This window comes from Streptomyces sp. NPDC034103 (assembly GCF_055575395.1).
The window spans coordinates 168,634-223,155 of sequence record NZ_JBVISS010000002.1; the positions used below are offsets into that span (position 1 = coordinate 168,634).

Here is a 54,522-nt window from a genome sequence, read left to right on the forward strand (position 1 = left end):
AGCCGACCGCGGCTCACGGCCCCGGTGGCCGTGCCTCGCGGGTACCACGGAACGGGCGCGACACCGACCCGGCGACCAGGCTGCTGCGCACCGCCCCATCGAAGGAGATCGGTCGGCGGTGACGGCCCGCACCCGCACACGGCCCGCATCCGATGACTTTCCGCCGCCCCGTGAGTCGTAGCCCACGACTTCACTCGACCGGAAGGCCAGGCCACCGATGAACACCCTGCGCGACACCCTTCACCGGTACGTCGACGACGGAAGGGTTCCGGGCGCCGTCGCCCTGGTGGCTGGCGGCGCAGACGTGGAGGTGGTGACGGCCGGTTCGATGGACACCGACGGCACCGCCCCGATGGAGAGGGACTCGCTCTTCCGTATCGCCTCCCTCACCAAGCCGATCACGGCGGCGGCGGTCCTGACGCTGGTGGAGGAGGGGCGGCTGACCCTGGACGCGCCCGTGGAGACATGGCTGCCGGAGATCGCGAAACCCAGCGTGGTCCGAACCCCTGACGCCCCGGTCGACGACCTCGTCCCGGCCGCCCGCCCGATCACCGTCGAGGACCTGCTCAGTTCACGCGCGGGCTGGGGCTTCCCGGACGGCTTCTCCCTCCCCGCGGTGCGGTCCCTGTTCGCCGTGCAGAAGGACGGCCGAGCCCTGCGGGACTGGCCGGACCCCGATACCTGGCTGGGCCTGCTGGCACGGGTACCGATGGTGTGCCAGCCGGGGGAGGCCTGGCTGTACGGAACCTGCTCCGACCTCCAGGGCATCCTCATCGCCCGGGCGTCGGGCCGTACGCTCCCCGAATTCCTCGCGGAACGGATCTTCGAGCCGCTCGGGATGAAGGACACGGCCTTCGAGGTCCCCGAGGCGAAGCGGCACCGCTTCACCTCGGCCTACGCCCCGTCCCCGGACGGCACCCCGCACCTCGTGGACGCCCCCGAAGGACAGTGGAGCAGCCTGCCGCGCTTCCACTCCGGTGGCGGGGGCCTGGTCTCCACCGCCGACGACTGGCTGGCCTTCGCCCGCATGCTGCTGAACGGTGGCGAGGCGGCCGGCCACCGGCTGCTCAGCCCCGCCTCGGTCCGCCGTATGACCACCGACCACCTCACACCCGCCCAGCGCGCGAGCGCCACCCTCTTCCTGGAAGGCCAGGGATGGGGATACGGCGGCCAGGTCGACATCACCTCGGCGGAACCCTGGAACATCCCCGGCCGTTACGGCTGGGTGGGCGGCACAGGCACGACAGCGCACCTCGTGCCGTCCACGGGAACGGTCGCGATCCTCCTGACCCAGGTCGCGATGGAGAACCCGACGCCCACACCGCTGATGCGGGACTTCTGGCGGAGCACGACAAGCGGTTGACCCTACGGGGACGCGGCGCTCGCCCCGATCCAGCCGCGGTAGGCGTCCACGTCCACGTTGCTCCCGCACACCACGGTCACCACGTGCCGCCCGGCGAAGCGAGCGCGGTCCTCGAGGAGCGCCGCGACGCCGAGCGCGGCCGACGGTTCGACGACGAGCCCCGCGTGGTCGAGGAGCATCCGCATGCCGGTGACGATCGACTCCTCCCGGACCAGGACGGCGTCGTCGGCGACGAGGAGGAGGTCGTCCAGAACAGCCGGGATGGGACGCCGACCGGCGACGCCATCGGCGATCGTCTCGGCCGACTCGGTGGTGACGAGGCGCCGTTGACGCCAGGACAGGGTCAACGCCGGTGCGCCCAGCGGCTGGACGCAGATCACCTCGACCCCGGGCGCGAGGGCCTTGACGACGTGACCCACGCCCGTGGCCAGAGCCCCGCCGCCGAGAGCGACGAGCACGGCGTCGAACGGGGCCGCGCCGTACCCCGGTTCGACCAGTTCCAGTCCGACCGTCGCCGCACCCTCGCAGGTCTCGATGTCCAGGCTGTCCTCGACCAGCCGGATGCCGTCGGACCGCGCGATGGCCGCCGCCCGGTCGCGGGCCAACTCGTGGTCACCGTCCACCAGTTCCAACCGGGCGCCCAGCGCGCGGATCCGATCGAGCTTGGCAGCCGTCGCGAAGCGGGACGCCACGACGGTCACCGCGAGCCCCCGCCCTCGCCCCGACCAGGCGAGGGCCTGACCGAGGTTGCCCGCGCTCGCGCACACCACGTCCCGCGCACCTCGGTCGGCCAGCGCACTCGCGACGAGCTCGGTGCCTCGCCCCTTGAAACTGCGCACCGGGTTCGCCGTCTCGAGCTTCACGCTCACCGCGCACCCGAGCAGGGGCTCCAGCGCCTCGCACCGGTACAGAGGCGTGTTGAGGAAAACGGGGTCGATCACCCGGCGAGCGGCCCGAATCCGACCGGTGTCAAGGCGCGTCTGAGGCACGGCACGCCAGCCTACCGACGGGCGCCGACCGCCGGCATCGCATGAGATCGACAAGACCGCGATCTCCACCTCCGACCACCACGGCCCGGGCGTTCGCACGGCGGCCTGTCCCACCCTTCGTCGCCCGACGCTCCGCCCTCACGTACTACCGTGGCGCCCCTTCACGCCCCGGGCCGCGAGGCGTGGTGTCGGGAAGCGGTCTGGTGCGACATGGTGTGCGACATGGGCTGTCCGATGAGGGGATGGGCGGATGAGGGTGGTCGTGACGGGCGCGTCCGGGTTCCTGGGCCGTCTGCTGGTGGGAGAATTGCTCCGGACGCGGCGTTTCGCCGGGACCCCGGTCACCGGGCTGGTGCTGGTCGACCGTGTGGACCGGCCCGACCGCCCGGGCGGTGCGGACCCGGCCGTGCGCACGGTCACCGGCGACCTCGTCGACCACCTCGCGGAGGTGTTCGCGGAGCCGGTGGACGTGGTGTTCCATCTCGCGGCGGCGGTGTCCGCCGAGTGCGAGGCCGACTTCGGCCTCGGGATGCGCGCCAACGTGGATGCCACGCGCGCCCTGCTGGAGGCGGCGCGGGCACAGGCGGCGGGGGGCGGCCCGGTGGCGCGGGTGCTGTTCACCAGCAGCCTCGCCGTGTACGGCCCGCCGGCGGGGTCCGAACCTCAGTCGCCGGTCAGCGAGGCGACCCTGCCGGCGCCCCGGTCGAGCTACGGCACACAGAAGTTGATGTGCGAGCACCTCATCGCGGACATGACCCGCCGCGGGTTCGTCGAGGGGCGTGTGGCGCGGTTGATGACCGTCGCGGTACGGCCGGGCAGACCGAACGCGGCCGCCTCCGGTTTCGTCTCCGGGATCATCCGTGAGCCGCTCGCCGGCCGGCCCGCCGTCTGCCCCGTCGCCCTCGATCTGCGGGTGGCGCTGGCCTCACCGCGCACCACGATCCGGTCCGTGCTGCGTATCGCGGAGACCGACCGCGACAGCACGGCGGGAGGCGCGGACGCGGCGCTGCCGGTCAACGTGCCCGGCCTGACCGTCTCCGTCGCCGACATGCTCGCCACCCTGCGGCAGGTGGCCGGCCCCGCGGTCGCCGACCTGGTGACCGTCGCACCCGACCCGGCGGTGACGGCCCTGGTCGGCTCCTGGCCCGCGCATGTCGACAACCGCCGCGCCGCGGAGCTGGGCCTGCTGCCCGACCTGAGCTTCGAAGCGGTCGTACGGGACTACCTCACCGCACACCCCGAGGCGGTGTCGCAGCCGCCGCGTCCCTGAGCCGGCGCCCGCACCGGCCGCTGGTCACGGCGGAGCCTGGTTGCCGAGGTCCGCGACGGCGGCGTGCGCCGCCGGGCCGGGCCCCAGACGGGCCGCCAGGAGGGTGACGTCGTCCTCGGAGCCGACCGGGGCCAGTCGGCCCAGGACGAGGTCCAGGACGTGCGGCAGGGGGTGCCCGGGGGTGACGGGCGTGGCGGCCAGTGCGGTCAGCCCGGCGTCGATGTCCCGACCGCGCCGTTCGACCAGCCCGTCGGTGTAGAGGAGAAGCAGGGAGCCCTGCGGCATCGGAAGGCACCGGCTGCCGTACCCGCCGGTCCCCGTTCCCAGGGGAGGGCCGACGGGGAGGTCGGCCAGCTCGGGGACGCTGTCCGGGCGGGCCAGCAGGGGCGGGACGTGTCCGGCCGTGGCCAGGACGGCGTGACCGGCCCCGGGGTCCAGGAGGGCCAGGACGCAGGTGGCGACCCGGTCCAGGTCGAGCGCGTGGGCCGTACGGTCCGCCTCGGCGAGGAGCCGGTCGGGGGCGAGCCCCTGAAGGGCCAGGGTGCGGATCAGGGACCGGTACTCACTCATGGCGGCCGCCGCACGCACTCCGTGCCCCATGACGTCGCCGACGACGAGCAGGGTGCGCCCGCCGGGCAGGGCGACGGTGTCGAACCAGTCGCCGCCGACCTCGGCCCCGCGTCCGGCCGGCAGATAGCGGCTGGCGATCTCCACGCCGGGTCCGGTCCGGTGCGGGGTGGCGAGGAAGGCGCGCTGCATCTCCAGGGTGGTCTCGTGCTCGTGGGTGTAGCGCAGCGCGTGACCGATGCCCGTCGCGGCCCGTGCTGTGACCTGTGCGAGGACCTCGACGTCCGAGGGGGCGAACTCGGGTGAGTCGCCTCGACGGCCGACGATCACGGCCCCGATCGGCTCGCCCGCGTGCATCAGCGGGAGATAGGCGACGGAGTGCAGGCCCATCGCCCGGTAGCGCTCCAGGCGCTGCCGGGTGGGGGCCATGAGGCGGACGGCGTCGTCGTCGGGCCGGTTGAGTACGACGGGCTCGTGCTCGGTGAGGACCCGGGCCATCGACGAACTGGCCTGATGGAAGATCACCTCCCCGCCCCTCGTCACGGGGGTCAGCAGGGGGCTGTGAGTGCTGGGAGCGGCGGTCACGGCCATGCGCCGCAGCCACACGGGGGCGGGGGTGGCGGGCGCCTTGGGAGTGCCCTCGGGGTCGACCACGTCGACGGCGGCGTAGTCGGCGAAGCGGGGCACCAGCAGGTCGCTCAGGGCCCGGCAGGCCTGTGCCGCGTCGAGGGTGCCGCCGACCCGGGCCGCGGTCTCCGCCAGCAGTTCGAGGCGGTCCTGGGCGCGGCGCAGCGTCTCGTTCTGCCGGATGCCGTCGGTCACCTCCATCACGATGGCGGCGACGCCGAGGACCTCGCCGTCGTCGGCGTCCAGCCGCTGGAAGGCGCCGAGCCAGTACCGCGGTACGTCGGCGGGGTCGGCCGGCGGGCGGCCGTCGAACACGAGCACCTGCGGCCGACCGGTGGCGAGCACCTCGCGGGCCACCTCCGCGGAGGGGCCGGAGCCGGGGATCACCTCCGGCATGGGCCGACCGAGGTGCTCCTCGACGGGCAGGCCGTTGGCCTTCGCCAGCGCGTCGTTGACGTACAGGTAGCGCAGCCGCTGGTCCAGGATCCCGATGCCCGCGGGCGTCTCGTCCAGTAACCGTCGCCCGAGCCGCAGCTCGTCCACCAGACGGTCCGCCTGGGGAGTGCGGCCCGCCGCGTCGCGGACCGCCTCCGACAGGGCCCTCAGCGTCGCCGACGTCAGGAACGGATCGGGGTGCGCGGTCGGGCGGGGGTCGAGGGCGTTCATCCGGTGGGTCCCCCGCTCCTGACATGGCCGGCCCGGTCACCACCGTGGCCACCCCTGCGCCTTCCGATCACCGAGGTCCGTTTGGTCCTACTTGACCAGCATTACAGCGCATCTCGTACGGCATGGCTGTGACCTAGGTCTCATTCTCCCGCCGGGGAACCATCAAGGACGCCGACCGGATGTGACCACTGTCGTCACGCGGGAGCCACTCGGGTGAACGTTCTAATGCGTGGATCTTCCTGTTCGCCCGTTTCGGGGGTTCGCCTTGCCGCACGATAGGTGGGTCATGACGCCGGACCCGGAGCACGTATGAACCCACCGCGTATCGACGTCGTACACCCGGACGCACTCGGGGCCGACGACGTGGACCTGTGGAACGAGCTGCGGACCCGGAGCACGGATGCCCCCAACCCCTTCATGAGCGCGGAGTTCACCCGCGCAGTCGGACGAGTGCGGTCCGACACCCGGGTCGCCGTCCTGCGCCGCCAGGGAGAGACGGTCGGCTACTTCCCCCACCAGAAGGGCAGATGGGGCCACGGGTACGCGGTCGGCCTCGGAGTCTCCGACAGCCAGGGCGCCGTGCTGAGCCCGGACCTCGACCTGGACCTCCAGCACCTGATGCGCGCCTGCTCCCTCACCGCCTGGGAGTTCAACCACCTGGAGGACGGCGCCCAGGAGTTGTTCCTGCCCCACGCGACGGGCCGGTTCGCCTCACCCGTCGTCGACCTCGCCGGCGGCTTCGAACGGTACGAGGAGCATCTGCGGGCGCACTCGCGCAAGTTCCTCAAGGCGGCGCTCGCACAGGAACGGCGCATGCACCGCGACCTCGGCCCCCTGCGCTACGTCCACGACGAGCGGGACCCCGCCGCCCTGCGCACCCTCATCGCCTGGAAGTCCGCCCACTACCGGCGCACGGGCCGCCGCGATCCCTTCGCCCAGCCCTGGATCGCCCGGCTCGTACAGGACCTGGCCGCCTCCAGGTCTCCGCACTGCTCCGGCATCCTGTCGGTGCTCTACGCGTCCGGCAGCCCGGTGGCCGCCCACTTCGGTCTTCGCTCCCGTACGGTCTTCTCCTGCTGGTTCCCCTCCTACGACCGGGCCTTCGCCACCTTCTCGCCCGGGCGCGTGCTCTACCTCCGCATGATCGAGGCTGCTGCCGCCTCCGGGATCCGCGTCTTCGACTTCGGCAGGGGACAGGCCGCGTACAAGGACTCCTTCAAGACCGGGGACCTCCTGGTCCACGAAGGTGCCGTGCGCGCGGCGGGACCGGGCGCCGTCCTGCACTGGCTCCGCCGCGAACCGGTGCGGGCCGTGCGGGGGTTCGTCCGCGAACGCCCCGCGCTCAAGGCGGCGGCGGCCCGGACCCTGCGGACGTTCGGTGAGGCACGGGCGCGCTGACCTCTCCTCGGCCGAGCGCGGGCCGGTGTCCGCGGGCCCGGCGCAGGAACGGCGCCTCGATGACGTAGTACGACAGGAGGGCCATCACCGCGGTCAGCACCACGGTGGCCGACAGCAGCTCGTCCTTCACGCCGAGGGAGGCCAGCAGCCGTATGACCGGGTAGTGCCACAGGTAGATGCCGTAGCTGAGGTGGCGTCCCGTCCAGGCGAGCGGCGCGAACGCGAGCAGGCGGGACAGCCGGCCCTCCGGCCGTAGCTCCAGCCCCGCGACGAGCGTGGCGGACACCATCGCCACGCCGAGGAACCCGACCGTGTACCACAGCGCGGTCCAGGCGCCGAGGTCCCCGGTCACCGGGACCCGCCAGGCCACGAGCGCCAGCAGCGCGAGGGCGGGTCCGGCGAGTCGGCCGGACCAGGTGCGCAGCGGGGCCAGCCGTGGATCGTCCGCGCGCAGCCGCGCCAGCGCCACGGCGACCAGGGCGCCGGCCAGCAGCTGGTCGGCGCGGGTGTCGGTGCCGTTGTAGATGCGGTGGGTCGCGTCCGGGGCCCACAGCGCGCAGCGCCACAGGAAGGGCAGGACGCACAGGGCCGCCGTGCACAGCAGGACCGTGCGGGCCCGCAGCCGGCGCAGGAAGAGCAGCAGGAGCAGCGGCCACAGCAGATAGAACTGCTCCTCCACACCCAGGGACCAGGTGTGCGCGAGGGGTCCGCCGGAGTACGGCCCGGACTCCACGGCCCGTACGACGTTGGTCACGAACGTCGCCGCGAGGCCCACCGCCTGCCACGAGCCGTCGAAGGCCCACAACGAGGTCGTCGCCGCCAGCACCAGGCACACCGCGCACAGCGCCAGCAGCGCGGGCACGAGTCGCAGCCACCGGCGCTGGTAGAAGGGCAGCAGGGCGATGGTGCCGTTGCGTGTGTACTCGGCGAGGAGCAGGCGGGTGATCACGAAGCCGCTGATGGTGAAGAAGACGTCCACGGCCACCGAGCCGCCGGGGACCAGCGTGTGGTCGACGTGGTAGACGAGGACCAGCGCGACCGCGAGGGTCCGCAGACCGTCCAGCCCGCCGACCCGGCCGCTGTGCAGCGTGGCCGAAGGAAAGCCCCGGCGTGCGTCTGCCGCCGGGGCCTTGGGTCTCCGGACGCCGACCGCCGCCTCTGTCCCCGTTGCTTCCACGGCCGTCGAGTCCGGTGCGTTGACCATGAAGGAGATCGCTTCCCACCTGCCCGCTGATTCCAGGGTGACGTGATGCACCTGTCCGTAAAGCACGGTCACATGCCTTCCTGGCAGCCACCTGTTTGAATCAGCGGAGTACGGCTCGGCTCACGGGCAGGCTCCTCGACGAGCCGCACACCTGCTCGTCCCCGCCCGTGCCCAGAACGGGGCGTCCCCGGCGTGTTCCGATCACGCCGTCCAACTCGTGTCGATCAGCGCGGAGTTGGGACAAAGCAGCACGCGGCACGCGGCCGCTACCCGAAAGGGCGGCGGCCGCCCCCCAGACGGGCCGCCACAGCGGAGTCCACCCCGGTTGGACCGGCCGAAGCGTGGCCGGGCTACACGATGTTGAAGCCGCGCGACGCGTCGTAGATGTCGGTCTCGATGAAGACCACGAAGAACGAGGTCACGACGTACTGGACCATGACGTCGTCCTCCCAGGCGGAGCGGGTCACGCTGTCGTCGAGGTAGGCGAGGTGGCTGTCGGGGCCTTCGGGATCGGCCGCGATCCTGTCGACGAGTCGCAGGAACTTCTGCCGGTCGTCAGCCGGCATGTAGTCGCGGAACCGCGCAACCTGCTCGGTGAACTGCACACGCTTCTTCATCGAGGCGGAAGTCTATGGACCCGGCCAGCCGTTCGCCGGGAATTTCGGCCGGGCCCACGTGGGAGTGAAGGGCTCCTCCAGGAACGGGACTTGGAGGAGCCCTTCGGCTTCGGCGTTACGAGAGTGCGGGGAGTACGTGGTCGCCGACCTTGTCCGTGCTCAGGCACAGGGAGCACACGACCGCGTCGTGGGTCTGGCAGGCGGCCAGGTCGGGGCGCTCGTACGGCTGGTGGCAGACGTGGCAGTCGAGGGTCACACCGCTCGGGTTGCCCTCGCCGTCGAGCATCGGTTCGGCGATGCCGTCGTCGGTGCGGCGCAGGTAGTACCTGCCCTTGGTGGCGATCGCCATGACCGGGGTGAGGACGAAGGCGATCACGGCGGCGGCGACCGGCGAGTACGGCTGGAGGGTGTCGCCCAGGGCGTGGAAGTACATGGCGATGGACAGCCCGGAGGCGGCGAGGAAGGAGACCACACCGACCGGGTTGACGGCGTAGAGCATGCCGCGGCGGAACTCCGGGGCGTGCGGGGAGAGTTTGAGGAGGTACTTGTTGACGCCGATGTCGGTGGCGACGGTGACGACCCAGGCGATCGCGCAGTTGGAGTAGAAGCCCAGGATGCTGTTGAGGAAGCTGAACATGTCGGCCTCCATCAACGCGAGTGCGAAGCCCAGGTTGACCAGGACGAAGACCATACGGCCCGGATAGTGCTTGGTGACGCGGGTGAAGGAGTTGGTCCAGGCGAGCGAGCCGGAGTAGGCGTTCGTCACGTTGATCTTGATCTGGCTGATGACGACCAGCGCCACGGCGAGCGGGAGCACCATCCAGGACGGCATCATCGCGTCGAAGGCGCCCTTGAACTGCTGGATCGGCTCGGGGGCCACGTCGGGACCGACCTTGGCGAGGATGTAGACGGCGAGGAAGACGCCGATGGCCTGCTTGAGGGCGCCCAGGACGACCCAGCCGGGGCCGGCCATGATCACCGCGGTCCACCAACTGCGCTTGTTCGCCTCGGTCTTGGGCGGCATGAAGCGCAGGTAGTCGATCTGCTCACCGATCTGCGCGATCAGGGACAGACACACGCCCGCGCCGAGCAGCACGGAGGCGGTGTTCACGCCGCCCTCGCCGTCGGTTCCGGCGTAGGAGAGGAAGCGGTCGACGGTGCCGGGGTCGGTGGTGATGAGGTAGACCAGCGGGGCGACCATGAGGATCAGCCAGATCGGGGTGGTCCACACCTGGAGCTTGCTGAGCGCCGACATGCCGTAGATCACCAGCGGGATCACCATCACGGTCGACACCAGGTAGCCGAGCCAGAGCGGCAGTCCGAGGCCCAGTTTGAGGCCCTGGGCCATGATCGAGCCTTCGAGGGCGAAGAAGATGAAGGTGAAGCTGGCGAAGATGACGCTGGTGAGGACCGAGCCGTAGTAGCCGAAGCCGGAGCCGCGGGTGATCAGGTCCAGGTCGATGTTGTAGCGGGCGCCGTAGTAGGCGAGCGGGAAGCCGGTGACGAAGATGACCACGGCGGCGACGGCGATCGCCACGAGCGCGTTGCCGGTGCCGTGGGCGAGGCCGATGCCGGCGCCGATGGAGAAGTCGGCCATGTAGGCGATGCCACCGAGGGCGGTGGTGGCCACGACCATGGGGGTCCAGCGGCGGTAACTGCGCGGGGCGAAGCGGAGGGTGTAGTCCTCCAGCGTCTCCTTCACTGCCTGGTCGGTGCCCGGCGCCGCCTTCCGCGTCGGGCCCGGCGACTGCGGCTCGGTGACGTCTGCCAGTTGTGGCTCAGCGCTCATGCCACGCCTCCTTGCTGCGGGGTGGGGAGGTGCCTCGCGCAGCGGGTCGTATACGGCCTCATGTCCATGGCGAGGGACGTTAGGCAGGAGGAGTTACCCCTAAATACTTCCTGCGTGAAGGAAGTGTTTCGGAAGGCTCTCATCTGTGGGCTATGCTGGATCTTGAGCTGGTCGCCGCAACTCCGGTCGACTGGTGATGCGTTGGTGGTCCAAGGAAAGACGCCCCACTTCCTGTGGGGAGATGCAGGTGCAAGGCCTGCCCGGCGCTCGACTCACGGGGCCCGTCCCGCACCTGGTGCGAGGCGGGCCCCGCTCGTTGTCCAGCGGCAACGCACGGCCCCGGCTGGACGGGGGGAACCAGCCGGGGCCGTGACGCGGTGACACGCGGAGGGCGGTCGCCTCGCGGCGAAGGGCTCCATGGGGCTTCAGCCGAACGATCGTCCCCATGGGCCAGGGGTGAGGCCCGGGGACACTGTCCCCTCCGCGGCCACACAGAGTTGAACGGTCAACCTGTCCGGGTTGTTCCGGACCCCGCCCGCGTGCCGCAGTGATGTGCGGCACTCCGCTTGGGCGTCGGTCAGGTGAGGAAGTCGGCGACGAGAGCGGCGAACTCGTCGGGACCGGCGAGCCGGACCCCGAGGGATTCGGCCTTGGCCCGCTTGGACCCGGCGCCCTCTCCGGCGACGACGAGGGTGGTCTTCTTGGAGACGCTGGAGGAGGAGCGCCCACCCGCCCGTTCGATGAGCTCGTTCATCTGGTTACGGCTGAGCTTCTCCAGCGCGCCGGTCATCGCGCCGGTCACGACCACCGTCATCCCCGCCAGTGGCCCGGCCGCCGCCTGCGGGCTCTCCGCGTCGGCGCCGGTGTCCTCGGCCGCGGGGGAGGGCGGAGTGGCGCCGGGCTCGGTCATGTTCACCCCGGCCGCGGCGAGCTTGTCGATCAGGGGGGCGAGTTCGGCGAGTTCGGCCACGATGGAGGGGGCCTTCTCGGTGCCGATGCCCTCGACCTGCTGCATCGCCTCGGCGTCGGCGGCCCGGACGTGGTCCATGGTGGCGAAGTGGCGGGCGATCCGGCGGGACATGGACCGGCCGGTGCCGCGTACCCCCAGTGCGCACAGCACCCGGGACAGTGGCTGCCGCTTGGCCGCGGCCAGGGCGGCGAGGAGGTTGTCGGTGGACGTCTCGCCCATCCGCTCCAGAGCCAGCAGCTGTTCACGGGTGAGGGCGAACAGATCGGCGAGGTCGGCGACCAGTCCTGCGTCGACGAGCTGGACCACGCGGGTGTGCCCGAGGCCCTCGATGTCGAGCTGGTCACGGCCGGCCGCGTAGGACAGGGCCGCGACCAGGTGGCAGTTGCGGCCGTTCTCACACCGCCAGCGCTGCTCGCTGGTGTCGATGGCGGAACCGCAGCGCGGACAGGCCTCGGGGAAGACGATGGCCTTCTCCTCCCCGGTACGCAGGTGCGCGACGGGGGCCTCGATGCGGGGAATGACGTCGCCGGCCCGGTGCACCATCACGTGGTCGCCCAGGCGCAGGTCACGGCGGGTGATGTCGGCCGGGTTGTGCAGCGTGGCGTAGGTGATGGTGGCGCCGTCGATCTCCACCGGCTCCAGCACGCCGCGGGGAGCGATGATGCCGGTGCGCCCCACGTTCCACTCCACCTCCAGCAGCTGGGTGATCTTCTCCACGGCCGGCAGCTTGTAGGCGATGGCCCAGCGCGGCGCGCGCGTCCCGGATCCCGCGGTGCGCTGGTCGACGGCCAGGTCGGCCTTGATGACGATGCCGTCGATCCCGAACGGCAGCTCGGCCCGCAGCGCGGCGATCTCCCGCACCCGCTCCAGGACCCGCTCGACGGTGTCAGCGGTGATGCCGGGCACGGCGGTGGTGACGGTGGTGTTGATGCCGTACACGGCGGCCTGGACCATCAGGTCGCTGTGCGCGAGCTCACCGAGCCGGGCGGCGAGGTCGGCGTCGGTGCCGCGGAGGGGGAGCAGGCCGTAGCCGAAGAAGGTCATCGGCACCGTGTACGCCCGCTCCCTGGCGCGCAGGGTGCCGGCGGCGGCACCCCGGGGGTTCGCGAACGGCTGTCCGCCGTGCGAGGTGCGCACGTCGTTGCCGTGCTCGAACTGGGCCGTGGTCATGAGGACTTCACCGCGCACCTCGACGGTGACCGGCTCGGACAGCTGGTCCGGCAGCCCCTCGATGGTGCCGATCGCGTGCGAGACGTCCTCCCCGGCCGTCCCGTCGCCCCGTGTGATCAGCTGTCTCAGTCGGCCGCGAGAGTAGCGGGCGGCGATCGCGAGACCGTCCAGCTTGGGCTCGACGCTGAACCGCTCCACGTCGTGGCCGATCCTGCGGGCCAGCGAGGCCGTCCACGCGGTGAACTCCTCCGGCGAGAACACGTTGTCCAGGCTCAGCATCGCCACCGTGTGCGGGACGTCGCCCTCCACGGCGCCACCGGCGACCTTCCCGGTCGGCGAGTCGGGCAGCACCTCCTCGGGGTGTTCGTCCTCCCACTCCGTGATGGCGCGCACCAGCCGGTCGTAGCTGTCGTCGTCCAGCGGTGAGGACCCGTCAGCGTAGTAGGCGGCCGCGGCCTTCACCGCATGCTCGACGGCCTGCGCGTAGGCGGCGGCGTCCACGATCTGTGCGGCTGGTGTCGTCATGTCCCACATCCTGCCTGCCACCACTGACAATGCCCCGTCGCCGGTCGGTCCGCCGTGCCGGACGTCCCGGTCGGATGTCAGGAGTGGGGGAGCCCTGGCGGGTCGTGAGGTCCGGCCGAAGGGCAAGGTCTCTCGCAGGGGCCCGGCCCTGACCGCTTCCGCATTTCGAAGAACTGTTCCATTTGTCGGGGGTGACGGGTTAGGGTCGTGTTCTGCGGATCTTGAACGGAGGTGCTCCGGACATGGAGAACAACACGCCCGCACGCCGGGGCCGCCCTCCCGGCTCCCGGGGCGCCGAGGGGCAGCTGACGAAACGTCAGGCGGCCATCGTGCGTTGCATCATGGAGGCGGTCGACCGACAGGGCTATCCGCCCTCGATGCGGGAGATCGGCCAGGCGGTGAGCCTCGCCAGCACGTCCTCGGTGGCTCACCATCTGATGACCCTCGAACGCAAGGGCGTCCTCTATCGCGACCCGCACACCCCTCGCGCCTACCGCGTACGGCCGTCCTGGGCGCCCGACCTGGGGGACCGGAACGAGGTGCTGGTCGACGTACCCCTCGTCGGCCGGATCGCCGCCGGTGCGCCCCTGCTCGCCGAGGAGATCGTCGAGGACGTCTACTCCCTGCCGCGCCAGGTCGTCGGCGACGGCGACCTGTTCGCGCTGACCGTGACCGGCGACAGCATGATCGACGCGGCGATCTGCGACGGCGACATCGTCACCGTGCGGCGCCAGGACAGCGCCGACCACGGCGACATGGTCGCCGCGCTCCTGGACGACGAGGCCACCGTGAAGATGCTGCGCCGGCAGGACGGCGAGGTGTGGCTGATGCCCCGCAACCCCGCCTACCGCCCGATCCGCGGCGACCAGGCGCAGATCCTCGGGAAGGTCGTAGGAGTCCTGAGGCTCCTGTGACCGGCCGTCCACGCAACTTCGGCTCCCCGGTGGGCCGTTGAGCTTGGCCTCGCAGCCCGGACGAAGCGCCACCGGACTACCGTTGCCCTCCATGACCACCACCGAGACGGACATCACCGAGGACCTGATCCGGGATCTGCTGCGCGAGCAGCACCCTGACCTCGCGGATCTCCCCCTGAAGCTGGGCGCCCTCGGCTGGGACAACCAGGTGTGGCGGCTCGGCGACGACCTCGCCGTCCGGCTCCCGTGGGCGACGGGGTCCGCGGACGAACTGCTGCGCAAAGAGCACACGTGGGCGCCCGTGCTGGCGCCACGCCTGCCCCTGCCCATTCCCGTCCCGCAACGCCTCGGTGAGCCCTCGGAGCGGTTTCCGCGGCCCTGGCTCGTGACCACGTGGGTACCGGGCGAGCCCGCCGACCGCGCCCACGCGACACGTGGCGCGGAAGCGGCCGTGACCCTGGCCACCTTCCTCACGGCACTTCATCGCCCAGCGCCCGACGGGGCGCCCGCAGGACGGGGTCGCGGGGGCCCGCTGTCCGGTACGGCCGGACACCTCGACCGTGGCCTCGGCTCGGCCGTCGAGCGGGGGCTGATTCGCGAACCGGACGCCGTACGAGCGGTCTGGGAGGACGCCGCTGCCGCGCCCGAGTGGTCAGGTCCGGCCCTGTGGCTCCACGGCGACCTGCATCCGGCCAACGTCCTTACCGCGGACGGCACCTTCTCCGGTGTGATCGACTTCGGCGACCTTTTCGCGGGCGACCCCGCCTTCGACCTCGCCGCCGCCTGGATCCTGCTGCCCGACGGTGCCGTCGACCGCTTCCACGAGAGCTACGAGCCGAGCCCGGACGCCGCGACGCTGCGCCGCGCCCGTGGTTGGGCGGTGCTCAGAGCGCTCGCGTGCCTCCACATCGCGGACGCCGGTGACCACGGCCGCCCCGGCGGCAAGTCCAGCTGGGGGCCGCCGGCTCAAGCCTCACTGCGACGCCTGATCTCATCGGTCGGCCGGTGACCGAGGGAGCCGACGCCGCCCCCTCTGTCTCCCGGACAGCCTGAAGGGCCTGGTCGGACCCGCGCTTCGCGCGGCGACCGACCAGGCACAGCCCCCGATCAGAGATAGGGGCGGGTGATCAGTTCGATCGCGTGGCCGGAAGGATCCTTGAAGTACACCCCGCGACCGCCGTGTTCGGTGTTGGTCTCGCCGGGGCGCCGCATCTGCGGATCGGCCCAGTGCTCGATGTCGCGATCGCACAGGCGCTGGTACGCGCGGGCGAACAGCTCGTCGTCGACGAGGAACGCATAGTGCTGCATCTGGATCTCCACCGGCGGCTCGGCGAACTGCAGCAGTACGCCGTCGTCGAGCTGGATGTTGACGAACGGGCCCCACGACGGCGCTTCGGGGAGTTCCAGCAGTTCGCGGAAGAACCGAGCCGACTCGTCGCGGTCCTTGGAAGCGATGATGGTGTGGTTGAACGTGACTGTCATTCAGCTGACCTCTTGGCTGTTCGACACGGCGGATGGACTCGCGGTGCGCGAGTGCCGGGAGGTCCGCGTGCCGAACCGAGGGGGTGCCTGGTGCGCACCCGCTGAGCGATCAGTCCACCACCGGGTGGCCAATCCGTGCGTGGCGTAGCGCCGGTCCGGTGTTCACGCGGGCGACGTTACTTGATCGCCGCGGTCGCCACAACAGCGGGCGGTTCAGGCGATGTTGGGTCGCGGACCAGAGTCGCTGTTCCGGGGTATGCGATGAGGATGTCGAAACGGTTGAAGCAAGTAGGTGGTGCGCTGGCCCTCTACGTGGTGCTGGCCTTGATGATCCGGTTCGCGGACGGCGGAGTGGGTTGGGGGCCGGCTCTGTTGGCCGCTCTGGTCGGGACGCCGCTGGTGATGTGGATGATCTGGCTGCGCAGCCGACTCATGGGTCAGGCGCGGGAGTGGGGGCGGCGCAAGGGCCAGCCGTGGCCGGAGGAACGGCGTCGCTGAGTCATCAGAGCCGACGCGCCCCGAAGTCCGAGGCTTCGGGGCGCGGTTGGGGCGCGCGATGATCCGCCGGTGCCGGGAGTCGCGCGGATGCCGGTCTGGGGTCGAACGGCCCCTCAGGCGTTACGCAGTTCGAGTCGATTCGCCGCGCTCGCGCCGGTGAGCCACGGCGGCTGATGCCCTGAGGGCGGCGCCTCGGGTCAGTCGGTTCGTTCGTCGGCGGTGTGCAGCTGGTAGACGTTGAACGCGCGGCGGATGACAGGCTGGGCCACGTTGCGCACGCGTACGCCACCGGCGGTCATGCCGTGCTCGGTGCCCATGTGGGCATGGCCGTGCACGGCGAGATCCGCGCCCGCCGTGTCGATCGCCTCCGCGAGCAGGTAGCTGCCGAGGAAGGGGTAGATCTCCCGGGGCTCACCGGCGAGGGTGTCGGCGACGGGGGAGAAGTGCGTCAGCGCGATCCGGGCGTCGCAGGTGTCCTCGCGCAGGGTTTGCAGAGCGCCGCGCAGGCTGTCGGAGCAACGCCGGGTGTAGCGGACGAACTCCTTCATCAGCGGCTCCCCGAACTCACCGGCACTGCGCCCCACGAACCCACCGCCGAACCCCTTCGTACCGGCGACGCCGATGCGCTTGCCGCCACAGTCCAGGACGGCCGCCTCGCCTTCGAGGACGGTCACGTCGGCGTCCCGGAGGATGTCGGCGACCTTCTCGGGCTGGTCGTCGTGATGGTCGTGGTTGCCGAGCACCGCGACGACCGGTACGCCGAGTCCCTGGACCTCACGGGCGACGACACGAGCCTCGTCGGGCGTGCCGTGCCGGGTCAGGTCGCCGGCGAGCAGGAGCAGGTCGGCGCACTGGGGGAGGGTGTCGAAGGCGGGTCGAAGCATCCCCTGGCTGTCGGGACCCATGTGGATGTCACCCACGGCCGCTACGCGGATCACGGCAGCTCCTCGGCATGGTCGGGCGTGGTGTTCTCGGCGACCACCACATCGCTGTGCACGGCCAGTCCGGACAGTTCCTGCCGGGCGGTGCGCAGCAGGGTGTCGCGGCACTCGGTCGAGGGGACCGTGCCGGTGATCACGACGGTCTGTCCCCGTAGCTCCAGGCGTACACCCAGCTCACCGAGTTCCCCGGAGGCCAGGCGGTCGCTCAGGTGGGCTACCCGGTACTCGGCGTTCTCCGGAGTGCCGGGGGCTTCGGAGGGGTCGTTCATCGCTGGTCCTCCTGCGGTTGGATGACGTCCAGCCGCTCCAGGAAATAGAGGAAGGCCTCGGGCATCGCCGCGCCCGCGCAGGCACCGCGTACCTCGTCCCAGTCGATCTTCTCCCGCAGGGCGCGGGCGATCGGCAGGACCGCGCCGAAGTTGCAGTGATGCTCCGAGAAGGCGGCCATCAGGCTGCTCATGAGGTCGGTCGGCGACAGCACCGGCATGTGGACCGAGTCCACCGAGAGCTCCTGGGCCCGTCCCAGCAGCTCCGTCGTGACCGGCTGGTGCGCCAGCTCGAAGATGAGGTCGACCTGCTGTCCGAGACAGCTGGCTTTGAGCAGCCAGTCCTCGGGTGGGCGGTAGACGGCCAGACCGTCTTCGCGCAGTGCCGCCGCGACGGCTTCGGCGTCCTCGGGCCGGATGCAGAAATCCACGTCGTGCTGGAGGTTCTGGGCGCCGCCATGTGCGTACACCGCGACGCTGCCGGCGAGGGCGAAGGGGAACCCGGTCTGTTTCAGCAGCGCGCCGGTCCGTTTCGCCGCCTCCAGGATCGCCTGGTTGAGATCGACGGGGAGTTCCTCCGCGAGTGGATCGCTGCGGAGGATGAGCTCCGTGTCCTCCGAGGGCAGAGGCAACTGGGCCGCATCGACCTGCCGACCGGGTGCGTCGTCGGCGTACTGCGTCATCGTTGCCCCTTCCTTTCCGAGCCAGGTGTCGGGTCCCAGCCGGCGGGCCGCCCGCCAGGACCGTGTCGGTCAACCCCGAGTACCCGGCGTCGGCGGCGTCCACACGGGGGCGAATCCGGTGGACAGCCGTTCGATCACGGGGGGCGGGGGCGGGGGCGGGCGCGCGGGAGGTGCTCCTTGGCGGGCCGGTCAGCGTGTCCCGACACCGGTGGGTGCCCGCCACGCCGAGGGGCTCCCGTCACTCGCCCGCCTGCTCCGAACGTCTCAGCTCTCAGCGACCGCGACCACATCGGAGCCGTCGCGGCGAATCCGCTCCACCCCCCAGGCGCCGAGCGGTTCGAGTGCCTGGTTGAGGGTGTGCCCGTGCTCGGTCAGGGAGTACTCCACCCGTGGCGGCACCTCGGCGTACACCTTGCGGTGGACGAGGCCGTCCTCCTCCATCTCGCGCAGGTGCTGGGTCAGCATCTTCTCGCTCACCCCCGGCAGGCCGCGGCGGAGTTCGGCGAAGCGGCGTACCCCGTGGGTGTCGAGCTCCCACAGGATCAGTCCCTTCCATTTGCCGCTCACCACGTCGAGCGCGGCATCGATGCCGCAGATGTAAGGCCCGCATCTCGGCGCCCTGGCCATCACTGGTCCCCTTACTGAAAGGTAAGTACCGCAGAAAATAGTGGGTACTTCCGAGATTAGCGGCGCTCTTCGAGCATGGAGGGGTGAACGAGCAACCGAACCGCACCACCAGGCAGAACAGCCCCGTCACCGTGATCGGGCTCGGCCCGATGGGTCAGGCGATGACCCGCACCCTCCTCAACTCCGGTCACCCCGTGACCGTTTGGAACCGCACCGCCGCCCGTGCCGCCGACGTCGTCGCCGCCGGAGCGAGGCTCGCGGCGACCCCCGGGGAGGCGGTCGAGGCGAGTGATCTCGTGATCCTCAGCCTCACCGACTACCAGGCGATGTACGACATCCTCGACGGCGCCACCGCCTCCCTCGCCGGCCGCACCCTGGTCAACCTGAGCTCCGACACCCCCGAGCGCACCCGCGAGGCCGCGGCCTGGGCGACGGGCCACGGTGCCGCCTTCCTCACCGGAGGTGTCATGGTGCCGGCACCGATGGTCGGAACGGAGCAGTCCCTCGTCTACTACAGCGGCCCCGACCAGGTCATGGAGCACCACCGGCCCGCGCTGGCGTCGATCGGAACACCGAGGTACCTGGGCACCGACCCGGGCCTGGCCCAGATGATGTACCAGGCCCAACTCACCGTGTTCCTGTCCACGTTGTCGTCCCTGATGCAGGCCACCGCGATGCTGGGCACGGCGGGCCTGAAGGCCAAGGACGTGCTGCCGGAGCTGATCTCCACCGCCGATTCGATCGGCGCCATGCTGCGGGCGGGTGAGGAGAACCCCGGGAGCGCGCTGGACGCCGGAGAGCACCCAGGCGACCTCAGCACGATCACCATGATGGGCGCGACCGCCGACCACATCGTCGAGACCAGCACGGGACTCGGGCTCGACCTCGCGCTTCCCTCGGCCGTACAGGCGCACTACCGGCGTGCCATCGAGGACGGACACGGCGGCGACAACTGGACCCGCATCATCGACGGCATCCGTGAACCGCGCTGACCGACGCTGAATCTGACGGGGCACACGTCGCCCAAGAAGCGGCGGCCTCCCCGCATGCCGAAGAGGTGGGAGTCGGCAGGGGGGAGGCCGCCGTCGCTGTGCGCGCCCCGCGTGTGTCGCCCGGCGGTCTACTCGTCGATGGCCGAACCGAAGTGGGCGCCGCGGGCGCTGCCGCCGAGGGCCGACGCGCCGTACGAGCGTGAGCCCTCCGCGAGCAGCCCGTCGCCGCTCGCGGGCAGCAGCCAGACCGCGCCGTCCCCGGCGTTCTCGTCGGGCGCGGCGGCCACCAGCTCGGCCCGGCCGTCGCCGTCGGTGTCCACGAGCCGGACCTGGGCGCCCCAGGCGTCACCGGCCTCGGCGGTGCCCGGAACGCCGGGGGAGTTCTGGTCGAAGGACTGGGCGCGGGTGCTGGTCAGGCCCGTGTCGAGCCGCGCAGCAGCCAGACCGCGCCCGCGTCGGCGACGGAGCCGACGTCCTCGCCGGGCGCACCCACGGACACGTCGGCCCGGCCGTCGCCGTCGACATCGGCCACCGACAGGTCGTTGCCCCATGCATCACCGTTCTCGGCGGTACCGGGCACGCCCGGGGAGTTCTGGGACCACCACTGCGGGGCGGTGCCGGGGCCCTGGGTGCCTGCCGGGCCCTTCTCGCCGCCGTAGTAGACGCCGACCAGACCGCCGGGTGCGTCGGCGTCGCCCGCGGTCTCGTCCACGCCGCTGCGCTGTCCGACGACCAGGTCGTCGTAGCCGTCACCGTCGATGTCACCCGAGGCCGTTGCGGTCGGCGGCGGAGGTACCGCCGGGAACGCCCGCGAACGCGCTCGGCGCGGCCACGATGCCCGCCCCCGCCAGCAGCAGGAAGGAGGCCGCGGCGACGGCGGCGGACCCCGCGGTACGGCGGGTGGAGTGCCTGGAAAGGCTCATGTCTGTTTCCCCCGTGGAAAGTTGAGGTTGCGTCAGCCCACTGGTCGGGGCGGGCTGTACTTGGTTCCGACGCAGGGTTCGACACGGGTGGCGGGGGTTGAGTTGTGGGGACCCGGTGTGCTGTGACACCTCAGTGACATCCGTCGCGCCACCACGACACACCGTTGCGCCCGGGAGAACGACCGTACGGGACACCCGAGTTGTGGCTCTCGGGGGCGTCGGCGGCCTACTCGCGGATCCGCGTGTTCTCGGGGCGCCGCGCGTCGCCGTTGTCCGAGCCCAGGCCCGCGAGCAGGCGCAGTCCGTCCTCGGCGGGGGAGCCGGGGGCCGCGGACAGCACCAGCAACTCCATGCCCGACGCGTCGGGCAGCGCGAAGTTCTCCTGGTGCAGTTCGAGCACCCCGACCAGCGGGTGCCGGTACACCTTGCGGCCGTGCGTGCGGGCGCGCACGTCGGCGCGGGCCCAGAGGCGACGGAAACGCTCGCTGCCCATCGCCAACTCGCCGATGAGGGAGGCCAGACGGGGATCCTCGGGATACTTGCCGGCGGCCAGGCGCAGATGCCCGACCACGTCGAGGGTGCACTGTTCCCACTCCGCGTAGAGACCGCGCTCGGCCTCCTCGAGGAAAATGTGCCGGGCGGTGTTGAGACCTGGTAGGGGCCGGCCGAAGAGGAGCCCGGCGAGGCGGTTGCCGGCGAGGACGTCGAGACGATGGTCCATGATCAGCGCGGGTGCGTCGACGACCAGGTCGAGGACGCGGAGCAGTTCCGGGCGGACCCGCCCGGCCGGTGCCTTCGCGCGGCGCCGGGGCTGCCGGGCGAGCCGGGAGAGGTGCTCGCGTTCCGTCTCGTCCAGGCCGAGGACCCCGGCGAGCGCGTCGAGGACCTGCTCGGAGGGCTGGGTCGCACGGCCCTGCTCCAGCCGGACGTAGTAGTCGACGCTGACACCGGACAGGTGCGCGACCTCTTCACGGCGCAGCCCCGCCACCCTGCGGCGGCTGTCCGTGGGGATGCCGACGGCCACCGGGTCGACCCGGGAACGCCGGGTGCGCAGGAAGCCCGCGAGATCGTCCATGCCTCCCAGTATGGCCGCGACCGCGCCCGCGAAGGTGGTACCGCCAGTACCAGGAAGGCCGGTCCGACGGAAGAGGAGCCCCTGAACAGCCGATGCCGAAGCGCCCAGGATCGAAGGCATCCGATCCGAAGGAGTTCCCGTGAAGACGCTGATCGTCCACGCCCACCCGGAGCCGAAGTCGCTCAACAGCTCACTGAAGGACCTCGCCGTGTCCACTCTGGAGAACGCCGGGCACGAGGTACGGGTGAGTGATCTGTACGCGATGAACTGGAAGGCGGTCGTGGACGCCGCGGACTACGGCCCGCACGCCTCGAAGCCGCTCCAGGTCGCACGGGACTCGGGCCGGGCCTTCGACGCCGGCGCGCTCACCCCGGACGTGCGTGCCGAGCAGGAGAAGCTGCTGTGGGCCGACATGATCATTTTCCAGTTCCCGCTGTGGTGGTACGCCATGCCCGCGATCCTCAAGGGCTGGGTGGACCGGGTCTTCACCTTCCACTTCGCGTACGGGGTCGGCGAGCACAGCGACACCAAGTACGGCGAACGCTTCGGCGAGGGAACCCTCGCGGGCCGCAGGGCCCTGCTGTCGGTGACGGTCGGCGGCCCGGAGTCGCACTACGCCGCCCGCGGGATCAACGGCCCGATCGACGATCTGCTGTTCCCGATCCACCACGGCATCCTCTACTACCCGGGCATCGAGGCCCTGCCCCCGTTCGTCCTCTACGGCGCCGACCGGATCACGGACGAGGAGTACCCGGACGTCGCCAAGGCGTGGGAACAGCGCCTGCTCACCCTGGATTCGACCGAGCCGATCCCGTTCCGCCGGCAGAACTTCGGCGACTACGAGATCCCCTCCCTGCAGTTGAAGGAAGGACTGGAGCCGTCCGGCCGCACCGGGTTCGGGCTGCACGTGCGGGGCTGAGCGTGGGCCCCGGGGGTCGAACCCCCGGGCCGTCGCGATAGGTTGCGGCCGACACGAGAGAAGAGCCCGCATGGACTCCCGTATCCCGCGGCTGCGACGCAAGCTGGCACGCATCCCCTACCTGCCCCACCGAAGTCACTCCTTCGGCGAGGAGCGGCACGAGTTCCGTCTCGGCCCCTGCGTTCCCCTCACGCGGGTTGACGCCTTCGAGGCCGAACAAGATGTCCAACTGCCCACTCCCTACCGGGACTTCCTCGCCGGTATGGGCGGAAGTGGCGCGGCCCCGTACTGCGGACTGCTGACCAGATGGCGGCCGGCCAGGACAACCGGGCTCTGGCACTGACCTCACCCCCACTCCAAGCCCATCCGCACAGCTATCGGCTCGCTCCCAGGCTCTGACACACCGGGCACCGCGGCGGGCGGCTACCGCGCCCGCTGCATGGCCGGCTCTCACCTGGTGCCCGGCCCGTCCTCTCGTGCCCCCGCGTCGTCCACAGGGGGCGTGTCTCCCCAGCTCAACCGGATCACCGCGTACGTCTCGCCGTTCTCGGGCGGACGTGTCCAGGAACGGGTGGTGAACGTGTGCAGCCGTCCGTTCACGATGGCGTGACGGGGCAGAGAGGCCCCGAACTCCTCGGCAACAGCCTCCAGCAGAGACCGCTCCGCCTCGGCGCCCTCCACCTCCGCGGCTTCGAAGAACCGGGTCGGATCCAGGCGACGAGGTATCTCCCCGCTCCGCCGTAGCTCGCCGTCCGCGTAGGTGAACGCGTACTCCTCAGCACCGTCCCGAGCGACGGACAGGTGGAAGAACAGCTCCCGGTGCGGTTCCCTGAGGCCGCTCCACACCACCACGGCGCGGGTGCCCGAACTGGCGCACTCGGCAGGGGAGACGAACCTCTGCCGGCTGAACTGCGAGGGTTGACCGTCGAAGGCGAAGCTCCAGTCGGCGCCGGCGCGGCCGACCGCCATGAGGGCCTTGTCGTCGAAGGAGGAGAACTCCCTCTGATCGCGGACGGACCTGAGGCGCGCTTCCCACAGGGTCATGGGGGAGTCCAGCACGGTCCCGCGCTCGTGCTCGTGCTTGTGCTCATGTTCGTGGTCGTCTTCACGGCCACGGCCACGGCCACGGTCGTGGTCGTGCCCGTCCGCCAGGCGTTCCGCCAGCTCCCGCGGATCCACCCCCTCCACCAGGACGAACCGGTAGGAGGTGCGGTTGTTGCCCGGGTCCGGCACCGCGAGCCAGGCCATGCCGCTCGCGTCGAGGCCGTCCGCGGGACTCGGCGGGTCACCGGCCTGGCCCGCTCTCGGTGTGGACAGCAGCTGGCGCCCCCGCTCCGGGGTCAGCAAGGGTCCGAGCACGGGGTCGGCCACCCAGCCCAGCGGTGCCAGGTGGTCGGGTCCCAGTGGCTCCCACAGGGGCAGTGCCGCCGTCAGTTTCCACCAGGCCCCGTCGGTGTCGCCCCAGCGCGCCAGCTCCCGTGCCTGCTCGACCGCCTCACCGAACGGTCCTGTCGCCGTGTACCGGTACGTGCCGGCGCGCACCTGCTCCAGGGTCGCGTACGCCTGTGCCACCAAGGCCTCGTCGGCGCCGCGGAGAGAGAACATCAACGTGGAGTCGTCCCGGTACGAGTGCGCCGCGTGCTCGGCGACCAGCGGCGGCAACAGCTCGGCCGCGTACCGCGGGTCGGTCACCAGGTCGTCGAAGGACACCTCGGAGGTCTGTCCGAGCAGGCGTCGGATCTGGTCGCCCAACCCGACGGCCCGCGGCCGGCCGTACGCCTTGGCCTCGTCGAACTGCCGCACGGCCTGCTCCCAGTTGCCGCGCAGTGCCTCCAGCCGGGCCGCGTCCACCAGGTCGTCCAGCTCGCGCGTGGTGTCGTTGACGAACTCCGGCTGCTCCTTGCCGCGATGGGACCGCAGGCTGTGGAACTCGCGGTACATGTCCTGCATGAACTCCAGGAAGTTCGCCTGCCGTTCGGGTGCGGAGGCCCGCCAGCTCGCCCATGTGTACACGGCCCACTCGCCGTTCTCGTCCACGTCGTCGGGGTCCAGGAGTACATAGGTGGCGTCGGACTCGACGTCCAGTTGGAGCCCGCGCCGCCACAGTTCCGCCTCCTGCCGCTCCTCGGGGTCCGCGTCCTCGTCCAGATACTCCTCGAACATGTCGGCGAGCCCCGACTCGTTCTCGTGCCAGTGCACGCTCGCGGTCCCCGCCAGCAGCCACACGAACCCGCCCGCGTGCCGCCACCCGTCGCTGACCTTGAGGAACTCCCGGTACGACGGGGGCATCCGTCGCCCCAGGCGCTCCTCCATGGCCGCGATGCGCTCCTCGGAGGCGGGCGGGAACCCCAGCCACCGCGCCTCCCGCGCGGCTTCGTCGTCCTGCCCGCGTGTCTCGTCGTCGGAGAGGGAATCCGCCCACTCCCCGCTCCATCGGAGCAGAAAGGAACGCCAGTCGAATGCCGCGGTGTCCGTCATGGCCTCGATGCTGCCACCCGCCACTGACAATCAGGCAAGCAACCAGGGCGCCCGCCGATGCCGCGGCACCCAGCAACCGGCGCTGCCCGCAAGCCCGTTCATGCCGGCGCGTGGTGGGACGCGGTGAGCAGGGCGCGCAGGGACGCGGTGTCGGGTGTGTCGGCGACGGCCGCGTCGATGGCGTCGTCCATGGCCTTCTCCCACGACTCGGGGAGCGACAGTCCGGGCTGCTCCGACCAGCCGATGTCCGGCCTGGCCTGCCCGGACTCGGCAAGGCGCAGGTGCACCAGACCCGCGAGGGCGTCGAAGATCCTTGGCCGGATGAAGTTGCGTGCGGACTGCCCGGTCAGTCGTGTCGCCTGGTGCGGCTTGGGCATGCGGTCGGCGACCTCCGGCCAGAGCAGGCCGCGGTCGAAGGCGTCGAGTATCTCCTCCAAGCCGGGCAGGAGGTCGTCGGTCACCTCGCCGGTCGTGCCATCCCGGCGTACGGCATCCGTCACCGCGCCGCCCGCTCCCCGCGCCGAGGATCGAAGTGCCCTCGCCACGGCCACCCGCAGTGGGTCGGACCAGCCCTCGGCGTCGGCGATCGCGCGGGCCATGGTGAGTTCGTCCCAGCTCACGCGCAGCGACAACGCCGACTCCCCGGACAGCGTGCGCGCCTCCAGTTCAGTGAACAGCCGGTCGGTGTCGCGCAGCAGGGCGAGGCCGGTGGTCTCGTCGGTGGGCTCGTCGGGCCGGTCGTCCGCCGGGAGCTGTTCGAGCCGGGCGATGCGTTCGGCTGTCGGAGGGTGCGAGTCGTACGGGTGCGGTCGCGGCGGGCGCTGTCCGGCGGAGAGGGCGGCGAGTCGTTCCCCGGTGCGTGCGGCGAGCAACCGGCGGAAACCGCCGTGCACTTCGCCCACCGGCGGGAGCGCACCCAGCGAGATGCCCATCGCGGCGTACGTCTCCAGGTAGTGGGTGTGGGCGCCGGTGAGCACCGGAATGGCGCGTAGGGCGGCGACCGTGGTGTCACGACCGGCGTGCCGGGCCGCCATCCGGTCCGCGGCGAGTTCCTGGTGGCGAGCCACGGACTGGGTGGTCCGCAGATACAGCCGGGCGTAGCCGACGTACAGGGCGCCGATCGCCTGATGGAACTCGGTGCTGCCCTCCTGGAACGCCTCCACCGTGTGCAGGAGCGCCGCGCGGCCGCGCATGGTGACGCCTCCGAGCCGGGTGTCGAGGTTGCCGTAGTGCCCGAACTCGTGGGCGAGGACGGCGCGCAGCTGTGGGACGGTGAGTCCGGCGAGCAGCGGGAGCCCCAGATACATCCGGCGTCGTCCGTGCAGCAGTCCGAGCATGCGGCTCTGTTCGGCGACGGCCGCGTTGACCTCGGCGACGAGGTAGAGCTCGTCCGGCGGCCGCTGTCCCGTCACCTCGGCTGCCGCCCGTACCTGCTCCCACAGCACGGGCTGGTCCTCGGGGGTGACCGCCACCCCCTCCGGGACCGGCCCCAGTCGGCCGGCCCGCAGGAACGTGAACAAGCCACGCAGAATCGCCGCGGCCAGCAGGACCGTGACCGTCAGCACCGTGCCCCCGATCCACGCCGCCCTGTCGGTGACCGGGTGGGTCAGCACCAGCCAGTCGAGCACGGCCATGGCCGACAGCAGTGCCAGGCCCATGAGGAAGAAGCCCAGCAGCAACACGAACGCGCGGACCGCGCGCAGCCGAAACGCCATCGAGGAAATCCCCCACCCACCTGGTTCACCAGCCCGAACGGGCCGGAAGCGCTCGGGATACTACCCGCGGCCCGCCGAGCCGCGGGGGCCGGGGAAACGCCGTCCGGCCTGGGGAGTGCGGTGAGGGGCGCCCGGGGCGGGGCGGTCTGGAGGTCGCTGTGGGTCCCGGAGGATCGGTGAACCGCGCGCGCCACTATGGTGATCCGATGGCATCGATCAAGAAAATCCAGGTCACCTTCGACTGCGCTGAGCCGGAGCGTGTCGCTCGTTTCTGGTGCGAGGTGCTGGGGTACGTCCTACCGCCGCCGCCGAAGGGCTTCGCTTCCTGGGGCGACTTCGATCGCTCACTGCCGTCCGAGCGTCGCGGGGCGGCGTTCGCCTGCATGGACCCGGAGGGTGTGGGGCCGCGGCTGTTCTTCCAGCGCGTTCCGGAAGGCAAGGTCGTCAAGAACCGGGTTCACATCGATGTGCGGGTCGGCACCGGGCTGGTGGGCGAGGAGCGTGTCGCCGCCCTCGAAGCCGAGTGCGCGCGCCTGGTCGCCCTCGGCGGGGTGCGCGTACGGCTCCTGACGGCCGACGAGTACAACGAGTCCTGCCTGCTGATGCAGGACGTCGAGGGCAACGAGTTCTGCCTCGACTGAGGGACCGCGCACCGTCGCACTGCGGTGGAGCCTCAGGGGCTCGCCCGTCGGTGAGCCGGGTGGACGTGGGCAGGAACGCATCGGCGCTCGCCGAGTCGTAGGCGATGTGGAATGTGTCCAGCCCCGTCACGCCGGCGGCTGGGCGAGTCTGGCGGCCACGGCGTCCAGGACCCAGTCCAGGCCGGTGGCGAAGGTTGTCTCGGCATCCACGTCCGTGCCGTCGTGGACGGCCTTGCTGAGCGCGGGGAAGCGGCCCGTGGCCAGCATCCTCGTCACATGCGGGCCGTTGGCGCGCTGCCAGTCGTGCTTGGACAGGCCCGTGGCCCGCTCGGCGCGCAGGTTCGCGATCTCACGTCTGATCGCACCGGTGAAGTAGGCGCTGACCGTCTCCACGGCACGCATGACGGTGTCGATGTCGGCGAGGCCGTCGAGGGCGGACAGCGTGGCCTCGGCGACGGCGAGCCCGTTCGGGCCCAGGGCCGGGCGACCGCCCAGCAGGTCGGCCAGCCAGGGGTGCCGGAGAGCGGCCTGTCTGGTGCGGTTGGCCAGTTCGCGCAGTGCCTCGCGCCAGTCGGCGGGCTGCTGCTCGGGGACGATCTCGGCCTGGACCGCGTCCACCATGAGGTCGAACAGCTCGTCCTTGGTGGAGATGTACCCGTACAACCGCATCGGGCCGGCGTCGAGCCGGGCGGCGACCTTCCGCAACGACACCGCTTCCAGCCCGCCCTCGTCGGCCAGCGCCACGGCGGCGGCGACGATCCGCTCCCGGTCGAGCGGCACGGGTCGAGTCGGCGGCTCCGGCCGGTCCCACACAGTCATGGACACATCGTACTGTTGCGATGCGCTGTATCGCGGCAATACAGTGTATCGACATGAGACAACGCATCGCGGTGGTCGGGAGCGGTCCCGCCGGCCTCACCTTCGCCCGTGTCCTGCATCGCCACGGCCACCCGGTCACCCTCCTCGAACGTGATCCCAGCCCCGATGCCCGTCCGCCGGGCGGCACGCTGGACCTGCACGAAGGGCTGGGCCAGCTCGCCCTGGACAAGGCCGGGCTGCTGACGGAGTTCCAGGGGCTGTCCCGCCCCGAGGGGCAGGCCATGCGCATCCTGGACACCGACGGGACCGTCCTGCGCGACTGGCACCCCGGCCCGGACGAGCGAGCCAATCCCGAGATCGACCGCGGGCAACTCCGTGACCTGCTGCTCGGCCCGCTCGACGTGCAATGGGGGAGGGGTGTGGCGCGGGTGGTGCCCGGGACCGTGGACGGCACCCTGGTCCACTTCGCGGACGGGCGGCAGGAGGCCTTCGACCTCGTGGTCGGCGCGGACGGCGCCTGGTCCCGGGTCCGCGCGGCCGTCTCGTCGGCGACGCCGCAGTACACCGGCGTCACCTCGGTGGAGACCTCCCTCGACGAGGTCGACACCCGCCACCCCGACCTCGCCCGGCTGATCGGCGACGGTTCCGTGGCCGTGTACGGAGCGAACCGCTCCCTGGTCGCCCAACGCAACAGTGGCGGACACGTCAAGGTGTACGCCAAGTTCCGCGCGCCGCTGGACCGGCACACGGACCCGGATCCGGTCGACGCCGAGGCCCTGCGATCGAACCTGCTGGCTCTGTTCGACGGCTGGGCCCCTTCCGTCCTCGACCTCCTCCGGCACGGCACCGCCTTCGTCCACCGCCCCATCCACGTCCTGCCCGTGTCCCACACCTGGCCCCACGTCCCCGGGGTGACGCTGCTGGGGGACGCCGCCCATCTGATGCCCCCGTTGGGAGCGGGCGCGAACCTCGCGATGCTGGAAGGCGCCGAACTCGCCGAGTACCTGGCCGCCGACCCCGGAGATCCGGACAAGGCCGTCCGCGCCTTCGAGGAACAGATGTGGGCACGGGCCGGTAGATGGGCGAGGATCACGGCGGCCGGTCTGGAACGCCTCGTGAGCCCGGACCCCGCCGAGGCCCTCGCGCTCTTCGACGAGGTCCAGCCGTCCTGACCGCGCCGCGCGCGAGAACGAAGCCCGGGACATCGAGGGGGTCGCGGTGGGGGCGGCGGGTCTGCACAAGCTCCAACGGGCGGAACTCGCCTCAGATCCAGGCTCTGCGCCTGATGTCGGTGGGCATATCCCCGAGCGGCTTACGTCGCTGGGTGCGCTTGTCGCAGGCAGCACGCGAGGTCGCGGAACGCCGGCTCTGAGCAGCGCGGGCCTGCTGCTCGGGTCGGTCGCTCGGACCGGTCGGCGGGGTCTCCAACCGGCCCCTCACCCACCGCTCCTGACGCCGGACGGCCCCGCATCCGTCTCCTCGGCGAGCCACGTGGCGCACTCCCTCATCCGGTGGCGATCCTCCGGGAACCAGCTCTCCCACGGTTCGTCCAAGGTCAGCCAGGCAGCAGCCTGTCCCTCTTCCGGCGTCAGCGGCGTATGCCGATCGACGATCGCCAGGAACGACAGCCCCAGGGTCGCCGACCAGCCACGGCGATACGAGCGCGCAGTGACCGCCGCCGGGCGCGCGAGGAGGTCCGTCCGCACACCGGTCTCCTCGAACAACTCGCGGCTGGCAGCCTCGCGTTGCGTCTCGCCGGGGTCGACCTTGCCACCCGGCGGCACCCATCCGCGCCAACGGTGACTCACCAGCAGCACGTGCGTCAGGCCCGGGTCGAACACCCACACCTCGGTGGCGAGCGGCCCGTCCAGGACCGCCTCGGGGCGAGCGAACCAGGCCAGGGCGTCGTCGTACACGGCCCGCGCGGCCCGCGCTTCGTCGAAGGCGGCTCGCAGGGCACGTTGCTCGATCGATCGGCGGGTCATCTGCCGCACACTACGACGCCCCACTGACAACGCCCCGCTGGCGAGGCGAGGCGAGGCCGTGTCCAGTGGCCATGAAGCGGGCGCCGCGCGGGCCCGCCGAAAAAATATGCGCGAGCGTGTCGATCCAGGCAGGCTCCGTACGACGCACAGGTGAGAGCACGACCCATACGAGAGGTGAAGGCCATGCCCAAGGTGCGCGTACACAACGTCACGATCTCCCTCGACGGCTTCATGGCCGGTCCGAACCAGCGACTGGACGCCCCGTTCGGCGACGGTGTCGGCTGGGGCGACGAACTGCACAGCTGGTTCATGTCCGCGTCCCAGGACGCGGCGGCCGGCAAGACCGGGACCGACGTCGACCACTTCGTCCGCGGCGATCAGAACATCGGCGCCACGATCATGGGGCGGAACATGTTCGGGCCGCAGCGCGGTCCGTGGCAGGACGAGTCCTGGCAGGGCTGGTGGGGCGACAATCCGCCCTACCACCACGACGTCTTCGTGCACACCCACCATCTGCGCCCGTCGCTGGAGATGGCCGGCGGCACCACCTTCCACTTCACCGACGAGTCACCGCAGACGGTGCTCCAGCGCGCGTTCGACGCCGCGGGTGGCAAGGACGTGCGGATCGGCGGCGGCGCGGCGACCATCCGGCAGTATCTGCGGGCCGGGCTGATCGACGAACTCCACCTGGTGATCGCGCCGATCCTCGTCGGACGCGGGGAGCGGCTGCTGGACGACCTGGGCGAGGGAATCGACGGCTACCGGGTCTCCGAGCTGGTCGGCTCGCCGAACGTCACCCACGCGCTCCTGGTCCGCCGCTGAACCGGCGGGCCGGGCAGGCCTTGTCGCGGGCGGAAGCGCACTCCGCGAGGCGGCTGGTATTACTGATGCATGCAGGAAGAGGCCGCGCGGTCCGCGATCGACACGTTCATCTCCGCTTTCAACGCCTCGGAGGACAGCTATGTCACGGCGCTGCTCTCCCAGGCCCTGACCTCGGACGTCGTCTTCTGGGGACCTCTGGGTCGCAGCGAGGGGATCGAGGCGGTCGAGCGGTTCGTGCTGGACATCCGGCACCATCCGGCGGGGGCCGGAACGATGGTGCGCTGCTCGGCGGTGGACATGCCTGACGAGTGGGCCCGCTACCAGTGGGTCTTCACCACGCCGGACGGCGGCCCCCGCCTCGCGGGCACGGACGTCGTCCATCTGCGCCGGAGCCTCATCGACCAGATCATCGTCTTCGCGGGGGAGATCAAGCCGTCCGACTCCTGAGCCGGCCCGTCCCCGGGCGCGGGGGCGGGCTCGGCTGTCAGTCTTCGGTGAGGGACCGCGGAAGATGCGGTCGCGTGAAACCGTAGCCGCGCTGTAGCGTGGTCACCTTCCGGCGGTGGTGCGGGGGCGGCTCAGCAGGGCGCCCAGGGCGATCATGCCGATGCCGAGGACGAAGTGCAGCCAGTCGTCCGCGTTGTTGAGCGGTACGAAGTTGGCGTCGCTGCCGTGGTCGATGAGCAGGCCGTACAGCCACAGCACCAGATAGATGGCGCCGCCGGCGAGCAGGAAGGTGCGGGCGCCGGAGGCGGTGCGGGCCATCACGACGCCGGCCACTCCGAACGCCAGGTGTACGAGGTTGTGCAGGACGGAGACCTGGAAGATCCCGAGCAGTTCGGCGCCGGAGTCGTGCGAGGCGAACTTCATGGTGTCGTAGTCCGTCGTGATCCCCGGGATGAAGCCCAGGACCGCCACCAGCAGGAACACCGCTCCGACCAGTAGCGCTGCCTTCTGGACCGGGGTTCGAGCGGAACTCGCGTTGCGCGTGCGTGTCGTCATGGCCTGTCGGCTTTCCGCGAGGGGCGCCGGGACAGCACCCGTGCGCACTGGGTACCCCTGTCGCGCGGCTCGGCACACCGTCGAGGGGACGACTTCCGCACTGTGTGTAGGGGGCAGCGTTTACCGCGGCGGGGCCGGGGCATTCGGGAGATGCGCTTCGGACCGATGGCGCCGCCCGGCAGGGATCTCTCCTGGCTGCTGGGGCCCCTGTGTCCCCAGGCGGTCCAGGCAGATCTCTCCACGGGCACCGGAAGACAGCATCCGGAACATGTTCGCAAGGGCCAGCCCGAGACCCGCGTTCAGGAGTGACCACCGTGCTCATGGACTTGATGACGCCGCGCCGCCGCGCCGCACGCGGCTTCCTCGAACCGACTCGCGCGCCGTGCCCGCGCTCCCGTTCCCGTACGGACTGGGGACCTTCCGAGGTGCCCCAGCGCCGGTCCCCCATCGTGATGAGTGCCCGCATCCCCTCAAGCCTCGCATTCCAGGAGCCCTGCTGATGTTGATGCCCCTTCCCGCCACCCTTCGTCGGCTCGTGGCGGAATACGAGAAGCTGGCGGCGACGGCGAACCCGGGTTCGCGACTGAGTGATCTCGAGTACACCCTGTGCGTTTCGACGGGGACGCGAAAGATCGAGGCGGCTCTCGAAACCGCCCGCTCCTACCTCGCCGGCACCGCGGCCGCGCCCGCCGGGAAGTCCACGGCCGCGGCGTCGAAGGGGGCCGCCGGACATGATCGTCAGCCGGTCGCCAGTGAGCGCGTCTTCGTGCGCGACGGTGGCCCGTCGACCGCCCGCCGCAGCCCGATGACCGTCCCCACTCCGGTCCGCCGCCTCACGACGATGCCGACCGCCAAGGATCTCGGGGAGCGCGTCGACGGCTGAACCGACCTGTCGACGGGCGGGCACCGGCGTCAGAGCCGGTGCCCGCCTCGTCATCGGCCCGGAGGGTGGGAGCCCCGCCGCCCGTGAGCGACGGGGCCCAGCCGTCAGCAGGTTGAGTTGGTCTGCGTCAGCAGGCCGAGCCGCCACGGCAGGCTGTTGTAGTCACCGCCCGCGTTCGGGTCCTTGCCCTGGTACAGGTACTGGAGCTTGCAGGCCGGGATCGTGAGGGTCTGGTCGTTCCCGGCGCGGATCATCTCGCCGTGACTGATGTCCCGGGTCCAGGTACCGGCCGGGAACGCCACGTTGTTGGACTTGGCGAACGGGTTGCTCTCGGACGCGGCCAGGGGCGACCAGGAGCCGGCGAGGCTGCTCGACGTCCAGGAGCGGAAGTACCGTCGCCCGTCCGAGGCGATGGCCTCGACCAGGAGCAGGTACTGGTTGCTGCCCTGGACCTTGTACACGTTGCTCGCTTCGAACAGGGCGTACTTGGAGTCCTGGGCCGCGATGGCGGTGTTGGTGAAGCCGTTCGGGAACTGGCCGACCGTGGTCCGCGAGCGGTAGAGGTGGCCGTTGTCGTCGGAGGAGAACAGGTAGCAGTTGGCGCTGTCGCAGATCACCCACATGTCGACCCAGTAACCGTTGCCGATGTTCTGTCGGATGATGTCGGGCATCGACGAGTAGAAGTTGCGCGGGGCGCTCCACCCGTTGGGGTTGCTGATGTCGGGGTTGGTGGAGTACGACGCGTTGCCGGTCTGGTAGACGAGGTACCACAAGCGCTGCGGCGCGTAGTAGAAGACCTGCGGGGCCGCGCGGTACCCGGTGCCGATGGCGCTGCGATCGAGGTAGTGGTGGGTGGCCGAGCCGGCCTGGGACCAGTCACTGAAGTTCAGGTACACGAGGTTGTAGCCGGAGGCGTTGGCGGTGCTCGCGAACACGTGGTACTTGCCATTGTGGTGGACGACCGTCGGGTCCTTGATCCCGGCGATGTTGTGGGTGGCGTCGGGCTTGGGGGAGATGAGGGGTCCGCTGGAGTTCCAGCGGAAGGAGGAGGGGAGCGCCGCGGCCGACGGGGCCGACGGGGCCGACCGCGACCCGGTCCGCTGTGCTGCCGAGGGCGTGCCGCCCATGGTGGTGAGCGTTGACCGGTAGGCGGGCTTCTTGTTGCCGCCGCGGTCGAAGAGGAGAGGGTTCTCGCCGCTGCGCCAGGAGTCGCTGTCGCGGATGCCCCAGACGGTGATGCCGGTGCAGCGTGACACGTTCATGCAGGCCCGCACCGTGTTCGCGTAGGCCGCCGTCGGTGCCTGCGCGATGTCGAGCTCGGTGATCTGGACGTCGACACCGAGCGCCGCGAAGTTCGACAGCGTCGTCTGGAAGCTCGCCGGTGGGCCGCCGGTGCCGAAGTGGGCCTGGAAGCCGACACAGTCGATGGGCACGCCGCGCGCCTTGAAGTCGCGTACCAGGCGGTAGACGCCCTGGGTCTTGGCGTCGCTCCAGTTCTCGATGTTGTAGTCGTTGTAGCAGAGCTTGGCGGAGGGGTCGGCCGACCGCGCGGTGCGGAAGGCCTGCTCGATGAAGCCGGTGCCCAGCACGTCCCGGAAGACCGAGCCGCGCATCTGGCCGCTGCCACCGTCGGCGAAGGCCTCGTTGACCACGTCCCAGGCGAAGACCTTGCCCTTGTAGCGGTTCATCACCGTGGTGATGTGGTTGTTCATCACGCTGCGCAGCGTGTTGGCGTCCCTGATGGAGCTGACCCAGCCGGGCAGCTGCGAATGCCAGACCAGGGTGTGTCCGCGTACGCGCTGTGCGCGCGCGGTGGCCCGGTTCACGATCTGGTCGGCGGGGCCGAAGGTGAACGAGCCGCGGGACCGCTCGGTCGCGTCCCACTTCATCTCGTTCTCCGGCGTGACCGAGTTGAACTCCCGGTCCAGGATTCCGGTGTACGTGCCGTCGCCGAGCCGTCCGGCGGCCACAGCGGTTCCGAAGTACCGCCCGGACTGGGCCGCTTGGGCGCCCAGGGTGGAGGCGCGGACGTCGTCGGGGGCGGCGGTCGCGGCGACGGGCGTCACCAGGGCGGCCACGGCCAGGAGCGACAACACCGAGGCGCGGCGGCGGCCGAGCCGTTTCAGCGGATTCATGGTTCTCCTCGCACGGGTGGGTGGGGGGTTGGGGTGTGCGCTCGTGAGGAGGAAATCAGGGCGTCGACAGTTCGAATCGCGGGATGCGGACCGCGCCGCCGAGCGACTGCGTGGCGTGGTTGAAGAGGGCGAATCGGTAGCCCATGAAGAAGCGCCAGTCGTTGCCCAGCGAGAAGGTGGGCCCGAGCCGGGTGTAGTGGGTGCCGTCCGTGCTGTAGGAGAAGGTGCCGGGGCGCGGTGCTCCGGGGCGGATGTCGGCGGTCGCCCGCAACCAGATCCGGCCGCCCGACACGGTTGCCGCGGCGGCCTCGGTGCCGGTGCCGGTGGTGTTCCAGTTGCCGTCCATGGTCAGGCCGTTGACCATCGCCACCCGTGTCGTACCGCCGTCGCGTCTGACACCGATCCAGGCGGAGGAGTCGCGCAGCAGCGCGAGCCCGGCCCGGTCGCCGTCCCGCATCGCCGAGTAGTCGAGTTCGATGGTGGCGGTGGAGGTGGGGCCCTGGATGCGGTGAGTGAGGGTGTTGCGGGCCCAGTACAGGTCGTTGGTGACGGTCGCGGTCCGCAGGGTCAGGCCGTTGCCGGCCGACCATTTGGTGGGGTCCGGGTTGTGGTTCCACTCCCACCTCGGTGCGAGGGTCGTGCCGGCGAAGGTGTCGACGCCGGTCATGGGGGTGACCGGGCGGGGTGGAGGGGGCACGGCCGGGCTGGGATAGGAGGTGCCCCATGCGCCGTTCACGAGCTGTACGACGGGCCAGCCGTCGGAGGTCCAGCTGACCGGTGCGAGGACGGGCACCCGGCCGCCGGGATAGGCGTCCACGAACGCCAGGTAGTACCAGGAGCCGCTCTGTGTCTGCACGAGCCCGCCCTGGTGCGGTACGCCCCCGCCGGGGATCGGACCGCGCAGGTCGAGCAGGACCTGGCGCATCGTGTAGGGGCCGAAGGGGCCGCTGGACGACTTCAGGATGTACTGCCCGTTCGCGGGCCGGGTCAGGAAGATGTAGTACTGCCCGTTGATCTTGTAGAAGCGGGAGCCCTCAAGGGTGCCGACACTCGACGGTGTGCTGAACACGCGCTGTGTGCGCACCTGTTGGCGGCCGTCGGGGGAGAGCTGGGCCACGCTGATAGTGGTGTTCCCGTATGCCACGTACATCGTGTCGTCGCTGTCGACGAGCAGTCCCGCGTCGTAGTACGGGGTGTTGATCGTGGTCAGCCTGCTCCAGGGCCCCTCGGCGGCGGTGGCGGTGTAGACGTACGTGCGCGCGAAGTCGATCTGGCCGAGCCAGTAGAAGGTTTTGTTGCTCGGACGGTAGGCCAGCGACGACGCCCAGATCCCTCTGACGTAGCCGCGGGCGCCGTTCAGGTCGTACTTGGCGCCGAAGTCGAGAACGGGCACCGAGTGCCCGACGATCTCCCAGTTCACGAGGTCGTACGAGCGCAGGACGGGCGCGCCCGGTGAGTAGTGCATGGTCGAGGCCGAGGCGTAGTAGGTGGCGCCGACGCGGATGACGTCGAGGTCCGCGAAGTCCTGCCAGACCACCGGGTTGGTGTACGTCGAGGCGGCCGCGAGAACCGGTTGCGCGCCGGTACCGGCGGCGGAACTCGGGGAGGCCGAGCCGAGTGGCGCGAAGGCCCCGGCGACGAGACCGCCGGCAGCGGTCAACGCCCGGCGGCGATCCATGAATTGGCGAGGGCATGACATATCGAAGGCCGTTCTCTGCGGGGGAGTGCGGCGGATGGGTGGCCCGTGCTTGTTCGGTATGGCGAACGCTGACTGGCGTGCCGGGCAATCAGGATGATAGGAGGCGGACACATCCCGTCAATACCCTTCGCAGGATTCGCCTGTCAGGGCGAAACCTTTCGGTGCGCCAGAGCGGAAATCATCGGAGGACTCTTGGGCTCGCACCCTCGCTTGTCAGCCAGGTCGATGCAGACAAGGCGTTGACCGGCCTCTTGGTGTTGACAGGTCGGGAAATCTCTCTAGTGTCCGTGGGGCTGACGATCCGAAAGTTGATCGAAGTTTCGAACGCCCCGGCTGGTGACATCTTGATGTCATGGGCATGAAGACGGCAGTGGTCATCCGCTGTCTTTCCGTAGCGGTCGGCTTCGCTTCGGAGGCCCGCTACATCGCCCTCCTCCTGAAAGGAGCCCACGGTGCCCCGAGCATCAGGCAGGCGACTGACCCGTCTCTTCGCGGCGGCCGCCCTGGTGGTCGCCGCGTCCTTCACGGCCTCCACCCACTCCACCGCTACGGCCGCGCCCGGTAGCCCCGCCCTCACCCCACCCCTGGGCTGGAACAGCTGGAACAGCTTCGGGTGCGGGATCACCGAGGCCCAGGTCCGCCAGGCCGCCGACGTCATGGTGTCCTCGGGGATGCGGGACGCCGGCTACCAGTACGTCGTGGTCGACGACTGCTGGTTCGATCCGCAGCGCGACGCGGCCGGGAACCTGCGCGCCCATCCGACCAAGTTCCCGAGCGGGATGAAGGCGCTCGGTGACTACATCCACGGCAAGGGCCTGAAGTTCGGCATCTACCAGGTGCCCGGCGAACGCACCTGCGCGCAGACCACCGGCGCCCACCCCGGCTCCACGGGCAGCAGGGGGCACGAGGCCCAGGACGCCGCCACCTTCGCCTCCTGGGGTGTCGACTACCTCAAGTACGACTGGTGCTCCTCCAGCGGCACCCTCAACGAGCAGATCGCGCGGTTCACACTCATGCGGGACGCCCTGCGCGCCACCGGTCGTCCGATCGTCTACAGCATCAACCCCAACAGCTTCCACGCCATCACCGGCGACAAGTACGACTGGGGGCAGGTCGCCGACCTCTGGCGGACCACCGAGGACCTTCTCGACATCTGGCAGAACGGCAACACCAACAGTTACCCGATGGGCGTCGGCAACGTCCTGGACGTCACCGCGCCGCTGGCCGCGCAGTCCGGACCCGGCCACTGGAACGACCCCGACATGCTCGTCGTGGGCCGCCCGGGCCTGACGCTGACGGAGTCCCGCTCCCACTTCGCCCTGTGGGCGCTCATGGGTGCCCCGCTCATGGCCGGCAATGACATCCGCACCATGTCCGCCGACGTGAGCGCCATCCTGCGCAACCCCCGACTGCTGGCCGTCAACCAGGACACGCTGGGCGCGGGCGGACGCCGAGTGCGCGACGACGGCAACACCGAGGTGTTCGCCAAGCCCCTCAAGGACGGCTCGGTCGCCGTGGGGCTGTTCAACCGGAGCGGCAACACCGCCACGATCAGCACCTCGGCCGCCCAAGTCGGCCTCACCGGAGGGTCGTTCACCCTCACCGACCTCTGGACCGGCGGCACGTCCAGCACGTCGGGACAGATCTCGGCCAGCGTCCCCGCACACGGTGTCGCCGTGTTCAAGGTGACCGGCGGCAACCCGCTGGCCGCCACCACCGCACGCCTGCGCGGCAACGCCTCCGGCCGCTGCCTGGACGTCGACAACGCCTCCACCACGGCCGGGGCCGCAGCGCTGCTCTGGGACTGCCACACCGCCGCCAACCAGCTCTGGACCACCTGGGCCGGCGGCGAGATCCGCGTCTACGGCGACAAGTGCCTGGACGCCTCCAACCAGGGCACCACCAACGGCACCCGGGTCATCATCTGGCCCTGCAACGGCCAGAACAACCAGAAGTGGACCGTCGGCGCCGACGGGACGATCCGCAACGTCCACGCGGGACTGTGCCTCGACGCCAACCAGTCCGGCACCGCCAACGGAACCCCACTGGTCCTGTGGAGCTGCAACGGCCAGCCGGGCCAGAAGTGGACCCGCGTCTGAACGGCCTCCGCACGGGTGCCGTACCGGTAAAGGAGTTCACGGGCGGTCCCGCGACGTTCTGCCAGGGGCCGGGGCAGATCAGTAGGTGATCGCTCGCGCACGGCATGTCTGCCGGCGGATCCCCTCCCGTATCATCAGCGCCACCTGGAGCTGATCAGGTCGGACGTGCCCGTGCCGCGCGTCCGCGGGGAGGGAGTCACGTTGTCCCTGACGGACAAGGCCATCGAGCGGATACGGGAGCTGATTCGGACCGGGGCCCTGCCCCCGGGCTCGAAACTTCCCGCCGAGCCGGAGCTGGCCGCGCAGCTGGGGCTCTCCCGGAACCTCGCTCGTGAGGCGGTCAAGGCGCTGGCGGTCGCGCGGGTCCTGGAGGTCCGGCGGGGCGACGGCACCTATGTGACCAGCCTGCAGCCGAGCGTGCTCCTGGAGGGGCTCGGCGGGGCGGTGGAGCTGCTCCAGGGGGACTCGGTCGCCCTACGGGATCTGATGGAGGTGCGGCGCCTGCTGGAGCCGGTCGCCACGGCCCTTGCCGCCACCCGGATCTCCGAGGCCCAGCTGGCCGAGGTGGAAAGCCACCTGGACGCGATGCGCGAGGCCCGCGATGACGTGGAGCTGCTCAATGCCCACGACGTGGCCTTCCATCGCGCCGTCGTCACGGCCACGGGCAACGAAACCCTCCTGGCGCTCCTGGAAGGCATCTCCGGCCGCACCCTGCGCGCCCGCATCTGGCGGGGCCTGGTCGACGACAAGGCCGCCGGGCGCACTCTCGCCGAGCACGAGGCCATCTTCCATGCCCTGTCCATCCGTGACGCCGCCCTCAGCCAGGCCGCCGCACTGCTGCATGTGAGCAACACCGAGCAGTGGCTGCGGGAGTACCTGCGGGCGGGCGGGACGGTCCCTTTCGGGGTGGACGGCGGGGTGACGGCGGGATGAGGCCCGGGGGCGCGTGGCGCGTGGTCACGGCAGGGGGAGGATGCCGGGAGGCAGGTGACGGCCGGGTTCCGCAAGGAGAGTCGGCGGCAGCTCTCCGGTGTCGGCCTCCCGGAGTTGCGTCAGCAACTGGTTCTGTCCGGCGAGAAGTTCGGTGAGGATGCGGCGGGCGGCGCGCAGGAGGTCGGCGACGTCGCCGCCGGCGAGCGCGTAGCTCACGGTGGAGCCCTCTCGGATGGACACCACGATGCCCGAGCGGCGCAGGACGGCCAGTTGCTGGGAGAGGCTGGAGGGCTCGATGGCGATGTCGGCGAGCAGGTCGCGCACCGGGACGGGCCCGTGCTGGAGCAGCTCCAGGACGCGGATGCGCACCGGGTGCCCGAGCATGCGGAAGAAGTCCGCCTTGGCCTGGTAGAGGGGGACCTGCATGGGTGCTCGCTCCTTGCCGGGGTGGGTCGGAGGGTCTGACGGGTGGGACGAGGCCGCGCGCGGCGGCACCTGACAGGGCGCCGCCGCGGCGGGACGGTCCGGTGAGTACCGATCCTTCTGGCCGGGGGCTCCGGGCGACCACGGATTGGGATCATGTTGATGTGGTGACTTGAAGAAGTCTTCACGTCATGGGCGCGCGCAGGCCCGGCTCAGACGCTCGGCTAGATCTCCAACTGCTCCTCTACGCGCTTCAGTTGATGGCGGGCCATCGCCAGGTTCGCGCGGGCCTTGTCCAGGACGAGATACAGGAACAGCCCGTTTCCGTCGCGGCCCGCCACCAGACGGATGAGGTGGTATTGCCTGTCCATCGTGATCAGGATGTCCTCGATACGGGTCATGAGCCCCAGCTGCTCCATGGTGCGCACCTTGGCCCGGATGACGTCCGTGTTGCCGGCCGCCGCGACCGTGACATCCAGGTCCTTGTCCCCGCCCAGCGTGCCCAACGCCATCCCGCTGGTGTAGTCCACGACCGCGGCCGCCACCGACCCTTCGATGCCGGCCATCATCTCCTTCAGTGATACTTCCACTCCTGCCACGGCGCCTCCCCTTGTGCATGGGTTGTGGCGGGCCGGTGCTGCTTGGCCCGCCCGATGGCCGGACCGTACGGCCGCCACGAGTGCTCCCGCGGGAGGTCTTCGCGACTGCCCCCCGATGACAGTTCGGCGACCCGCCGGGATCGTCGGCCTTCGGTAACTGGTCTGCCGGAGAAAGAAGATGACACTTCCACGGTCAGGCAGAGGGTGGGAATCAGCCGCCGGAATTTCCGGATCTTTGAGTTCCGGTTCTCTCTTCGAGAAAGCGCCGGAATAACAGGTGCCCATCCTCGAACTCCCCGCACTCCCCAAACTGTCCGAAGGCCGGTCCGGAAACCCCGCGAACCGGCCAATCACCCCCTCAACTGCGCCTATGGAGAGGCTTCCGGGGCACTCACTGTGCGAACCGGCTTTATGCCACAGGCAGTTGAGTCAGTGTGAGGAGAGAGGGAATTCATGCGGGGCAGGGGAGTGAAGGCGACTGCGATCGGAACGGCCCTCATCATGGGCAGTGTTGTTCTTTCGGGCTGCGGAAGCGACAGTGATGCGAAGGACGACAAGCCCGCGGCCGCGGCGAGCGCGAGCGGCGGTCAGGAGCAGAGCACGACCGCCGTGCGCAACGCCTACGACAAGACCGCCGACGCCGAGACCGCGAAGATGACCGTGAGGGTGAAGGCCGCTGCGGACGGTCAGTCGATCACGTCCGACGGCAAGGGGGCCATCGACCTCGCGGACGGCGACAGCACCATGACCGTCACGGCCCAGGGCAAGACCATCGAGCAGCGCGTGGTCGACCAGGTGCTGTATCAGAAGGCCCCCGGCCAGGAGAAGCCCAACGGCAAGTCCTGGATGCAGATCGACCTGAAGAAGGTCGCGGAACAGCAGGGCTCGGACCCGGCGCAGATCGGTGACCCGGCCCAGTCCGCCGCCTACGCCAAGGCGATCAGCGACGACGACGTCACGGAGGCCGGTACCGCGAAGATCGGCGGCGTCGACACCCACCGGTACAAGGTCTCGGTGGATGTCGCCCGGCTGCCCGGCGGTACGAAGCTGCGCCAGCAGATCGGCCCGACCCTGCCCATGCAGGTCTGGCTCGACGACGAGGGCCGGATCCGCCGCCAGCAGATCGACCTGACCGTGAAGGCGCCGGCTTCCGCCCAGCCGAAGGCGAGTTCCTCGAACCAGCAGGTCAAGGTCAGCACCGTGATGGAGTTCTCCGACTTCGGCACCGAGGTCGACGCCGAGGCTCCGCCGTCCGACCAGGTCGCCGACATGACCGACCAGGCGCTGCGGAACGGTCAGAAGCAGAGCTGACCCCGCGCGGGCCCGACCGGACGGCGCCGGGCCCGCAGCAACCGGGTTCGGCGGGCGCGTCTCCGCGCACGGGCAAGAGGCGTCTCGGCCGGGCCCGGCGGAGACTCCACCCAGCCGCACGACCCGCGAGCCCGCCACCTCGGTCACTCGGGTCCTACCGCTCAGCGAGCAGACGGCACAGACGAGCGGAGGCCCCACGGAACCCCCCCCAGCCCGCCCTCCTCGGTCGCCTCGGTCTCCGGTCGACCGGGGAGGGCGGGCACAGCTGTGTAAGGTCGCCCGCCCTTCTCGGGTCCAGGGCCGCCACGGCTCGGCACGGCATGCCACCGCACGGCGCGCCACGGCTCGGCCTGGCCTCGCCGAGGTTCGGCCAGGGGCGGGCACGCTCGACGCCGAAGCGGGTCGAGAGGGCGTAGCTCGCGCTCGACGAGGAGGAGACAGCCGCCCCCGGATCGCCCAGCTGGGACGCACGCCGCCCGACATACGCCATGCCGCCGTCACGCACCTGGACACGAACCGCTGCGGCGGCCTTCCCGACCGGTGCCCAGGTGCATGTGCACGCCCCCGGCTTCCGCCACCCCTCGGCCCCGCAGGCGCACGAACCCCGCTGCGCCGCCTACGAGTTGGAGCTCCGGGAAGCGCGACCCCTCGCCGCAACCGACGTGATCGCCCCGTCGTCCTAGTGTTCGTGCCCCGCGCTCTCACCCGCCCATCGACCCGTACGCGGCGCCGGGCAGGTACCACGGCGCGATCCGGCGCCATCGTGCGCGTTCTGACCACACGCGCGAGCCATTCGGCAGGGACCGGCCGACGCGGTGCTGAAGGGTGAATGTGACGGGAACGCGCGCCCTGCCCGGTGCGTCGACTCGGGGCCGACGGCAAGCGGAACCGCCCTTACACTTTTGGCGACCACATCGGGGGAGTCGATATGGAAACGATCATCGTACAACCACCCGGTCCGTCGCGGCCGGATGCCGTCGACGCTGGCGGGCCCGAACTTCTGCACATGGGGCCGGGTGACGTGGCCGACTTCGGGCGCGGGCTGCCCGGCGGCCGGGGCGTCTCCATCGTCCTGCCCGACCCCGGGATCTCACGGCGGGCGGGGCGGCTGGAGGCGGCCGAGGACTACTGGCGGCTGTCGAACTTCAGCCGGGACACGGCGTACGTGGTCGAGAACCTGGAGGGGGCCGGCGAGTACATCACCGTCGCGCCCGGCCGGCTCGGCGCACCGGTGCCGTTCGAATTCTCCCGGGTGGTCCTGCCCGCGCTGAACGGGACCGTCGACTTCAAGGTGTTCGCCCCGCAGCACGCCTACCTGGACGAGCGGTCCGCGCCCGGTGGCGGGGAGCTGACCGTACATCCCTACGCGCTCGACACGACGGCGAAGTACTTCCTGGTGCTGGTGGCGCTGTGCGAGCCGCGGTTGCGTGATCCCTCGGACAGCGCCCTGCCGGGCGCCGGGGACATCGCGGAGCGGCTGCGCGCGCTGGAGAGCTGTCGGGGGCTGACCCGTTCCGCGGTGAACTACCACATCGACTACCTGGCCTTCACCAAGCTGCGCCTCGACATCGGCGAGGAGCCCGGAGCGGACGGCGGCGGCCGCACCGGCGCCAAGCGCGCCCGCCTCGCCTCCCTCGCCCTGCGCTTCGGCCTGGTGCGCGAGGAACACCTCGCCCTCCTGCCGCCTCGTCGGCGGACCGTGCAGCAGGAGAGCGGGACGTGACCTCCTCCGGCGCCGGGGAAGGCGCTCTGGAGGCACCGCGGCTGCCGGCCGGATTCCGCGTCGACGGCTGGGAGTTGGGCGCGGTCATCGGGTCGGGCGGCTGGGGAACGGTGTACGAGGCCCGGGCGGTGGCCGACGGCCCGACGGTCCGGGCGGTCGCCGACGGCACGACCGTGGCGGTGAAGGTGCTGCCGACCGGCGCCCTGGCACCCGGTCAGCGGGCCGCGCTCGGTGAACTGGTCGCGCGCGAGGTGCGGTTCAGTGCCGAGGCGGACCATCCCCACCTCGTGCGGACGCACGCCGTGTGCACCGTGGACGCGCCCGACCTGCCCGCACTGGACGGCGCGATAGCCCTCGTCATGGACCGCGCCGAGGCCAGTCTGCGTCAGGTGCTGGACGCCGCCGTGACCGGCCGCCCGATCCCGGACGCCGTGCGGATCCTGCGCGGCGTCGCCGCCGGGCTCTCCCATATGCACGACGCCGGCTGGGTGCACGGCGACCTCAAACCGGCCAACGTGCTGCTGGGCGCGGACCAAGGGGTCTGGCTCGCCGACTTCGGCCTGGCCACCGAACTGGAGGGCACGCACGCGTATGTGCCGCCGCTCGGCACGCTCGACCATGTGCCGCCCGAGTGGTGGTCACAACGCACCGGCGCGGACGGGACGGTGGTGCGCCCGACCGCCGACATCTGGGCCTTCGGCGTCCTCGCCCACCAGGTGCTCACCGGGGGCCTCCACCCGTTCCCCGGCGCCACCGCGCGCGCCCGTTCGCTCGCCGCCCAGACCTACGCCCGCGGCACCGCGCCGCTGCGTCTGGACGCCGGGCTCGAGGACGACTGGCGCCGTCTCATCGAGGACTGCCTGGCCCCCGACCACGCGGGACGCCTGCGCCACACCGCCGCGAGCCTGTCCGTCCGGATCGAGCAACTCGCCGTCCCGCGCCGCCGATACCGACCGCTGCCCGTCGCCGCGGTGGCGCTCGCCGCCCTGTCCGCCGCGGCCGTCGCGGGCACCGTGCTGCTCGGGGGCGGCGGAGGCGACGGTGGCGGTGACGAGGAGCGGGGCCGCACTGCCCCCGCCGTCGTCACCGGCGCCCGCAGCCCGGCGGCCACCGGTGAGATCCCGGCGGATTCCGACGTGCCCGAGGCCCTGCGGCCGGTCATCGTGAAGGCCGCCCACCGCTGCACCGACGCCGAGATCACCCCCGCGCTGCTCGCCGCCATGCTCAAGGCGGAGAGTGGGTTCGACGTGAACGCCGCCCGTCCCAAGAGCGAGGAGTACGGCATCGCCATGTGGACGCCGTCGGTGTTCCGGGCCTGGGCGGTGGACGGTGACGGTGACGGGGACAAGGACTACCGTTCGCCCCCGGACGCGATCTCCACGATGGCGGTGTACGTGTGCTGGCTCGACCAGCAGTTCAAGCAGGCGCACATGCCGGCCGAGGAGCTGCCCGCGCTGATCGCGGCCGGCTATCGCACCAGCGATCGCACCGTCATCTCGGAGGGCGGGGTCCCCGAGCGGGTGCGCCCGCACGTCGACAAGGTGCTCCGCTTCCTCGCCGCATACCAGCGCTGAGGAGGCGGAGCAGGCGTCCGGGACCGCTCAGCAGTCCTTCACGTCCGGCATCTTGTTGTCGGGCGAGGTGATGTAGACGTTGGAGATCCAGCCGCCGTACTGGGGGAGGTACGCCCACCAGTCGTTGCTGTACGGCGGCACCTGGACCTGCTGCCCCCGCGTCTGGCAGCCCACCAACACCTCGACACCGGCGGGGAGTTGAGTGAGCGCGGCATCGGCGGTCGACGGGTTGGGGCGGACGTTCACATGGTCGCTCCAGGTGCCGTACCACCACCCCGCCGGCCGGGTCGCCCCGGGAACGTTCAGGGAGCGGGTCAGCCGCCCGATGTCCGTGTAGGCCTTCCCGTACGACGTGCCGGCCGGATGGAGCGTGAACACGGCCACGATGGACCGGTCACCGGCCCCCACCGTGCCCGTGCTGTGCAGCGCGGGCCGGGTCAGATCCACGTCCGCGGCGGCGGCGGGGCTCGCCGTCCCTGTCGCGCTCGCGGTCCGCGCCGAGCCGCAGGTGCCCTTCTCGTAGGAGGAGCCCGCCCACCCCTGCTTCACCGCCCACGGCTTCTCGAACGCCCCGGCGATGCCGAAGTGCTGGTCGAAGCCGTCGGAGGCACAGCGGGTGGACTGGCGCAGGTTGCCCATGACGACGTCGCGTACAGCGCCGGGCGCCGAGTCCAGGAGGTAGCGGTAGATCGTCACGGTGTCGCGGGCGGAGAGTGCCGTGTAGCCCCAGTAGCCCGGGTAACCGCTGGGCGGCGGTGCGGTGTCGCGCAGGCCGAGGCGGCTCACCATGCGGGTGATGATCGCCGAACCGCCGTTGTTGGACCAATAGGTGTTGGCGGCGCTGTCGCTGCTGCTGCGCAGCATCGGCTCCAGCCATGCCCGGTCGGCGGCGGGCACGGTGTAGTCGGGGCCGCGGTTCCACAGGTAGTCCAGTGCCAGCAGCAGTTTGACGACGGAGGCGGACCGGAAGGTGGCCGCGGCGTTGAGCTGCTCGGTGAAGGTGCCGGTCTGCCGGTCGAAGACGGCGACCCCGGCGGTGACGCCGGCGGGCACCTGGACGGACGCGGCGTCGGCCGGTGCGGGGCGCCCGGCCGGGGCGTCGGCGGCAGCGGACCCCACCGCGCCACCGACCAGGAGCAGGGCGACCGTGGTCGCGAGCAGGCGGCGCCTCACAGGTCGTACCCCCGAGAGCCGAGCGCGTTGCCGGGCCGGAACGAGAGTCCGCGGCGGACGCGGGTGATCCGGACGCTGTCGAGGCCGACGTCGCCCGGCCTGTCGGTGAACGTGGGCAGCGTGGAGGGGAACGGGAGCATACGAGCCGTCGCTTCCTGTCTGTGGAGGGTGCCCCGCGATACCGCCGGGGCGTGGAAGACGACTCGAACCTTAGAAAAGGGAACGGTGCCCGCGGTCCTGACGGATGTCAGGGTGGCGCTCCCCGCTCCCGCTCCCCGCTCCCCGCTCCCCGCTCCACCGCCTCAGCCCGACAGCAGGCCGACCAGCGCCGCACCCGATGTCGTACGCCGGGCCACCACATGCTGTCCTCGGCGCTCCCGGGTGAGCAGACCGGCAGCCTCCAACTGGCCGCAGTGGTAGGTGACCGTCGCCGGCGTGCAGTTGAGCGCGGAGGCCAGCGAGCCCATGGTGCACGGGCGCACCAGCTCCCGCAGGATCCGCGCCCGCAGGGAGCCCACCATGAGCTTGAGCGGGTCCTTCGCGGGGGCGGCCTGCTCGGCCTTCCACAGCGTGTCCAGGCCGGGCACGGGATAGCCGAACCACACGGCGTCGCGGCGGTCGAAACTGAAGACCGAGGCCCCGTTGCCCGAGACGATCGGCACCAGCACCACGCGGCGGGTCCCCCGCTCGAACGTCTCGGGGTGCGGATCCGGCACGGACAGCGTCTGCCCGGAGAAACGGATCTTGGGTCCGAGTCCGGACAGGACCAGCGGCAGGGCGTTGCTGACGGCCGCCACCCCCACCCGCTCGGTCTCCCGGGCCAGCAGCGAGCCGGCCCGCGCCCAGATCGGCCCGAAAGCCTCCCACACGGCACCGAGAATGGCCGCGTAGGCATGGATGAAGGCCTTCGGCCGGTCGACGACCCCCTGCCACTGCCGAGGGACCGTCCCCGCGAAGTCCGTCTCCAGCTCCCGCAGCAGCACGTCGGAGGGGACCTCCGCCAGCCGTTCGAGCTGGACCGACAGGTCGGTCTCCCACAGCGGTGCCGTGGGGGTGAGGCAGTCGGGGACCATCGAGTACTCGCGGGCGAACAGCGGACGCAGCACCGCCTCGGCCCCCTCGGGCACCGCGGAGCGCAGCGCGCGCCGCCAGTTGGGGTGCACGCCTTGGGAACGGCCGCCCAGCGCATCCGCGACGAGCGACATCAGGGTGACGCCGGGCTGCGCCACGACGGACACCGGGACCGTCTCCAGCGGCCCCAGGCGCAATTCGGAGAACCGGGACATGAACACTCCCCATCGATGTACTGCCACCCCCTCTGACGCACGGGCACGGGCAAAAGTTTCGACCGGCCTCGGCAAAGACGCCGACCGGGACACGTTTTGAAGCCCTTCGAAATGCTGGGCAGCGCTCCCGACCCCGCACAGACTGTCTCCGACCACGGGGGCGGCGGCCGACCGACCGCGCACATCGCCGTGCCCCGCGCACCACACGTCACAGAGACGGGGCACTGAATGAATCTTCGACGCCGTGCCGGCACCGGGCTGTTCGCCGCGGCGGCGGCCCTGGCTGCCACGCTGGGCCTGGTGACTCCGGCCGAGGCCGCCATCCACGACTGCCGGGTGTCGGGCGACCGCGCGATCTGCGCGTACGTCACCGGCATCGACCCCGGCTCCTGGCTGCAGATGCGCACCGGCCCCGGATACAGCTACGCCGACGTGCCCAACGGCCGCCTGGGCAACGGGCAGGAAGTGGGCCTGGCCTGCTGGACCACGGGTGACGGGGCCACCGACAACCCGAACTACCGCTACTGGATGCGGGTCGACGTCGGTGTCCGCTCGGGCTTCGTCAACGACTGGTACCTGGACACCGGCAACCCGGACGTCTGGAAGCAGCGGATCCGGCAGTGCTGAAAGACCTGACCACGACACAGAGGGGGACCCCCATGAACTCCGTACGCAGCAAGATCCTCGGCTTCGCCACCGTCTTCGCGACCGCCGCGACCGTGATGGTCACGGCCGCCCCGGCGAACGCCGCGACCTACCCGTGCGAGAAGTCCGGTTCCATCATCCCCTGCACCACGGTCACCGGCATCGACCCGGGGTCCTGGCTCCAGGTGCGGACCGGCCCGGGCTACGGGTACGGCCCCATCGAGCAGGCGTACAGCCGCCTGTACAACGGCAACGAGGTCGGTCTGGACTGCTGGACGACGGGCGACGGCGCCGTCGACAACCCCAACTACCGCTACTGGATGAGGGTTGAACTCCCCAACAGCCGCAGTGGTTTCGTCAACGACTGGTACCTGAACAGCGGCAGCCCGGACGTGTGGAAGCAGCAGGTCGAACAGTGCCGCGCCAGCTGACGCGGCTGCCCGCTCCCGCCGCCCGGCGCACCGCTCAGCGAACTTGAGGAACTGACGTGACGTTGAACAACCGCCGGCGCCTGGCCGTCGGCGCCACCCTGATCGCCGCGCTCGCCGCCGGAGTGCTCCCCGCCGCCGGCGCGCACGCCGCGCCCGCCGCTCCCGGTGCCGTGCGGGACACCACGCCCGCCCCCGACATGGACGGCGTGTCCGCCGCGCTGAAGGCCGCCATGGCCCAGGGCGCCCCGGGAGCGATGGCCCGGTTCATCGGCCCCGGCGGCATCGAGACCCGGACCCTGGGCGTGCGCGACCGGGAGTCGGGCGCCGCCATGGACATCCGCGCCCGCTTCCGGATCGGAAGCGTGAGCAAGACCTTCTCCAGCGTGGTCCTGCTCCAGCTGGTGCAGGAAGGCAAGCTGGAGCTCGACGCCCCGGTGAACCGGTACCTGCCCGGGCTGCTGCCCGACGACCGGATCACGGTCCGTCATCTGCTCACCCACCGCAGCGGGCTGTGGGACTACACGAACGCGATGTTCGAGCAGACCGTCCCCGGCTTCGAGGCGGTGCGCAACCGGGTCTTCAGCTACCAGGAGCTGGTGGATCTCTCGCTGAAGGAGCCCCGCACCACCGAGCCCGGTGTGTCGTACCAGTACTCCAACACGAACTTCGTGGTCGTGGGCATGCTCATCGAGAAGCTCACCGGGAAGCCGGTCGCCACCGAGTACCAGCGCCGCATCATCGAGCCGCTGGGCCTGCGCCACACCTCGTACGTCCACCCCGACGTCCACATCAAGGGGCTGCACGTCCGCGGTTACCTGCATCCCGACGAGGAGGGCGGCCCGCTGGTCGACTCCACCGAGCAGACGGTGTCCTGGGCGCGGTCGGCGGGGGCGGTCATCTCCAACCCGACCGACCTGAACCTCTTCGTGATCGCGCTGATGCGGGGCAAGCTGCTCTCGCCGAAGATGCTGGAGGCGATGACCACCGTCACGCCGACCGACACCACCAACACCCGCTTCTACGGCCTCGGCCTGCGCCGCTACGACCTGTCCTGCGGTACCCAGGTCTACGGCCACACCGGCACCGTGCAGGGCTACTACACCTACGCCTTCGCCACCCGCGACGGCCGCCGCAGCCTCTCGGCGATGGCCAACACCTCGAACAAGGGGTCCGCCAACACCGCGCTCGGCGGCACGCTCGAGGCGGCGTTCTGCGGCAAGAAGCCGGCCGCGACGGCGTCGTCGTCCGCGCGGACCGGGTCGTCGGTGCTCCCGGCCGAGTCGGACCTCGCCGAGCACCGCTGACGGTCGGGGCCCCCGGGGCCACCCTGACGCGGACGTCATGGTGGCCCCATCGCCCTCATACGGCGACGAGCTTCTCGAAGAAGAACTCGTGCTTCAGGAACGAGGTCTCGTGCTCCGCCCCCGGGTACGGGGGGATGAGCTGGGAGGCCTGCAAGAGCCGCCAGCCGTCGAGCAGGGCGGCGACCCCGTCGCGGTACGGGGGTTCGTCGCCGTCGCCGGTGGTGGGGCGGGTGGTGCCGGTGCCGTCGTAGCGGGCCCAGCCGACCACGTCCGAGTCGAGCGCGGAGGTGGCCAGGTACAGGACGAGGACCTGCTGGCGGGTGGTGCTCGGCGCCATGCCGTTCGTCTCGCGGTCCGTGACGGTCATACCTGGCTCCTCAGGGCGGGCCGGTTGGAGATACGGGTGGCCCAGTGGTCGATGTCGAACTCGGGGTCGGCGGTCAGGGCACGCCACAGCCGGATCCGGTTGTGGATCTCCAGCCGCCCGGTCGCCGGTTCGTACCAGGGGAACGTGTTCCGCAGCTCCGAGGCCACGTCCGGGTAGTCCAGATCCGCGGTGTCCCACAACCGGACCTGGGGCACGGTCGGGTTGAAGCGGATCTTGTACATGTGGCGGGCCGTGTCACTGTCGTTGCGCCGCCCGCCGTGCCAGATGCCGTGGTGCAGCAGCATGACGGTGCCCGCGGGACAGGTCAGCCGGGTCTGGCCGAGAAGGTTCTGATAGCGGCCGGTGTCGGACTCGTTGGTGCGGCGCAGATGGCTGCCCGGCACGACGAGCGTGCCGCCCATGTCGGCGGTGACCTCCTGCGGGTAGTACATGAGCTGCACGTCGAAGGCGTCGGTCCGCACATCGATCAGGGCGTCGGCGTGCAGTGGCTGCGCGCTGCCCTCGCGGGGCAGGCGGGTGTGCACGAAGTGGTGGTCCACGGTCGGGTCCGGACCCACCAGACTCTCCAACGCCCCTGCCACCGCGGGGAGTTCGACCAGCCGGCGGGCGAAGGAGCCCTCGGGGAACGCCTTCGGCACAGGGGTGCCGTACGGCACGGTAGGCAGCCCGGCGGCGAACACACCGGGTGCCTCCTCGTTCATCTCCTGGGGCACGATGCCGTCGAGGCGCAGGAAACCATGGGACACGAACCGTGCCACCTGGACGGAGTTCAGCAGCTGTCGTGTGGTTGACATACGACGACCGTAGGAGTCACCCGCGGAGCTGTCGTGGGTTGTAATCGGCGACTACTGGTAATTTTCCGCCATGCGGCACGAAGTGGAACTTGTCCTGGACCTCCCGCCCGAGGTGGCGAACGCGGGCGTGGGAGTGCACGGGGCGGCCGGACCGCACGAGGTGTTCCGGCTGCCGCGGCTGTGGCAGCTCCACCTCTACACCTACAGCGGCACTCTGGAGTTCGGCGGTGTCACGCACCCCATCCGCCCCGGCCATCTGAGCCTGGTGCCGCCCGACACCGAGGTGCACTTCCACTACGACGCCCCGCGCAGCGAGCACCTCTACGCCCACTTCCGGCTGCCGGGCACCGGAGAGCGACGCCGTGTCCCCGCGATGCAGGACGCCGGCGGCGACGCGGCGGTGCTGAGCGGACTGCTGCGGCAGACGGTCGCGGCGAGCGCGCAGTCCCCGGTGCGGGCCTCGGCGGAACTGTGGGCGGTGCTGTGGCGGATGACCACCCTGACCGGTTCCTCGGCGGACCGCGCGGGCCCCCGGCACCCCGCCCTCCAGGCGGCCATGGCCCATGTCGAGGAGCACCTGGCCGGCCCACTGAACATCCCCGACGTGGCCCGCGCCGCAGGCGTCTCGCACACCCACCTGACCCGGCTCTTCCGCGAGGACACCGGGCGGACGGTCGTCGGCTACATCAGACACCGCCGCATGGAGCGCGCCCGCCACCTCCTGATCGCCTCCACCCTGGCCATCCCGGCGATCGCGGCCGCCGTCGGCATCGGTGACCTACAGGCCTTCAACAAGACCTGCCGCCGGGAACTGGGCGCCTCACCACGCGCGGTGCGACAGGCGGCGAGCGGCTGAGCACCCGCCCCGGGAGGCGCCCCGACGGGCGGACGCGTGGAGGGGCGGAAGGGAGGCAAACCCAGGTGCGTACGGTGTCCCGGCCGTGCCACGATGGCGGCGGGAAGCGAGGTGCCGTGGACGAGTTGGGGTGTTTTCGCCGCTCGGTCATCGCCTGGGCGGCCGGCGGGCCGGAGGCGGACGAAGCCGCCGCGGCGTCGCGGGAACTGGCCGACGGCGTAAGGACGGTCGTCCTCGTCGAGGGCGCCAGCGATCAGCTGGCCCTGGAGACGCTCGCCCGGCGTCACGGCCGCGACCTGGACGCGGAGGGCATCGCGGTCGTCCCGCTCGGAGGCGCCACGAACATCGGACGCTTCCTGGACGTGTGCGGCCCGGCGGGTCTGGGGCTGCCGCTCGCCGGTCTCTGCGACATCGGCGAGGAACGGCACTTCCGCCGCCATCTGGAGCGCGTCGGTCTGACGACCGCGCACTCACCGGCCGGACCGGAGGCGCTCGGGTTCCACGTGTGCGTGGCCGACCTGGAGGACGAGCTGATCCGCGCCCTCGGGGCCGACGCCGTGCGGCAGGTCATCGAGACCCAGGGGGAGACCCGCCCCTTCCTCACCTTCCAGGGTCAACCGGCCCAGCGCGAACGGCCCGTCGAGCACCAACTGCGCCGCTTCATGGGCACCCACAGCGGCCGCAAGGCCCTCTACGCCCAGGCACTCGTCGCACACCTGGACCTCGACCGCGTCCCCGGGCCGCTGGACCGTCTCCTCGCGCACGTCTGACCGGCGATCCCGACTCCCCGGACGCGTGGACTGCCCCCGTCGATCACTCCGCCTGCACCCGGCGAGCGGTGGCGAACCGGCGTTGGTAGGCGGCGGGACTGATGGACAACTCCCGTGCGAACACGCGGCGCAGGCTCTCGTAGCTCGGGAAGCCCGCCAGGGACGCGGCCTGCGTCGCCGTGTGCCCCTGGTCGAGAAGTGACTTGGCGATGTCGAAGCGGATCGACTCCACGTATCGGCCCGGCGTGGTGCCCAGTTCCTCGCGGAACAGCCGGGTCAGGTGGCGCGTGCTGACGTTGAGCCGCCCGGCGAGCTCGGTCAGGGAGTAGTCGCCCGCGGGGTCTGCCGTGACCAGGTCGACGATCCTGCGCAGGGCGGGTGACCGGGGCGGCGGGCCTTGCAGGGGTGCGGAGAACTGCGACTGGCCTCCCGCCCGGTGCAGGTACACCACCAGGGAGCGGGCCACCTCCCGGCTCAGGTCGGGGCCGTGGTCCTCCTCGACGAGGGCGAGGGCGAGATCGATGCCCGCGGTGACCCCCGCCGACGTGTAGACCCTGCCGTCGCGGACGTAGATGGCGTCGGGTTCGACGCGGGTCCTCGGGTGCCGGGCAGCGAGTTCGCCCGCGATCTTCCAGTGGGTGGTCGCTCGCCGGCCGTCCAGCAGGCCCGTCGCGCCCAGGACGAACGCGCCGGAGCACACGGAGGCGACCCGGTCTGCGCGCCCTGCCAGGTCCCTCGCGGCTTCGGTGAGGTCGTGGCCGACCGGGGTCCTGGGGTAGACGTCCCCGCCCGGCATCAGGAAGGTGTCCGGGACCGGTTCGTCGGCGGCGCTGCCGTCGACGGCGATGCGCATGCCGATCGAGGAGACGACGTCGGCGCCGGTCGCCGACACCAGCGTGATCCGGTAGTCGGCGCCGAGCAGGTTCGCCTCTCCGAACACCTCGGCGGGCCCGGCGACGTCCAGCAACTTGACCCCGTCGTAGACGAGGATCGCGACCCGGTGCATGGCTGAGCTCACAGCCCCCTTCTGGGATGACCCGATTCGAGTGGCTCATGGCCGGACCAAGGCGGCGCCGCAGGCCGCGTGGGCGGCACGGTGGAGAACGGACGCACGGTCCTCTCCCCGTACATCGCATCGGAAAGCGCGGACACCATGACCGACATCATCGCAGGGGTGGAAATTCCCGGGACCGCGGCTGTCGCGGAGGCCACGGACTTTCTCCGTGAAAGGACGAACCCTTTGCTCTACCACCACTCCCGGCGGGTGTTTCTCTTCGGTTCCCTGCACGCGCGGGCCATGGACCTGACGCCGGATCCCGAGTTGCTCTACATCTCGGCGATCTTCCATGACACGGGCCTTCTGATCCCGTTCTCCGGCACACAGCAGCGCTTCGAACTGGACGGAGCCGACCACGCGCGGAAGTTCCTCCTCGACCGCGGGTTCTCCGAGAGCGCCGCCGAGGTGGTCTGGAGGGCTGTCGCCCTGCACACCACGCCGGGAATCCCGGGCCGGATGGAACCCGAGGTCGCCGTCACGAACTACGGCGTGCTGACCGACG

General features: G+C 71.0%; 53 protein-coding genes and 1 pseudogene (1 of these 54 only partly in view). 25 read left to right on the forward strand and 29 right to left on the reverse strand.

Annotation, left to right across the window (positions count from 1 at the left end; translation table 11 throughout):
* Positions 1-217 precede the first annotated feature (217 nt).
* Complete coding sequence (locus tag ACZ56U_RS03855; protein ID WP_469082422.1) at positions 218-1,363, forward strand: serine hydrolase domain-containing protein; 1,146 nt, start codon at positions 218-220, stop codon at positions 1,361-1,363.
* A gap of 2 nt (positions 1,364-1,365) precedes the next feature.
* Here ACZ56U_RS03855 and ACZ56U_RS03860 read toward each other — a convergent pair whose 3' ends face one another.
* A complete protein-coding gene (locus ACZ56U_RS03860; RefSeq protein WP_469082423.1) occupies positions 1,366-2,352 on the reverse strand; it encodes a threonine ammonia-lyase in 987 nt (328 codons plus the stop codon).
* A 250-nt stretch (positions 2,353-2,602) separates the two neighbouring features.
* On the opposite strand from ACZ56U_RS03860, the gene denD reads away from it, so the two are divergent.
* Positions 2,603-3,622, forward strand: coding sequence for a D-erythronate dehydrogenase (denD, locus tag ACZ56U_RS03865; RefSeq protein WP_469082424.1), 1,020 nt, complete (start codon positions 2,603-2,605; stop codon positions 3,620-3,622).
* A 24-nt stretch (positions 3,623-3,646) separates the two neighbouring features.
* Here denD and ACZ56U_RS03870 read toward each other — a convergent pair whose 3' ends face one another.
* Positions 3,647-5,482: a SpoIIE family protein phosphatase gene (locus ACZ56U_RS03870; RefSeq protein WP_469082425.1), complete on the reverse strand. Its 1,836-nt coding sequence runs from the start codon at positions 5,480-5,482 to the stop codon at positions 3,647-3,649.
* Between the two features lie 309 nt (positions 5,483-5,791).
* Between ACZ56U_RS03870 and ACZ56U_RS03875 the strand changes: the two genes are divergently transcribed.
* On the forward strand, positions 5,792-6,880 hold the full coding sequence (locus ACZ56U_RS03875) for a GNAT family N-acetyltransferase (protein ID WP_469082426.1): 1,089 nt from the start codon (positions 5,792-5,794) through the stop codon (positions 6,878-6,880).
* Here the strand turns inward: ACZ56U_RS03875 and ACZ56U_RS03880 are convergent.
* The 4 genes from ACZ56U_RS03880 to ligA form a co-directional block, all read right to left on the reverse strand.
* Positions 6,825-8,156, reverse strand: coding sequence for an acyltransferase family protein (locus ACZ56U_RS03880; RefSeq protein ID WP_469082427.1), 1,332 nt, complete (start codon positions 8,154-8,156; stop codon positions 6,825-6,827). The two genes, ACZ56U_RS03875 and ACZ56U_RS03880, sit on opposite strands and share 56 nt — an antisense overlap.
* 278 nt (positions 8,157-8,434) lie before the next feature.
* Positions 8,435-8,701, reverse strand: coding sequence for a hypothetical protein (locus ACZ56U_RS03885; protein WP_469082428.1), 267 nt, complete (start codon positions 8,699-8,701; stop codon positions 8,435-8,437).
* A gap of 115 nt (positions 8,702-8,816) precedes the next feature.
* Positions 8,817-10,490 (reverse strand): purine-cytosine permease family protein, encoded by a 1,674-nt coding sequence (locus ACZ56U_RS03890; protein WP_469082429.1) that lies wholly within the window; start codon positions 10,488-10,490, stop codon positions 8,817-8,819.
* Between the two features lie 577 nt (positions 10,491-11,067).
* A complete protein-coding gene (ligA, locus tag ACZ56U_RS03895) occupies positions 11,068-13,155 on the reverse strand; it encodes an NAD-dependent DNA ligase LigA (RefSeq protein ID WP_469082430.1) in 2,088 nt (695 codons plus the stop codon).
* A gap of 242 nt (positions 13,156-13,397) precedes the next feature.
* Here ligA and lexA point away from each other — a divergent pair, with 242 nt between their 5' ends.
* Both lexA and ACZ56U_RS03905 read left to right on the forward strand, forming a co-directional pair.
* A complete protein-coding gene (gene lexA, locus ACZ56U_RS03900) occupies positions 13,398-14,069 on the forward strand; it encodes a transcriptional repressor LexA (protein WP_469082431.1) in 672 nt (223 codons plus the stop codon).
* Positions 14,070-14,160: 91 nt separating this feature from the next.
* Positions 14,161-15,078: an aminoglycoside phosphotransferase family protein gene (locus tag ACZ56U_RS03905; protein WP_469082432.1), complete on the forward strand. Its 918-nt coding sequence runs from the start codon at positions 14,161-14,163 to the stop codon at positions 15,076-15,078.
* A 98-nt stretch (positions 15,079-15,176) separates the two neighbouring features.
* Here the strand turns inward: ACZ56U_RS03905 and ACZ56U_RS03910 are convergent, their stop codons facing one another.
* Entirely contained in the window at positions 15,177-15,551 is a 375-nt protein-coding gene (locus ACZ56U_RS03910; protein ID WP_391230812.1) for a VOC family protein, read from the reverse strand.
* A 279-nt stretch (positions 15,552-15,830) separates the two neighbouring features.
* Between ACZ56U_RS03910 and ACZ56U_RS03915 the strand changes: the two genes are divergently transcribed.
* The gene (locus ACZ56U_RS03915) at positions 15,831-16,049 is read left to right on the forward strand and encodes a hypothetical protein (RefSeq protein WP_469082433.1); all 219 of its coding nucleotides are present in this window, start codon (positions 15,831-15,833) and stop codon (positions 16,047-16,049) included.
* A 197-nt stretch (positions 16,050-16,246) separates the two neighbouring features.
* On the opposite strand, the gene ACZ56U_RS03920 is transcribed toward ACZ56U_RS03915, so the two are convergent.
* The 4 genes from ACZ56U_RS03920 to ACZ56U_RS03935 all read right to left on the reverse strand — a co-directional run bounded on the left by ACZ56U_RS03920 (position 16,247) and on the right by ACZ56U_RS03935 (position 18,566).
* Positions 16,247-16,987: a metallophosphoesterase family protein gene (locus ACZ56U_RS03920; protein WP_469082434.1), complete on the reverse strand. Its 741-nt coding sequence runs from the start codon at positions 16,985-16,987 to the stop codon at positions 16,247-16,249.
* The gene (locus ACZ56U_RS03925) at positions 16,984-17,259 is read right to left on the reverse strand and encodes a hypothetical protein (RefSeq protein WP_469082435.1); all 276 of its coding nucleotides are present in this window, start codon (positions 17,257-17,259) and stop codon (positions 16,984-16,986) included. Before ACZ56U_RS03925 ends, ACZ56U_RS03920 begins: the two co-directional genes overlap by 4 nt.
* On the reverse strand, positions 17,256-17,939 hold the full coding sequence (locus ACZ56U_RS03930) for a nucleotidyltransferase family protein (protein ID WP_469082436.1): 684 nt from the start codon (positions 17,937-17,939) through the stop codon (positions 17,256-17,258). Before ACZ56U_RS03930 ends, ACZ56U_RS03925 begins: the two co-directional genes overlap by 4 nt.
* Positions 17,940-18,203: 264 nt before the next feature.
* Positions 18,204-18,566: a winged helix-turn-helix transcriptional regulator gene (locus tag ACZ56U_RS03935; RefSeq protein WP_391230817.1), complete on the reverse strand. Its 363-nt coding sequence runs from the start codon at positions 18,564-18,566 to the stop codon at positions 18,204-18,206.
* Positions 18,567-18,649: 83 nt separating this feature from the next.
* On the opposite strand from ACZ56U_RS03935, the gene ACZ56U_RS03940 reads away from it, so the two are divergent.
* Positions 18,650-19,558 (forward strand): NAD(P)-dependent oxidoreductase, encoded by a 909-nt coding sequence (locus ACZ56U_RS03940; protein WP_469082437.1) that lies wholly within the window; start codon positions 18,650-18,652, stop codon positions 19,556-19,558.
* Positions 19,559-19,686: 128 nt separating this feature from the next.
* Here the strand turns inward: ACZ56U_RS03940 and ACZ56U_RS03945 are convergent.
* From ACZ56U_RS03945 to ACZ56U_RS03955, 3 genes and pseudogenes are all read right to left on the reverse strand, one after another.
* A pseudogene (locus ACZ56U_RS03945) lies at positions 19,687-20,333 on the reverse strand (FG-GAP repeat protein); the annotation flags it as partial.
* The gene (locus ACZ56U_RS03950) at positions 20,320-20,481 is read right to left on the reverse strand and encodes a hypothetical protein (RefSeq protein ID WP_469082438.1); all 162 of its coding nucleotides are present in this window, start codon (positions 20,479-20,481) and stop codon (positions 20,320-20,322) included. The gene ACZ56U_RS03950 and the pseudogene ACZ56U_RS03945, both read right to left, overlap by 14 nt.
* Before the next feature lie 226 nt (positions 20,482-20,707).
* The gene (locus ACZ56U_RS03955; RefSeq protein WP_469082439.1) at positions 20,708-21,556 is read right to left on the reverse strand and encodes a helix-turn-helix transcriptional regulator; all 849 of its coding nucleotides are present in this window, start codon (positions 21,554-21,556) and stop codon (positions 20,708-20,710) included.
* 139 nt (positions 21,557-21,695) lie between these two features.
* Between ACZ56U_RS03955 and ACZ56U_RS03960 the strand changes: the two genes are divergently transcribed.
* Both ACZ56U_RS03960 and ACZ56U_RS03965 read left to right on the forward strand, forming a co-directional pair.
* Positions 21,696-22,475, forward strand: coding sequence for an NAD(P)H-dependent oxidoreductase (locus tag ACZ56U_RS03960; RefSeq protein WP_469082440.1), 780 nt, complete (start codon positions 21,696-21,698; stop codon positions 22,473-22,475).
* 70 nt (positions 22,476-22,545) lie between these two features.
* The gene (locus ACZ56U_RS03965; protein WP_469082441.1) at positions 22,546-22,818 is read left to right on the forward strand and encodes a hypothetical protein; all 273 of its coding nucleotides are present in this window, start codon (positions 22,546-22,548) and stop codon (positions 22,816-22,818) included.
* A 107-nt stretch (positions 22,819-22,925) separates the two neighbouring features.
* Here the strand turns inward: ACZ56U_RS03965 and ACZ56U_RS03970 are convergent, their stop codons facing one another.
* Both ACZ56U_RS03970 and ACZ56U_RS03975 read right to left on the reverse strand, forming a co-directional pair.
* Positions 22,926-24,953 (reverse strand): SMI1/KNR4 family protein, encoded by a 2,028-nt coding sequence (locus ACZ56U_RS03970; RefSeq protein WP_469082442.1) that lies wholly within the window; start codon positions 24,951-24,953, stop codon positions 22,926-22,928.
* Positions 24,954-25,051: 98 nt separating this feature from the next.
* A complete protein-coding gene (locus tag ACZ56U_RS03975; protein WP_469082443.1) occupies positions 25,052-26,668 on the reverse strand; it encodes a M48 family metallopeptidase in 1,617 nt (538 codons plus the stop codon).
* A gap of 206 nt (positions 26,669-26,874) precedes the next feature.
* Here ACZ56U_RS03975 and ACZ56U_RS03980 point away from each other — a divergent pair, with 206 nt between their 5' ends.
* The gene (locus ACZ56U_RS03980) at positions 26,875-27,309 is read left to right on the forward strand and encodes a VOC family protein (RefSeq protein ID WP_469082444.1); all 435 of its coding nucleotides are present in this window, start codon (positions 26,875-26,877) and stop codon (positions 27,307-27,309) included.
* Positions 27,310-27,435: 126 nt separating this feature from the next.
* Here the strand turns inward: ACZ56U_RS03980 and ACZ56U_RS03985 are convergent, their stop codons facing one another.
* Complete coding sequence (locus ACZ56U_RS03985; RefSeq protein ID WP_469082445.1) at positions 27,436-28,128, reverse strand: TetR/AcrR family transcriptional regulator; 693 nt, start codon at positions 28,126-28,128, stop codon at positions 27,436-27,438.
* 53 nt (positions 28,129-28,181) lie between these two features.
* On the opposite strand from ACZ56U_RS03985, the gene ACZ56U_RS03990 reads away from it, so the two are divergent.
* On the forward strand, positions 28,182-29,300 hold the full coding sequence (locus ACZ56U_RS03990) for an FAD-dependent oxidoreductase (protein ID WP_469082446.1): 1,119 nt from the start codon (positions 28,182-28,184) through the stop codon (positions 29,298-29,300).
* Between the two features lie 264 nt (positions 29,301-29,564).
* Here the strand turns inward: ACZ56U_RS03990 and ACZ56U_RS03995 are convergent, their stop codons facing one another.
* Positions 29,565-30,113: an NUDIX domain-containing protein gene (locus tag ACZ56U_RS03995; RefSeq protein WP_469082447.1), complete on the reverse strand. Its 549-nt coding sequence runs from the start codon at positions 30,111-30,113 to the stop codon at positions 29,565-29,567.
* 183 nt (positions 30,114-30,296) lie between these two features.
* Here ACZ56U_RS03995 and ACZ56U_RS04000 point away from each other — a divergent pair, with 183 nt between their 5' ends.
* Together ACZ56U_RS04000 and ACZ56U_RS04005 are read left to right on the forward strand one after the other, a co-directional pair.
* A complete protein-coding gene (locus ACZ56U_RS04000) occupies positions 30,297-30,935 on the forward strand; it encodes a dihydrofolate reductase family protein (RefSeq protein WP_469082448.1) in 639 nt (212 codons plus the stop codon).
* Positions 30,936-31,004: 69 nt separating this feature from the next.
* The gene (locus tag ACZ56U_RS04005; protein ID WP_469082449.1) at positions 31,005-31,382 is read left to right on the forward strand and encodes a nuclear transport factor 2 family protein; all 378 of its coding nucleotides are present in this window, start codon (positions 31,005-31,007) and stop codon (positions 31,380-31,382) included.
* Between the two features lie 102 nt (positions 31,383-31,484).
* On the opposite strand, the gene ACZ56U_RS04010 is transcribed toward ACZ56U_RS04005, so the two are convergent.
* Entirely contained in the window at positions 31,485-31,937 is a 453-nt protein-coding gene (locus tag ACZ56U_RS04010) for a DUF4383 domain-containing protein (protein ID WP_469082450.1), read from the reverse strand.
* A 499-nt stretch (positions 31,938-32,436) separates the two neighbouring features.
* On the opposite strand from ACZ56U_RS04010, the gene ACZ56U_RS04015 reads away from it, so the two are divergent.
* A complete protein-coding gene (locus ACZ56U_RS04015; RefSeq protein WP_469082451.1) occupies positions 32,437-32,820 on the forward strand; it encodes a DUF5133 domain-containing protein in 384 nt (127 codons plus the stop codon).
* Positions 32,821-32,924: 104 nt separating this feature from the next.
* Here the strand turns inward: ACZ56U_RS04015 and ACZ56U_RS04020 are convergent, their stop codons facing one another.
* On the reverse strand, positions 32,925-34,955 hold the full coding sequence (locus tag ACZ56U_RS04020; protein WP_469082452.1) for a glycoside hydrolase: 2,031 nt from the start codon (positions 34,953-34,955) through the stop codon (positions 32,925-32,927).
* Positions 34,956-35,010: 55 nt separating this feature from the next.
* The gene (locus ACZ56U_RS04025) at positions 35,011-36,654 is read right to left on the reverse strand and encodes a glycoside hydrolase family 43 protein (protein WP_469082453.1); all 1,644 of its coding nucleotides are present in this window, start codon (positions 36,652-36,654) and stop codon (positions 35,011-35,013) included.
* Between the two features lie 452 nt (positions 36,655-37,106).
* On the opposite strand from ACZ56U_RS04025, the gene ACZ56U_RS04030 reads away from it, so the two are divergent.
* Complete coding sequence (locus ACZ56U_RS04030) at positions 37,107-38,753, forward strand: glycoside hydrolase family 27 protein (RefSeq protein WP_469082454.1); 1,647 nt, start codon at positions 37,107-37,109, stop codon at positions 38,751-38,753.
* Between the two features lie 201 nt (positions 38,754-38,954).
* Positions 38,955-39,686 carry a FadR/GntR family transcriptional regulator gene (locus ACZ56U_RS04035; protein ID WP_469082455.1) on the forward strand — a complete coding sequence of 244 codons (732 nt, stop codon included), beginning with the start codon at positions 38,955-38,957 and terminating at the stop codon, positions 39,684-39,686.
* 24 nt (positions 39,687-39,710) lie between these two features.
* Here the strand turns inward: ACZ56U_RS04035 and ACZ56U_RS04040 are convergent, their stop codons facing one another.
* Positions 39,711-40,112: an ArsR/SmtB family transcription factor gene (locus ACZ56U_RS04040; protein WP_469082456.1), complete on the reverse strand. Its 402-nt coding sequence runs from the start codon at positions 40,110-40,112 to the stop codon at positions 39,711-39,713.
* A 221-nt stretch (positions 40,113-40,333) separates the two neighbouring features.
* A complete protein-coding gene (locus ACZ56U_RS04045; RefSeq protein ID WP_469082457.1) occupies positions 40,334-40,708 on the reverse strand; it encodes a roadblock/LC7 domain-containing protein in 375 nt (124 codons plus the stop codon).
* 453 nt (positions 40,709-41,161) lie between these two features.
* Between ACZ56U_RS04045 and ACZ56U_RS04050 the strand changes: the two genes are divergently transcribed.
* From ACZ56U_RS04050 to ACZ56U_RS04060, 3 genes are all read left to right on the forward strand, one after another.
* Positions 41,162-42,019 carry an SCO4651 family lipoprotein gene (locus ACZ56U_RS04050; RefSeq protein ID WP_469082458.1) on the forward strand — a complete coding sequence of 286 codons (858 nt, stop codon included), beginning with the start codon at positions 41,162-41,164 and terminating at the stop codon, positions 42,017-42,019.
* A gap of 928 nt (positions 42,020-42,947) precedes the next feature.
* Positions 42,948-43,742, forward strand: a complete 795-nt coding sequence (locus ACZ56U_RS04055; protein ID WP_469082459.1) for a serine/threonine protein kinase — start codon at positions 42,948-42,950, stop codon at positions 43,740-43,742.
* The gene (locus tag ACZ56U_RS04060; protein ID WP_469082460.1) at positions 43,739-45,316 is read left to right on the forward strand and encodes a serine/threonine-protein kinase; all 1,578 of its coding nucleotides are present in this window, start codon (positions 43,739-43,741) and stop codon (positions 45,314-45,316) included. The genes ACZ56U_RS04055 and ACZ56U_RS04060 overlap by 4 nt, the downstream gene beginning before the upstream one ends.
* Before the next feature lie 27 nt (positions 45,317-45,343).
* On the opposite strand, the gene ACZ56U_RS04065 is transcribed toward ACZ56U_RS04060, so the two are convergent.
* The 3 genes from ACZ56U_RS04065 to ACZ56U_RS04075 form a co-directional block, all read right to left on the reverse strand.
* On the reverse strand, positions 45,344-46,489 hold the full coding sequence (locus tag ACZ56U_RS04065) for a hypothetical protein (RefSeq protein WP_469082461.1): 1,146 nt from the start codon (positions 46,487-46,489) through the stop codon (positions 45,344-45,346).
* Entirely contained in the window at positions 46,486-46,629 is a 144-nt protein-coding gene (locus ACZ56U_RS04070) for a hypothetical protein (protein WP_469082462.1), read from the reverse strand. The genes ACZ56U_RS04065 and ACZ56U_RS04070 overlap by 4 nt, the downstream gene beginning before the upstream one ends.
* A 162-nt stretch (positions 46,630-46,791) precedes the next feature.
* On the reverse strand, positions 46,792-47,775 hold the full coding sequence (locus tag ACZ56U_RS04075; RefSeq protein ID WP_469082463.1) for an ArsR/SmtB family transcription factor: 984 nt from the start codon (positions 47,773-47,775) through the stop codon (positions 46,792-46,794).
* Between the two features lie 228 nt (positions 47,776-48,003).
* Between ACZ56U_RS04075 and ACZ56U_RS04080 the strand changes: the two genes are divergently transcribed.
* Genes ACZ56U_RS04080 through ACZ56U_RS04090 form a run of 3 tightly spaced genes read left to right on the forward strand, consistent with a single transcriptional unit; the run spans position 48,004 to position 50,155 of the window.
* A complete protein-coding gene (locus ACZ56U_RS04080; RefSeq protein WP_469082464.1) occupies positions 48,004-48,402 on the forward strand; it encodes an SH3 domain-containing protein in 399 nt (132 codons plus the stop codon).
* Positions 48,403-48,434: 32 nt separating this feature from the next.
* The gene (locus ACZ56U_RS04085) at positions 48,435-48,851 is read left to right on the forward strand and encodes an SH3 domain-containing protein (RefSeq protein WP_469082465.1); all 417 of its coding nucleotides are present in this window, start codon (positions 48,435-48,437) and stop codon (positions 48,849-48,851) included.
* 56 nt (positions 48,852-48,907) lie between these two features.
* A complete protein-coding gene (locus tag ACZ56U_RS04090; protein WP_469082466.1) occupies positions 48,908-50,155 on the forward strand; it encodes a serine hydrolase domain-containing protein in 1,248 nt (415 codons plus the stop codon).
* Between the two features lie 55 nt (positions 50,156-50,210).
* On the opposite strand, the gene ACZ56U_RS04095 is transcribed toward ACZ56U_RS04090, so the two are convergent.
* Entirely contained in the window at positions 50,211-50,522 is a 312-nt protein-coding gene (locus ACZ56U_RS04095) for a hypothetical protein (RefSeq protein WP_469082467.1), read from the reverse strand.
* Entirely contained in the window at positions 50,519-51,337 is an 819-nt protein-coding gene (locus ACZ56U_RS04100) for a phytanoyl-CoA dioxygenase family protein (protein WP_469082468.1), read from the reverse strand. Before ACZ56U_RS04100 ends, ACZ56U_RS04095 begins: the two co-directional genes overlap by 4 nt.
* A 70-nt stretch (positions 51,338-51,407) precedes the next feature.
* Between ACZ56U_RS04100 and ACZ56U_RS04105 the strand changes: the two genes are divergently transcribed.
* Positions 51,408-52,193: an AraC family transcriptional regulator gene (locus tag ACZ56U_RS04105; protein ID WP_469082469.1), complete on the forward strand. Its 786-nt coding sequence runs from the start codon at positions 51,408-51,410 to the stop codon at positions 52,191-52,193.
* A 116-nt stretch (positions 52,194-52,309) separates the two neighbouring features.
* A complete protein-coding gene (locus ACZ56U_RS04110; RefSeq protein ID WP_469082470.1) occupies positions 52,310-52,963 on the forward strand; it encodes a TOPRIM nucleotidyl transferase/hydrolase domain-containing protein in 654 nt (217 codons plus the stop codon).
* 43 nt (positions 52,964-53,006) lie between these two features.
* Here ACZ56U_RS04110 and ACZ56U_RS04115 read toward each other — a convergent pair whose 3' ends face one another.
* Positions 53,007-53,981, reverse strand: a complete 975-nt coding sequence (locus tag ACZ56U_RS04115; protein ID WP_469082471.1) for a GlxA family transcriptional regulator — start codon at positions 53,979-53,981, stop codon at positions 53,007-53,009.
* 135 nt (positions 53,982-54,116) lie between these two features.
* On the opposite strand from ACZ56U_RS04115, the gene ACZ56U_RS04120 reads away from it, so the two are divergent.
* A protein-coding gene (locus tag ACZ56U_RS04120; protein WP_469082840.1) for an HD domain-containing protein crosses the window boundary here: on the forward strand, positions 54,117-54,522 show its 5' portion. 233 nt of this gene lie beyond the right edge of the window; the window shows 406 of its 639 coding nt (coding positions 1-406); it begins with the start codon at positions 54,117-54,119; the stop codon falls past the right edge of the window.

Excerpts from the sequence above, each read along its gene's own strand:
- ACZ56U_RS03855 (WP_469082422.1), top strand. The coding sequence starts at position 218 with ATGAACACCCTGCGCGACACCCTTCACCGGTACGTCGACGACGGAAGG.
- denD (WP_469082424.1), top strand. The coding sequence starts at position 2,603 with ATGAGGGTGGTCGTGACGGGCGCGTCCGGGTTCCTGGGCCGTCTGCTG.
- ACZ56U_RS03870 (WP_469082425.1), bottom strand. The coding sequence starts at position 5,482 with ATGAACGCCCTCGACCCCCGCCCGACCGCGCACCCCGATCCGTTCCTG.
- ACZ56U_RS03875 (WP_469082426.1), top strand. The coding sequence starts at position 5,792 with ATGAACCCACCGCGTATCGACGTCGTACACCCGGACGCACTCGGGGCC.
- ACZ56U_RS03885 (WP_469082428.1), bottom strand. The coding sequence starts at position 8,701 with ATGAAGAAGCGTGTGCAGTTCACCGAGCAGGTTGCGCGGTTCCGCGAC.
- ACZ56U_RS03890 (WP_469082429.1), bottom strand. The coding sequence starts at position 10,490 with ATGAGCGCTGAGCCACAACTGGCAGACGTCACCGAGCCGCAGTCGCCG.
- ligA (WP_469082430.1), bottom strand. The coding sequence starts at position 13,155 with ATGACGACACCAGCCGCACAGATCGTGGACGCCGCCGCCTACGCGCAG.
- lexA (WP_469082431.1), top strand. The coding sequence starts at position 13,398 with ATGGAGAACAACACGCCCGCACGCCGGGGCCGCCCTCCCGGCTCCCGG.
- ACZ56U_RS03905 (WP_469082432.1), top strand. The coding sequence starts at position 14,161 with ATGACCACCACCGAGACGGACATCACCGAGGACCTGATCCGGGATCTG.
- ACZ56U_RS03910 (WP_391230812.1), bottom strand. The coding sequence starts at position 15,551 with ATGACAGTCACGTTCAACCACACCATCATCGCTTCCAAGGACCGCGAC.
- ACZ56U_RS03925 (WP_469082435.1), bottom strand. The coding sequence starts at position 17,259 with ATGAACGACCCCTCCGAAGCCCCCGGCACTCCGGAGAACGCCGAGTAC.
- ACZ56U_RS03930 (WP_469082436.1), bottom strand. The coding sequence starts at position 17,939 with ATGACGCAGTACGCCGACGACGCACCCGGTCGGCAGGTCGATGCGGCC.
- ACZ56U_RS03935 (WP_391230817.1), bottom strand. The coding sequence starts at position 18,566 with ATGGCCAGGGCGCCGAGATGCGGGCCTTACATCTGCGGCATCGATGCC.
- ACZ56U_RS03950 (WP_469082438.1), bottom strand. The coding sequence starts at position 20,481 with ATGAGCCTTTCCAGGCACTCCACCCGCCGTACCGCGGGGTCCGCCGCC.
- ACZ56U_RS03955 (WP_469082439.1), bottom strand. The coding sequence starts at position 21,556 with ATGGACGATCTCGCGGGCTTCCTGCGCACCCGGCGTTCCCGGGTCGAC.
- ACZ56U_RS03965 (WP_469082441.1), top strand. The coding sequence starts at position 22,546 with ATGGACTCCCGTATCCCGCGGCTGCGACGCAAGCTGGCACGCATCCCC.
- ACZ56U_RS03970 (WP_469082442.1), bottom strand. The coding sequence starts at position 24,953 with ATGACGGACACCGCGGCATTCGACTGGCGTTCCTTTCTGCTCCGATGG.
- ACZ56U_RS03975 (WP_469082443.1), bottom strand. The coding sequence starts at position 26,668 with ATGGCGTTTCGGCTGCGCGCGGTCCGCGCGTTCGTGTTGCTGCTGGGC.
- ACZ56U_RS03980 (WP_469082444.1), top strand. The coding sequence starts at position 26,875 with ATGGCATCGATCAAGAAAATCCAGGTCACCTTCGACTGCGCTGAGCCG.
- ACZ56U_RS03985 (WP_469082445.1), bottom strand. The coding sequence starts at position 28,128 with ATGACTGTGTGGGACCGGCCGGAGCCGCCGACTCGACCCGTGCCGCTC.
- ACZ56U_RS03990 (WP_469082446.1), top strand. The coding sequence starts at position 28,182 with ATGAGACAACGCATCGCGGTGGTCGGGAGCGGTCCCGCCGGCCTCACC.
- ACZ56U_RS03995 (WP_469082447.1), bottom strand. The coding sequence starts at position 30,113 with ATGACCCGCCGATCGATCGAGCAACGTGCCCTGCGAGCCGCCTTCGAC.
- ACZ56U_RS04000 (WP_469082448.1), top strand. The coding sequence starts at position 30,297 with ATGCCCAAGGTGCGCGTACACAACGTCACGATCTCCCTCGACGGCTTC.
- ACZ56U_RS04005 (WP_469082449.1), top strand. The coding sequence starts at position 31,005 with ATGCAGGAAGAGGCCGCGCGGTCCGCGATCGACACGTTCATCTCCGCT.
- ACZ56U_RS04010 (WP_469082450.1), bottom strand. The coding sequence starts at position 31,937 with ATGACGACACGCACGCGCAACGCGAGTTCCGCTCGAACCCCGGTCCAG.
- ACZ56U_RS04015 (WP_469082451.1), top strand. The coding sequence starts at position 32,437 with ATGTTGATGCCCCTTCCCGCCACCCTTCGTCGGCTCGTGGCGGAATAC.
- ACZ56U_RS04020 (WP_469082452.1), bottom strand. The coding sequence starts at position 34,955 with ATGAATCCGCTGAAACGGCTCGGCCGCCGCCGCGCCTCGGTGTTGTCG.
- ACZ56U_RS04025 (WP_469082453.1), bottom strand. The coding sequence starts at position 36,654 with ATGTCATGCCCTCGCCAATTCATGGATCGCCGCCGGGCGTTGACCGCT.
- ACZ56U_RS04040 (WP_469082456.1), bottom strand. The coding sequence starts at position 40,112 with ATGCAGGTCCCCCTCTACCAGGCCAAGGCGGACTTCTTCCGCATGCTC.
- ACZ56U_RS04050 (WP_469082458.1), top strand. The coding sequence starts at position 41,162 with ATGCGGGGCAGGGGAGTGAAGGCGACTGCGATCGGAACGGCCCTCATC.
- ACZ56U_RS04055 (WP_469082459.1), top strand. The coding sequence starts at position 42,948 with ATGGAAACGATCATCGTACAACCACCCGGTCCGTCGCGGCCGGATGCC.
- ACZ56U_RS04070 (WP_469082462.1), bottom strand. The coding sequence starts at position 46,629 with ATGCTCCCGTTCCCCTCCACGCTGCCCACGTTCACCGACAGGCCGGGC.
- ACZ56U_RS04075 (WP_469082463.1), bottom strand. The coding sequence starts at position 47,775 with ATGTCCCGGTTCTCCGAATTGCGCCTGGGGCCGCTGGAGACGGTCCCG.
- ACZ56U_RS04080 (WP_469082464.1), top strand. The coding sequence starts at position 48,004 with ATGAATCTTCGACGCCGTGCCGGCACCGGGCTGTTCGCCGCGGCGGCG.
- ACZ56U_RS04085 (WP_469082465.1), top strand. The coding sequence starts at position 48,435 with ATGAACTCCGTACGCAGCAAGATCCTCGGCTTCGCCACCGTCTTCGCG.
- ACZ56U_RS04095 (WP_469082467.1), bottom strand. The coding sequence starts at position 50,522 with ATGACCGTCACGGACCGCGAGACGAACGGCATGGCGCCGAGCACCACC.
- ACZ56U_RS04100 (WP_469082468.1), bottom strand. The coding sequence starts at position 51,337 with ATGTCAACCACACGACAGCTGCTGAACTCCGTCCAGGTGGCACGGTTC.
- ACZ56U_RS04105 (WP_469082469.1), top strand. The coding sequence starts at position 51,408 with ATGCGGCACGAAGTGGAACTTGTCCTGGACCTCCCGCCCGAGGTGGCG.